53 protein-coding genes, 16 tRNA genes, 1 rRNA gene, 1 pseudogene and 1 riboswitch (1 of these 72 cut by a window edge) are annotated in these 57,186 nt (G+C 46.2%); of the genes and pseudogenes, 10 read left to right on the top strand and 61 right to left on the bottom strand.

Annotated features, from left to right (window positions below):
* Window positions 1-898: 898 nt before the first annotated feature.
* Window positions 899-1,336, bottom strand: a complete 438-nt coding sequence (locus LOZ80_RS38675; protein WP_238169438.1) for an NUDIX hydrolase — start codon at window positions 1,334-1,336, stop codon at window positions 899-901.
* Between the two features lie 188 nt (window positions 1,337-1,524).
* A complete protein-coding gene (locus LOZ80_RS38670; protein ID WP_238169437.1) occupies window positions 1,525-2,007 on the bottom strand; it encodes an NUDIX hydrolase in 483 nt (160 codons plus the stop codon).
* A 745-nt stretch (window positions 2,008-2,752) separates the two neighbouring features.
* On the opposite strand from LOZ80_RS38670, the gene LOZ80_RS38665 reads away from it, so the two are divergent.
* A complete protein-coding gene (locus tag LOZ80_RS38665) occupies window positions 2,753-3,022 on the top strand; it encodes a hypothetical protein (protein WP_238169436.1) in 270 nt (89 codons plus the stop codon).
* 145 nt (window positions 3,023-3,167) lie between these two features.
* On the opposite strand, the gene LOZ80_RS38660 is transcribed toward LOZ80_RS38665, so the two are convergent.
* From LOZ80_RS38660 to LOZ80_RS38635, 6 genes and pseudogenes are all read right to left on the bottom strand, one after another.
* Window positions 3,168-3,614, bottom strand: a complete 447-nt coding sequence (locus LOZ80_RS38660) for a hypothetical protein (protein ID WP_238169435.1) — start codon at window positions 3,612-3,614, stop codon at window positions 3,168-3,170.
* A gap of 466 nt (window positions 3,615-4,080) precedes the next feature.
* Window positions 4,081-4,218, bottom strand: a pseudogene (locus tag LOZ80_RS38655) (hypothetical protein); the annotation flags it as partial.
* A gap of 384 nt (window positions 4,219-4,602) precedes the next feature.
* Window positions 4,603-5,727, bottom strand: a complete 1,125-nt coding sequence (locus tag LOZ80_RS38650; protein WP_238169433.1) for an SEC-C domain-containing protein — start codon at window positions 5,725-5,727, stop codon at window positions 4,603-4,605.
* A gap of 71 nt (window positions 5,728-5,798) precedes the next feature.
* Window positions 5,799-6,146 (bottom strand): helix-turn-helix domain-containing protein, encoded by a 348-nt coding sequence (locus tag LOZ80_RS38645; protein ID WP_238169432.1) that lies wholly within the window; start codon window positions 6,144-6,146, stop codon window positions 5,799-5,801.
* A gap of 260 nt (window positions 6,147-6,406) precedes the next feature.
* Complete coding sequence (locus LOZ80_RS38640; protein WP_443147097.1) at window positions 6,407-7,198, bottom strand: TrmH family RNA methyltransferase; 792 nt, start codon at window positions 7,196-7,198, stop codon at window positions 6,407-6,409.
* Window positions 7,199-7,223: 25 nt separating this feature from the next.
* Window positions 7,224-7,883 (bottom strand): potassium channel family protein, encoded by a 660-nt coding sequence (locus tag LOZ80_RS38635; protein WP_238169430.1) that lies wholly within the window; start codon window positions 7,881-7,883, stop codon window positions 7,224-7,226.
* A 159-nt stretch (window positions 7,884-8,042) separates the two neighbouring features.
* On the opposite strand from LOZ80_RS38635, the gene sspI reads away from it, so the two are divergent.
* Window positions 8,043-8,246: a small acid-soluble spore protein SspI gene (sspI, locus tag LOZ80_RS38630; RefSeq protein WP_189019013.1), complete on the top strand. Its 204-nt coding sequence runs from the start codon at window positions 8,043-8,045 to the stop codon at window positions 8,244-8,246.
* A 207-nt stretch (window positions 8,247-8,453) separates the two neighbouring features.
* Here sspI and LOZ80_RS38625 read toward each other — a convergent pair whose 3' ends face one another.
* From LOZ80_RS38625 to LOZ80_RS38610, 4 genes are read right to left on the bottom strand one after another with little or no spacing between them, the layout of a single operon-like run.
* Window positions 8,454-9,548: a Gfo/Idh/MocA family protein gene (locus tag LOZ80_RS38625; protein WP_238169429.1), complete on the bottom strand. Its 1,095-nt coding sequence runs from the start codon at window positions 9,546-9,548 to the stop codon at window positions 8,454-8,456.
* Window positions 9,549-9,569: 21 nt separating this feature from the next.
* Window positions 9,570-10,199 carry a ThuA domain-containing protein gene (locus LOZ80_RS38620; RefSeq protein ID WP_238169428.1) on the bottom strand — a complete coding sequence of 210 codons (630 nt, stop codon included), beginning with the start codon at window positions 10,197-10,199 and terminating at the stop codon, window positions 9,570-9,572.
* Window positions 10,200-10,232: 33 nt separating this feature from the next.
* Window positions 10,233-11,399 carry a Gfo/Idh/MocA family protein gene (locus LOZ80_RS38615; RefSeq protein ID WP_238169427.1) on the bottom strand — a complete coding sequence of 389 codons (1,167 nt, stop codon included), beginning with the start codon at window positions 11,397-11,399 and terminating at the stop codon, window positions 10,233-10,235.
* A gap of 53 nt (window positions 11,400-11,452) precedes the next feature.
* Window positions 11,453-12,499 (bottom strand): LacI family DNA-binding transcriptional regulator, encoded by a 1,047-nt coding sequence (locus LOZ80_RS38610; RefSeq protein ID WP_238169426.1) that lies wholly within the window; start codon window positions 12,497-12,499, stop codon window positions 11,453-11,455.
* 262 nt (window positions 12,500-12,761) lie between these two features.
* Between LOZ80_RS38610 and LOZ80_RS38605 the strand changes: the two genes are divergently transcribed.
* On the top strand, window positions 12,762-14,123 hold the full coding sequence (locus LOZ80_RS38605; protein ID WP_238169425.1) for a putative bifunctional diguanylate cyclase/phosphodiesterase: 1,362 nt from the start codon (window positions 12,762-12,764) through the stop codon (window positions 14,121-14,123).
* Here the strand turns inward: LOZ80_RS38605 and LOZ80_RS38600 are convergent.
* From LOZ80_RS38600 to zwf, 5 genes are all read right to left on the bottom strand, one after another.
* Complete coding sequence (locus LOZ80_RS38600; RefSeq protein WP_238173230.1) at window positions 14,118-14,879, bottom strand: YheC/YheD family protein; 762 nt, start codon at window positions 14,877-14,879, stop codon at window positions 14,118-14,120. The two genes, LOZ80_RS38605 and LOZ80_RS38600, sit on opposite strands and share 6 nt — an antisense overlap.
* Entirely contained in the window at window positions 14,785-16,068 is a 1,284-nt protein-coding gene (locus LOZ80_RS38595; RefSeq protein ID WP_238169424.1) for a glycosyltransferase family 4 protein, read from the bottom strand. The genes LOZ80_RS38600 and LOZ80_RS38595 overlap by 95 nt, the downstream gene beginning before the upstream one ends.
* A gap of 138 nt (window positions 16,069-16,206) precedes the next feature.
* Entirely contained in the window at window positions 16,207-17,790 is a 1,584-nt protein-coding gene (locus LOZ80_RS38590; RefSeq protein WP_238169423.1) for a peptide chain release factor 3, read from the bottom strand.
* Between the two features lie 43 nt (window positions 17,791-17,833).
* A complete protein-coding gene (locus LOZ80_RS38585) occupies window positions 17,834-18,904 on the bottom strand; it encodes a metallophosphoesterase family protein (RefSeq protein ID WP_238169422.1) in 1,071 nt (356 codons plus the stop codon).
* Between the two features lie 102 nt (window positions 18,905-19,006).
* Window positions 19,007-20,542 carry a glucose-6-phosphate dehydrogenase gene (zwf, locus tag LOZ80_RS38580; RefSeq protein ID WP_238169421.1) on the bottom strand — a complete coding sequence of 512 codons (1,536 nt, stop codon included), beginning with the start codon at window positions 20,540-20,542 and terminating at the stop codon, window positions 19,007-19,009.
* 192 nt (window positions 20,543-20,734) lie between these two features.
* Between zwf and LOZ80_RS38575 the strand changes: the two genes are divergently transcribed.
* Window positions 20,735-21,091, top strand: a complete 357-nt coding sequence (locus LOZ80_RS38575) for a hypothetical protein (RefSeq protein ID WP_238169420.1) — start codon at window positions 20,735-20,737, stop codon at window positions 21,089-21,091.
* A 52-nt stretch (window positions 21,092-21,143) separates the two neighbouring features.
* Here LOZ80_RS38575 and LOZ80_RS38570 read toward each other — a convergent pair whose 3' ends face one another.
* Complete coding sequence (locus tag LOZ80_RS38570) at window positions 21,144-21,590, bottom strand: GNAT family N-acetyltransferase (RefSeq protein WP_238169419.1); 447 nt, start codon at window positions 21,588-21,590, stop codon at window positions 21,144-21,146.
* Window positions 21,591-21,754: 164 nt separating this feature from the next.
* On the opposite strand from LOZ80_RS38570, the gene LOZ80_RS38565 reads away from it, so the two are divergent.
* A complete protein-coding gene (locus LOZ80_RS38565) occupies window positions 21,755-22,474 on the top strand; it encodes a hypothetical protein (RefSeq protein WP_238169418.1) in 720 nt (239 codons plus the stop codon).
* 63 nt (window positions 22,475-22,537) lie between these two features.
* Here LOZ80_RS38565 and lepB read toward each other — a convergent pair whose 3' ends face one another.
* Genes lepB through LOZ80_RS38535 form a run of 6 tightly spaced genes read right to left on the bottom strand, consistent with a single transcriptional unit; the run spans window position 22,538 to window position 26,693 of the window.
* The gene (lepB, locus tag LOZ80_RS38560) at window positions 22,538-23,086 is read right to left on the bottom strand and encodes a signal peptidase I (protein WP_238169417.1); all 549 of its coding nucleotides are present in this window, start codon (window positions 23,084-23,086) and stop codon (window positions 22,538-22,540) included.
* A 32-nt stretch (window positions 23,087-23,118) separates the two neighbouring features.
* Window positions 23,119-23,766: a response regulator transcription factor gene (locus LOZ80_RS38555; RefSeq protein ID WP_189019037.1), complete on the bottom strand. Its 648-nt coding sequence runs from the start codon at window positions 23,764-23,766 to the stop codon at window positions 23,119-23,121.
* A 41-nt stretch (window positions 23,767-23,807) separates the two neighbouring features.
* Window positions 23,808-24,869, bottom strand: coding sequence for a sensor histidine kinase (locus tag LOZ80_RS38550; RefSeq protein ID WP_238169416.1), 1,062 nt, complete (start codon window positions 24,867-24,869; stop codon window positions 23,808-23,810).
* A 25-nt stretch (window positions 24,870-24,894) separates the two neighbouring features.
* Complete coding sequence (gene liaF, locus LOZ80_RS38545; RefSeq protein ID WP_238169415.1) at window positions 24,895-25,683, bottom strand: cell wall-active antibiotics response protein LiaF; 789 nt, start codon at window positions 25,681-25,683, stop codon at window positions 24,895-24,897.
* Window positions 25,684-25,723: 40 nt separating this feature from the next.
* The gene (locus LOZ80_RS38540) at window positions 25,724-26,368 is read right to left on the bottom strand and encodes a PspA/IM30 family protein (protein WP_238169414.1); all 645 of its coding nucleotides are present in this window, start codon (window positions 26,366-26,368) and stop codon (window positions 25,724-25,726) included.
* Window positions 26,369-26,396: 28 nt separating this feature from the next.
* Window positions 26,397-26,693, bottom strand: coding sequence for a hypothetical protein (locus LOZ80_RS38535; RefSeq protein ID WP_238169413.1), 297 nt, complete (start codon window positions 26,691-26,693; stop codon window positions 26,397-26,399).
* 160 nt (window positions 26,694-26,853) lie between these two features.
* A riboswitch (cyclic di-AMP (ydaO/yuaA leader) is annotated at window positions 26,854-27,005 on the top strand.
* Window positions 27,006-27,009: 4 nt separating this feature from the next.
* Between LOZ80_RS38535 and LOZ80_RS39260 the strand changes: the two genes are divergently transcribed.
* Together LOZ80_RS39260 and LOZ80_RS38520 are read left to right on the top strand one after the other, a co-directional pair.
* The gene (locus LOZ80_RS39260) at window positions 27,010-27,801 is read left to right on the top strand and encodes a stalk domain-containing protein (protein ID WP_283214729.1); all 792 of its coding nucleotides are present in this window, start codon (window positions 27,010-27,012) and stop codon (window positions 27,799-27,801) included.
* A gap of 130 nt (window positions 27,802-27,931) precedes the next feature.
* Window positions 27,932-28,258, top strand: a complete 327-nt coding sequence (locus LOZ80_RS38520) for a hypothetical protein (RefSeq protein ID WP_238169412.1) — start codon at window positions 27,932-27,934, stop codon at window positions 28,256-28,258.
* 202 nt (window positions 28,259-28,460) lie between these two features.
* Here LOZ80_RS38520 and LOZ80_RS38515 read toward each other — a convergent pair whose 3' ends face one another.
* From LOZ80_RS38515 to LOZ80_RS38505, 3 genes are all read right to left on the bottom strand, one after another.
* On the bottom strand, window positions 28,461-28,676 hold the full coding sequence (locus tag LOZ80_RS38515) for a hypothetical protein (protein ID WP_189019049.1): 216 nt from the start codon (window positions 28,674-28,676) through the stop codon (window positions 28,461-28,463).
* A 196-nt stretch (window positions 28,677-28,872) separates the two neighbouring features.
* Window positions 28,873-29,646: an anti-sigma factor gene (locus tag LOZ80_RS38510; RefSeq protein ID WP_238169411.1), complete on the bottom strand. Its 774-nt coding sequence runs from the start codon at window positions 29,644-29,646 to the stop codon at window positions 28,873-28,875.
* Window positions 29,643-30,221, bottom strand: a complete 579-nt coding sequence (locus tag LOZ80_RS38505; protein WP_238169410.1) for an RNA polymerase sigma factor — start codon at window positions 30,219-30,221, stop codon at window positions 29,643-29,645. The genes LOZ80_RS38510 and LOZ80_RS38505 overlap by 4 nt, the downstream gene beginning before the upstream one ends.
* A 177-nt stretch (window positions 30,222-30,398) precedes the next feature.
* On the opposite strand from LOZ80_RS38505, the gene LOZ80_RS38500 reads away from it, so the two are divergent.
* A complete protein-coding gene (locus LOZ80_RS38500) occupies window positions 30,399-32,000 on the top strand; it encodes a copper amine oxidase N-terminal domain-containing protein (protein WP_238169409.1) in 1,602 nt (533 codons plus the stop codon).
* 67 nt (window positions 32,001-32,067) lie between these two features.
* On the opposite strand, the gene LOZ80_RS38495 is transcribed toward LOZ80_RS38500, so the two are convergent.
* From LOZ80_RS38495 to LOZ80_RS38450, 10 genes are all read right to left on the bottom strand, one after another.
* Entirely contained in the window at window positions 32,068-33,330 is a 1,263-nt protein-coding gene (locus LOZ80_RS38495; RefSeq protein WP_238169408.1) for a molybdopterin molybdotransferase MoeA, read from the bottom strand.
* 25 nt (window positions 33,331-33,355) lie between these two features.
* The gene (gene moaA, locus LOZ80_RS38490) at window positions 33,356-34,360 is read right to left on the bottom strand and encodes a GTP 3',8-cyclase MoaA (protein ID WP_189019058.1); all 1,005 of its coding nucleotides are present in this window, start codon (window positions 34,358-34,360) and stop codon (window positions 33,356-33,358) included.
* Window positions 34,361-34,442: 82 nt separating this feature from the next.
* Window positions 34,443-35,060, bottom strand: a complete 618-nt coding sequence (mobA, locus tag LOZ80_RS38485; protein WP_238169407.1) for a molybdenum cofactor guanylyltransferase — start codon at window positions 35,058-35,060, stop codon at window positions 34,443-34,445.
* Window positions 35,057-35,701 (bottom strand): MOSC domain-containing protein, encoded by a 645-nt coding sequence (locus LOZ80_RS38480; RefSeq protein WP_238169406.1) that lies wholly within the window; start codon window positions 35,699-35,701, stop codon window positions 35,057-35,059. The genes mobA and LOZ80_RS38480 overlap by 4 nt, the downstream gene beginning before the upstream one ends.
* A gap of 96 nt (window positions 35,702-35,797) precedes the next feature.
* The gene (locus LOZ80_RS38475) at window positions 35,798-37,108 is read right to left on the bottom strand and encodes a molybdopterin-dependent oxidoreductase (RefSeq protein ID WP_238169402.1); all 1,311 of its coding nucleotides are present in this window, start codon (window positions 37,106-37,108) and stop codon (window positions 35,798-35,800) included.
* A 1,366-nt stretch (window positions 37,109-38,474) separates the two neighbouring features.
* Entirely contained in the window at window positions 38,475-38,936 is a 462-nt protein-coding gene (locus LOZ80_RS38470; protein WP_238169400.1) for a DUF2269 family protein, read from the bottom strand.
* Between the two features lie 121 nt (window positions 38,937-39,057).
* On the bottom strand, window positions 39,058-40,074 hold the full coding sequence (locus tag LOZ80_RS38465) for a HAMP domain-containing sensor histidine kinase (RefSeq protein ID WP_238169398.1): 1,017 nt from the start codon (window positions 40,072-40,074) through the stop codon (window positions 39,058-39,060).
* Between the two features lie 14 nt (window positions 40,075-40,088).
* The gene (locus tag LOZ80_RS38460) at window positions 40,089-40,808 is read right to left on the bottom strand and encodes a response regulator transcription factor (RefSeq protein WP_238169397.1); all 720 of its coding nucleotides are present in this window, start codon (window positions 40,806-40,808) and stop codon (window positions 40,089-40,091) included.
* A gap of 218 nt (window positions 40,809-41,026) precedes the next feature.
* Entirely contained in the window at window positions 41,027-42,274 is a 1,248-nt protein-coding gene (locus LOZ80_RS38455) for an MDR family MFS transporter (RefSeq protein WP_238169396.1), read from the bottom strand.
* 110 nt (window positions 42,275-42,384) lie between these two features.
* A complete protein-coding gene (locus LOZ80_RS38450) occupies window positions 42,385-42,768 on the bottom strand; it encodes a hypothetical protein (RefSeq protein ID WP_238169395.1) in 384 nt (127 codons plus the stop codon).
* Between the two features lie 234 nt (window positions 42,769-43,002).
* Between LOZ80_RS38450 and LOZ80_RS38445 the strand changes: the two genes are divergently transcribed.
* Window positions 43,003-43,797 (top strand): alpha/beta fold hydrolase, encoded by a 795-nt coding sequence (locus LOZ80_RS38445; RefSeq protein WP_238169394.1) that lies wholly within the window; start codon window positions 43,003-43,005, stop codon window positions 43,795-43,797.
* Here the strand turns inward: LOZ80_RS38445 and LOZ80_RS38440 are convergent.
* Both LOZ80_RS38440 and LOZ80_RS38435 read right to left on the bottom strand, forming a co-directional pair.
* Window positions 43,787-45,067 (bottom strand): ROK family protein, encoded by a 1,281-nt coding sequence (locus LOZ80_RS38440; protein WP_238169393.1) that lies wholly within the window; start codon window positions 45,065-45,067, stop codon window positions 43,787-43,789. The two genes, LOZ80_RS38445 and LOZ80_RS38440, sit on opposite strands and share 11 nt — an antisense overlap.
* A gap of 8 nt (window positions 45,068-45,075) precedes the next feature.
* Window positions 45,076-45,846: a class I SAM-dependent methyltransferase gene (locus LOZ80_RS38435; RefSeq protein WP_238169392.1), complete on the bottom strand. Its 771-nt coding sequence runs from the start codon at window positions 45,844-45,846 to the stop codon at window positions 45,076-45,078.
* A gap of 187 nt (window positions 45,847-46,033) precedes the next feature.
* Between LOZ80_RS38435 and LOZ80_RS38430 the strand changes: the two genes are divergently transcribed.
* Window positions 46,034-46,144, top strand: coding sequence for a YjcZ family sporulation protein (locus LOZ80_RS38430; protein WP_189019092.1), 111 nt, complete (start codon window positions 46,034-46,036; stop codon window positions 46,142-46,144).
* Between the two features lie 83 nt (window positions 46,145-46,227).
* Here the strand turns inward: LOZ80_RS38430 and LOZ80_RS38425 are convergent, their stop codons facing one another.
* The 22 genes from LOZ80_RS38425 to LOZ80_RS38320 all read right to left on the bottom strand — a co-directional run.
* Complete coding sequence (locus LOZ80_RS38425; RefSeq protein ID WP_238169391.1) at window positions 46,228-47,796, bottom strand: ABC transporter substrate-binding protein; 1,569 nt, start codon at window positions 47,794-47,796, stop codon at window positions 46,228-46,230.
* 69 nt (window positions 47,797-47,865) lie between these two features.
* Complete coding sequence (locus LOZ80_RS38420; RefSeq protein WP_238169390.1) at window positions 47,866-48,777, bottom strand: carbohydrate ABC transporter permease; 912 nt, start codon at window positions 48,775-48,777, stop codon at window positions 47,866-47,868.
* 35 nt (window positions 48,778-48,812) lie between these two features.
* Window positions 48,813-49,787, bottom strand: a complete 975-nt coding sequence (locus LOZ80_RS38415; RefSeq protein WP_443147001.1) for an ABC transporter permease — start codon at window positions 49,785-49,787, stop codon at window positions 48,813-48,815.
* A 194-nt stretch (window positions 49,788-49,981) separates the two neighbouring features.
* Window positions 49,982-51,598, bottom strand: a complete 1,617-nt coding sequence (locus LOZ80_RS38410; protein ID WP_238169389.1) for a response regulator — start codon at window positions 51,596-51,598, stop codon at window positions 49,982-49,984.
* Window positions 51,573-53,369 (bottom strand): sensor histidine kinase, encoded by a 1,797-nt coding sequence (locus LOZ80_RS38405; protein WP_238169388.1) that lies wholly within the window; start codon window positions 53,367-53,369, stop codon window positions 51,573-51,575. The genes LOZ80_RS38410 and LOZ80_RS38405 overlap by 26 nt, the downstream gene beginning before the upstream one ends.
* A gap of 132 nt (window positions 53,370-53,501) precedes the next feature.
* Window positions 53,502-53,580 (bottom strand) — tRNA-Leu (locus tag LOZ80_RS38400).
* A gap of 19 nt (window positions 53,581-53,599) precedes the next feature.
* Window positions 53,600-53,688 (bottom strand) — tRNA-Leu (locus LOZ80_RS38395).
* 13 nt (window positions 53,689-53,701) lie between these two features.
* Window positions 53,702-53,775, bottom strand: a tRNA-Cys gene (locus tag LOZ80_RS38390).
* A 10-nt stretch (window positions 53,776-53,785) separates the two neighbouring features.
* A tRNA-Gly gene (locus tag LOZ80_RS38385) sits at window positions 53,786-53,860 on the bottom strand.
* An 8-nt stretch (window positions 53,861-53,868) separates the two neighbouring features.
* A tRNA-Gln gene (locus LOZ80_RS38380) sits at window positions 53,869-53,940 on the bottom strand.
* A 24-nt stretch (window positions 53,941-53,964) separates the two neighbouring features.
* Window positions 53,965-54,037 (bottom strand) — tRNA-His (locus tag LOZ80_RS38375).
* A gap of 24 nt (window positions 54,038-54,061) precedes the next feature.
* A tRNA-Trp gene (locus LOZ80_RS38370) sits at window positions 54,062-54,135 on the bottom strand.
* Between the two features lie 12 nt (window positions 54,136-54,147).
* A tRNA-Tyr gene (locus LOZ80_RS38365) sits at window positions 54,148-54,229 on the bottom strand.
* A gap of 25 nt (window positions 54,230-54,254) precedes the next feature.
* Window positions 54,255-54,330 (bottom strand) — tRNA-Thr (locus LOZ80_RS38360).
* A 16-nt stretch (window positions 54,331-54,346) separates the two neighbouring features.
* A tRNA-Phe gene (locus LOZ80_RS38355) sits at window positions 54,347-54,422 on the bottom strand.
* Between the two features lie 22 nt (window positions 54,423-54,444).
* Window positions 54,445-54,521 (bottom strand) — tRNA-Asp (locus LOZ80_RS38350).
* 35 nt (window positions 54,522-54,556) lie between these two features.
* Window positions 54,557-54,633: transfer RNA gene (locus LOZ80_RS38345), tRNA-Met, on the bottom strand.
* 60 nt (window positions 54,634-54,693) lie between these two features.
* Window positions 54,694-54,766 (bottom strand) — tRNA-Val (locus tag LOZ80_RS38340).
* A 14-nt stretch (window positions 54,767-54,780) separates the two neighbouring features.
* Window positions 54,781-54,855, bottom strand: a tRNA-Glu gene (locus LOZ80_RS38335).
* Window positions 54,856-54,870: 15 nt separating this feature from the next.
* Window positions 54,871-54,962: transfer RNA gene (locus LOZ80_RS38330), tRNA-Ser, on the bottom strand.
* A 3-nt stretch (window positions 54,963-54,965) separates the two neighbouring features.
* A tRNA-Asn gene (locus LOZ80_RS38325) sits at window positions 54,966-55,041 on the bottom strand.
* 75 nt (window positions 55,042-55,116) lie between these two features.
* Window positions 55,117-57,186 (bottom strand): 23S ribosomal RNA (locus LOZ80_RS38320); it runs 845 nt beyond the window's last position.

Raw genomic sequence — 57,186 nt, 5'->3', positions numbered from 1 at the left:
AATTGATAAGTTTTCCCATATCCATATTTTAACACCAATTCACTTAGTATACGCATATAATTCTATCGAACTATTTCTAAATACCTATATTTCATCCGTTTTCAGAAAAAAAGCAGGAACGGTCGTTAAACCATTCGCTGCTTCTATGATTTATCCAATTCAAAAAATTATGAATAGGCTTATTCCAATAGCTGCTTAACTCTCTTGCGCAAATCTTTATCCATATCTAATAGAAAATATCGCTCACCTAGCTTCTCCAAATTATTTCGAATACTTTTTAAATAAGGCAGTTCTCAATTAGCTATCATTTTATGTATGATATCTTTTACTCTTTCATATATTTCATCAGCTCTAACCTTATCAGCTATTTTTCTATTTTCTTCCCATAACTTCGCTAGATGCGTCAATAAATCAGGAAACCTTGGTTGAATCCATTCTTTGTTTTCCCTATATGTTTATAATAATCATCATAAGTAAACTTCTCGCAATTTTTATTAGCTTTATAAACAAATCGATTAGTAATTTCAAAATAATATGATTTCATTTGTAGTTCCTGCTCAAATTCTGCTTGTTTAATTTTATTATGTAATTTATACCTCGTTAAAGTTGTTTTGTTACATCCTGCTAATTGCATTATTATTTCTGGATTAGATTGACAAAAAGAACAGATGCCGCGGCATTTTGTTCTCAAGTTTGATTAAACTATCGTGTCCCGTCAGTTCTACATTGTGCTATAGTTCCCAGTTAGCGCAATGAACGTTCCCATGAGTAAAGGTTCTTTCATATTATTGAATTAATTCCTCGCTTAATTGTTCAAGAACTTTGGGCAAAAAATCGAGTTTACTTCTTTGGTCGTTTTTTAAGAATCCGGATATCTGCCTTGTGTGCACAAAGACAATTAATGAAAATTCTGGGATGATGCTTTTACTAAGGAGTTGCTCTCGAAGCTATCATAATGCAATTTTAGCTCATGTGAATCAATGGATAATTCAATAAGGTAAACCAAAGCTATCGATTGCCAATGTACAATATATTTAGACGTTACTCTAGAAACCACATTAAAGTTGGTCAAATCAATACCAATTTCGTCTTGTGTTTCCCTCGATAAGTTCTCAAACATATTAACAACGTTCCCCTGAATATCGCTTGCCTCAACGCCTCCCGCCACAAACTGCAATCTTCCCGGAGTGGAAGTATTTGTATTCATCTCTCCAAACACAAAAAATCCATTCTTTGTGAAGATAACACCATTCGCAACCACTCCACGGCACTTATATTTATGATTGGCACTCAATTGCTTAGAGTATAAAAAATGAGCATAATCAGTTTTTTTCAAAGTTATCTTCATTTCCTCTTCAGACAGACTCGTATGACTAATTGAATATATATCGCCTCGAGTAAGGTATGTTTTCTCTTTTGTTAATGAGTCCCAATAGGTATTTATTGATTATTGAAGGGTGCATGGAAGGTGAAGATCTTCATGATCAACAGTTACTTGTATACTTTTAGGGATAGGTTTAATTATCATTTATTGTTCATATCCCCTTCCAATCTATTTAACAATGTATAACTGGGGTTTACTTCCCAGGATTCAAAGAGTACATGACATTTTGCATTCATTGCATCTAGTAATCTTGATCTTTGCTGCGGCCTTGTTATATATTCCTCAATATTCGTTTCATCGATTTTTATGAACCGAGCTTCGACTATTTCTTCTTGTATTTTTATTTCCCCGCTAATATATTTAGCTCTGAAACATACTGTCAGCACTTGTTTCGTAATATTCATATAAACACCAGTTATTCCAATTGGCTTAATAACGATGCCCGTCTCCTCTTGAACCTCTCTGCAAATTGCTTTATCGAGAGGTTCTCCCAATTCAACATTTCCCCCTGGCATTTCCCAGGTATCCGAACGCCAATGTGTTCTAAGCAACAATACCTCACCATTCTCATTGGTGACTAGACCTGCAACTGAAATACAGTGTTTGGGAACTTGGTACTCCAAACAGATCCCTCCTTTGATTTCTCATTAGAATACAGCATATTTTGGAATGTTTATCTAGACGTCGATCGTACCGGCGGCTGCCCAATTGGTACAAATAAGTGCATAACTATTCATCGTTATAAAAAATGCCAGACTGCTTGGATGTTTTATTAACTCTTTTGCATCAAATTCGGACGCAGTGACATATTCCATATAATTAATTTTTCCATTAAAAGATAAATAGGCTTGATATCGGGTACGAATAGCCTGAGCTGTAACTAGATCAAGTACTTTCTCCTTGGCGACCCAGAGACATTCTGATGGTTTAGTGGGAAAGTCATATCATAGTTACCTCCTCATATTCAATAATTCCATTTAGCCACAGTCTGATTTTACCATTCTACTCCTAAATTTATGACTGACGTTTTACTGATGGCTCGATAACAAAAAAAGCGACTCGTCTGCTTTCGTAGTCGCAATCATTTCATTGTCATTGCATTCACGTAATCTGCCCGATAGTTGAGAAAAGGCAACCGATCCAATAAGGTCGGCTGCCTCTTGTTGTTATTGAACTCTCATTCTTGCGTTAGAGGAATGATAAATTTTTATTTGTTGCTTATTAGATTTATTTATACGATAATTTATTTGTGATTCACAGAGCTTTTCTAAGGAGAGGATTTCATGCAAAATCCAAATACTTTCTTCCGTTAGTTGCGATGGTGTCATGGTGCAAACCATAATCTAACCCCACGCAACGGGGAAGAAAATGTTTGATAAAGAAGAAATCATGGCTTGGGAATGCGAAATTGCAAGCAAGAAAAATTTCATCAAGAAAAAACGCTGTAAGGACCCTCGAATTGAGAAACTAAAAGAGGTTCGAAAAGGGATCAAAGCTGTTCACTACGATAAAGAACTAAAATCCTGTCGTAAAGATCATTACAGGATTTACAGAAACAAAATGACTCAATTAGTCCGTTCAGAGAAATTCGATATGATTGTCGCTTACAAAAGAACGAGCGGATGGCTTACATGGTAATACTTATGTAACAACGAACTCGGCGTGAATGCCGGGTTTTCTTTTGATTTATTATGAAGTTACTTAAGCTATCGTTATCCGTTAGTATAATCGCCACTCACATTCATAATTCCACTACCCACGAATCCCTTAGTATATCTTTGGTCTATTCCTGATCAAGCTCAAAGTTAATTGCACCTAATTCTTCACTAAAATAGCAAATTCCATTCTTGCATCCATATGTAATTTTATTACCAAAATCATGATAAATAACCACTTCTTCATAATCAAGAGGAGTGGTCATTTTAATTTCGGTTATTAAAGCTTCAGCAGCTGTCTCCGTTTCCTTATCTCCCTTACCATTATATCCAATCGCTGTTCCGCTAGGTCCTTCGTAAACCGTGAATATAAATGCATTTTGATTGTTTTCTTTTACTTGGATCACATATGTGTAAGCATTCGAAGCATCATCAGTTTTGTATACAGGTTCTCCAAATAAAGTAAGCAATGATCCTCTAAACTTTGCACTTTCTTTCCCATATGCAACTCTTGGATCTGCAAAGTATGAACCGCCTAATAGTTTTTGATCATTTAATGCTAGAAACTTATACATGGTATTCCTCCCATGGCTGTTTTTGATTCATTTTAAATCATTCCATATTTTTATTATGACGTGTGGCCCGTAATCTTGGGGGTAAGATATCAATGCAACGAATACTGTTAATAACGATACTAATATCCATTTCACAGCGAAATGCGGGTATTTTAATTTAACAATCCATGTCATGCCCATAATAATAATTACACCATTAAATACAATTGTGAATGGTAGGGTTATGATTCTCCCTAGCCCGGTGTATGGATAGAATTTTAACAACAAATATAAAGTTAGCAGGGTTGGTAGGGTTAACGAGAGGAATAACAACAACCGAGTAATATGAACTTGCATAACATCTACCTCTTGATTTACAAATTTATCTGTTTGTCCTATCTCTTAACACGACGGGCAGCTGGAATGACCGACTGCCTCTCGTCATGGTTATTATACTAGTTTCTCGTTACTTGAATTACTTATTTATTTACCATTCTCGCCATTCTTCTGTTATATCTTGACCTTCTTCAACTTCAAGTCCAGCTAGCTGTGCTACTTTATCAATAAATTCAGCCAATTCTTCTCTTTCCATTGTTTCTATGAAATAGTCATTCTCTTCATTCAATATACTCCCTCTTCTCCTTTAGTTTTTTATTTATTCGTAATCATTGTCATGGTAATATTTCATATAAACATCTTAGGATAATAATTCGTTAAAAACGGACTATCACCTTTTTTTGTAATATCAGTTTTCGCTATACTGCCCGTTCTTAGCGCTTACGCCAGCCTAATATTATATTTTCTTTTAACACATAAAAAAGAATAAGCCTGAAATAGCATGGATCCTGCTATTTCAGGCTTTAATTTTTGTCTCAAAAATATCAACTAAAAAGTCTCAATAATAACCATTACACCAATCTCTATAAGTGGATAATACATGTAATTTATTTTTTACAGCAAACTAACATTGCGTTCACAATATAAAGTAGAGGAGCTTTTAAATAATCATTCATATTTCCTGAGGGATATCTGAATACCTCATTATGGAACTTTGAATACATTCAAGTAAGCTGTTTTCTCTTATTTCATGTTCAGGTGATTCGGATTTCTTAATGTAGGTTATCCATGGAAACGAGAGACTATTATTTCCTTGATAATAAAAAGCAAAATTTGTGAAGTACACTGCATTAAAAGGATCAGGTGAAGTGGATTGGTTCTTATAATTAGCATAAATCTGATCAATATCATGTTCCCATGTCTTATCGGGAGGTTCCCCATCAAATGAATTATTATTTACATTAGTTGAAGGTAAATTCATATCAATAAAAATAAGGAATGGGATGTCTTTTGGTTTTTGTGTTCTCGCTTTTCTAAATAGATGTTGAATATTCCCTCTATTATCAGCATCCGCATTAAACTCTCCCTCTTCATGTAACACACCTTTTCTTCGCTTGCTTTTTGCCTCCACTCCAATCTTTTGACCCGATTCTTTATGTGTAGCAATAAATTCACAATGGACTTCACTTTTATAATTATCATCAAGAAATTCAATTTCAAATCCTGCTCTAGCCATAATTGCTGCGACAGCTACTTCGTATTTTACTCCCTGAAACTCATGAACATCTCTAAGCTTAGAAATAAAAAATTCCGGAAGCCTATTTACAATTTGAAGGCAAAATAAATCATAAGCGTGTTGTAATAATGACTGAATTTCACCAGTAGAAGTTCCGTAATAAACTTTGCCGTTCTCTATTTCAACAATGTTATTTATATTCTTAAACCCCCACTCGCAATAAGCCTCCCACCATTTAAATGTAACATGACGTTTATCAGACGGAATTGATACCTGATTTTCATGAAATTCTTTGCCATAAGTATTTCTATAAGCCATCAAAATAAGAAATTCATGAAATGTCTCACGTAAGGGGCGGAAATATAAGGTACTCCAAATAGTACGTACTCTCTGTCCTTGAAACTCTAAGCTTGGCACAATTCCAAGATTAGGTTCAGGACTTTGTTGAGATGCATGAACAAATTTAAATGAGATATTTACATTTTTATTTATGCAGCACCTTTTAAATTTTTTTCCACTTCCACAGAAACAGATTTCATTTCTCTTTTGCCCATTCCCCATTGTGATCTCCCCTATCAATCGATCTTACATTGTCAAAGGCAAAGTTAAATTTATTCGAGAAAATTATCTAGTTATCTCCTTAGTTTGATATTAATAATTTCAAATATTTCTAACTGATTTTCTGTACTAAGTTTTCTAAATGCACTAATTAACTCACTCTCAAATGAAGTTGATTGCAAATTACGATATTCAGACTCTTTCTCTTCATCCACTTGGTTAATAGAACCAGTAAGCAACCACTCCAATGAACATTCAAAATTTTTGTAAATAGAAACAACCGTATCTACAGCTGGTTTACTTTTTCCTGCTTCTATATCGCTCAAGCTACCTTGAGAAACACCAATTAGATTTGAAAAATCAACTTGATTTAAGTTATGGATCTTTCTCAACCTTTTTATGTTTTCACCAATAATATTCATGGAAGCCTCCCTTGTAAATTAACGATTTATGACAAAAATTTTTCCAGAAATTTTCAAGATAAAATTCACGAACTTCTATTCGTTCTCACTCTAAATTCATGCTACTTCCTAATCGCATAGCACGTAAAAAATCCCGATGCATCAAGGCTTCAAGCCACATCGGGACTAGTCTTAGTAGTGACAAAATTACGTTCCAAATCTATGACAAATGACGTTCCAAACGGTGACAAAGTGAATTACAACTCACAGTTATAAAATATCTACATTCCACCCAACCGCTGCCGCGAAGCCTCAAACAGCAGCACCGTCGCAGCCATCGCAACGTTCAGCGACTCCGCCTTGCCCTGCATCGGGATGATCACCTGCACATCCGACTGCGCGGCAACCTCCGGCGACACGCCCTTGCCTTCGTTGCCGAGGATCAGCCACGTCGGCTGCCGCAGGTCCGTGTCGTAACACGAACGCTCCGCTTGCAGGCTCGTGGTCACAAGCCGCACGCCGCGCTCACGCGCGAGCGGCAGCAGCACCCCCAGATCTGCCTCGACAATCGGCAGATGATACATCGATCCCATCGTCGAGCGGATCGTCTTGGGGTTATACAGATCGACCGTGCCCCGGCCGAGCACAACAGCATTAGCCCCGACGGCATCCGCGCTGCGGATGATCGTGCCGAGGTTGCCTGGGTCCTGAACGCCATCCAGGACGACAACCAGATCATGCTCGCCAGCGAGCAGCTCATCTATACCGAGCTGCGGCCGAGCGACGATGGCCAGCACGCCTTGCGGGGTCTGCGTGTCCGAACATTTCTCCAGCACGGCTGGGCTGACGCCAACCCATTCCACTGAAGAAGCCTGGTCAAGGTCATCCCACCCAGCTGGCGCACCCTTTTCCAAACTATAAACGATCGTTTCCACCATAGCCCCAGCACGAAGTGCCTCTTCCACCAGATGATAGCCTTCAATCAGATATTTTCCTTGCTTGTCCCGGCCGCGACGCTCCAGAAGCTGCGCCCACTCTTTGACTCTGGCATTTTGGACAGACATGATTTGGATATGTATATTTTTCATTTCATTCAACCTACTCCGCGAAAGTCACTTCAAAAGCTTGAAGATTCGAATTTTTACCAACTAATACGAGGATATCGTCTGATCGCAAGGTTTCTTCCGCACTCGGTGGAATGATCAGTTTATCATTTTGTTTGATCGCGATGACATTGCAGCCATATTTGGCCCGAATATCAAGCTGTATAAGGCTTTTGCCAACCAATTGTTTCGAAGCTTTAATTTCCACAATGCTGTAATCAGCAGATAATTCGATGTAATCAACAATATTAGATGAAATTAAATGATGGGCTACACGCTGTCCCATATCTCTTTCGGGGTATACGACTTTATCTGCGCCAATTTTTTTCAAAACTTTGCCATGCAGATCATTAACGGCTTTCACGACAACCGTAGGTATGCCCATTTCTTTAAGGATTAATGTAGTCAGAATACTTGCCTGAATATCTTCGCCGATCGCCACTACGACAACGTCAAAATTACGGATACCCAGTGCTCTCAATGCTTCTTCATCGGTCGAATCGGCTTGTACGGCATGTGTGACAATCGAGGAGATTTCCTGCACAGTGTCTTCCCGAGAATCAATCGCCATCACTTCGAAGCCTAGTTGTGACAACGTTCTTGCGACACTGGAGCCGAATCTTCCCATGCCAATAATGGCAAATTGCTTTCTCATCAGCTTATGTTTCCCCCAAATTCCAAGTTAATGTTCAAAGTATAACATAGAACTGTCCCTCATCTCACTCTCAGCCAAAGGTGGTGAAGTGTGGGAGGATGAACGGGCGGCATCTTGCACATATTAATAGTGATAACGACATGGAAGCGAGGTCCACATATGAATATTACTTTAAGACAGGCCATCGTCCAGCGAGTCCAGAATAAATCGAATGATGAACTTCAAGAAGTTATTGAAGATTCCATCGGCGGAGAGGAACGGGTATTGCCGGGGCTTGGCGTACTTTTCGAAATCATATGGCAGCATAGTGAATCCAATATTCAGAACCAACTGGTCGAAACGCTTAAAGATCATCTCGAATGAAACGATGTCATTGGTTGGCTAGGGGACTGCTTAGGCAATCCCTTGGCTGGCTTTATCCCAACACACCTGGGAATTGGCAAGCAGCCGGATGTCTTCCACTCGAGAAGCCCAAACTCATGTTAACCCTAGCCTAGCCAGATAGCAACAAAAAAGAGGTTATCCCCAAGCAGTAAACCTTGGTGGACAACCTCATCTTTGTGCGACAACTTATAAAATAGCATCTATTTCCAGTGGAGATGGCCTCTCGCAGCTGCTTTGCATCACATAGTGCTTGCCTGAATCCGAGGCATCATGGAAGCCATGCATCGCTTCCAGCACATGGTAAGCCAATTCACCGTTGGCACGATGAGCCTCATTCTCACCGGTAATCAAGGCTTCAGCCATAGCGGCAACACCAAGGCCGCGACTATTTTCCGTGTAACCATGTGACAGCGGAATAGGTTCCCAATCAGAGCCATGCTTGCGAATCATGACTTGACCGCCGAACGTGTTCGGGTCCGGGATGCGCAGAGAGCCTTGGCTGCCATACACTTCAAGGTTTGGCAGCTGAGTGCCTCCCATAATATCGAAACTTGTCACGAGTGTGGCAATCGCTCCGTTATGGAAATCAAGAACGCCAGCTATATGGGTAGGTGTTTCTACAACGATTTTTTGCCCACGCTTCTTCTCGCTCGTGATCGTTCGCTCCGCGAAGCTAATATTCGTGGAGCCCGTCACTCGGCGAATCGGGCCCAGCAAAGCCACAAGGGCTGTCAGGTAGTAAGGACCCATGTCGAACATCGGGCCGCCTCCCTTGGCATAGTAGAACTCAGGATCCGGATGCCAATGCTCGTGCCCTTTTCCCATCATGAAGGCCGTTGCGGCGATCGGCGTACCGATCCAGCCGTCATTGATAAGCTTCACGCATGTTTGAATGCCACCGCCAAGGAACGTGTCCGGCGCACTGCCCACTAGCAATCCTCGAAGGCGGGCAACCTCCAGAATCTGTTGTCCTTCTTCACGCGTAACCGCTAGCGGCTTCTCCACATAGACATGCTTGCCAGCTTCAAGCACTTGCAAACAAACTTCTGCATGCACAGCTGGGATCGTCAGATTGATCACAATATCAATATTGGCATCCTGCAGAAGCTCTTGAACAGAGTAGGCATGCGGAATGTTGAATTCCTCAGCTCTGGCTCTGGCGCGGTCTAGATCAATATCTGCACAGGCCAGCAGTTCCAAATGTGCAAAGTTAGGGATATTTTTCATATACGCTGCACTAATATTCCCACAACCGATAATACCGACTTTCTTCTTGCTCATTCCTTTGTTCCCCCTAATGTGTTATCTAGTCGCCCACAATAAACCGCGACGCATGAGTTCTAGTGTTTCCGGCATGCGGACAATATTGGCCTGATGCCCTAATGAATTATAATAAACTTTGCCCGCTCCATAGGTTTTGGTCCACACAACAGGCATCTCCACATCGCCGAAATCTGTTACCGCATGAACCTGAATAGCGGGGTCCACATGCATATAATACTTCTCCGAAACGACCACGAAATCAGTCATTCCCGCTGTAAGATGATGTCCTGTATCCTTCATCCGAACCGTATAAGTCACGCCGTCATTGCCAGGATGCGCTACCCACTGCCCACCTACCATGTATTGATACTCCACTTCATTCCGGAAAGAATCGCCCATGCCGCCGTGGCAGCCTGCGATGCCTGTTCCGCCTTCCTTGACCGCAGCGATCAAGGGTTTCAGTTGTTCGCTTTCAATTTTTCCCATCGTCCACACAGGCACAATGAGATCAACGCCAGCAAGCCGTTCCGCATCTCTGAAACTGTCCAAGGTATCGGAGACCTCGACCCCATATCCTTCGTTGCGCAGTACATCTGCCAATATTCCCGCTACCTCTTCCGGCTGATGGCCATCCCAGCCTCCCCAGACGATTAATGCCTGTTTACCCATACACAGCTTACCCCTCTCATTTGCCTATCTCTCTTACACTTCACTTATGCTCACCCAGCGACGTTCTGCAATCGATTGATCCACTGCTTCCAGCACTTCCTGGCATTTCACCCCATCATGGAAATTGGGAACTGGCTGGCGGTCCTCCGCTATCGCAGTCATTAACTCCACAACCTCATGAACAAAGGTATGCTCATAGCCAATCGTATGTCCCGCAGGCCACCAAGCATCCATATAAGCATGAGGGGCGTCTGTCGCCAGAACACGTCTGAAGCCCTGAACATCCTCGTCATCGCTTGTGAAGTACACCTGCAGTTCATTCAAACGCTCAAAATCAAACTTCACACTACCCTTACTACCGTTAATTTCAAAAGAATTCGTGCACCTGTGCCCTGGCGCAAATCGAGAAGCCTCGAAACTGCCCAGCGCGCCATTCGCAAAACGCGCCATAAACAGCGTCGCATCATCCACCGTAACAGGACCGGTTGGGGCATCCTTGCTTCCCTTGGCGCTGAGACCGGCCATCTCGGTAGGCAGCGGGCGCTCTTTGACGAACGTTTCACTCATTCCGATCACTTCCTTCATGTCGCCAACCAAGAAATGAGCCAAATCGATCAGATGCGCGCCCAAATCCCCATGTGCCCCGGAACCGGCGATTTCCTTCTGAAGGCGCCAAACCAAGGGGAATGTTGGATCTACGATCCAATCCTGCAAAAACCAGGCGCGGAAATGGTAGATATCACCGAGACGGCCGCTCTCAACCAACTTCTTCGCAAGCTGCACCGCTGGAGCAAACCGATAGTTGAAGCCCACCATGTGCTTCACCCCGGCTGCTTCCGCCGCTTCCAGCATTTCCCTCGCATCCGCAAGGGTCAGCGCCAGCGGCTTCTCGCAGAACAGATGCTTGCCGGCCTTGGCGGCGGCCAGCGCAATTTCCTTGTGCGCATCACTGGGCGCATTGATATCGACAATGTCGATCTCGGGATGCGAGACCAGATCGCGCCAATCGGTGACATACCCATCCCAGCCGAATTTCTCGGCCGCTTCATTAACACCGTCAACATCTCTGCCGCAGATGAGCTTCATCTTCGGCACCGCTGTTTGTGGGAAGAACATGGGCGTATCTTTATAAGCATGGCTGTGCGCCTTCCCCATAAATTTATAGCCGACCATGCCAATATTGAATGATTTCGTAATCATGATTAAATGCCTCCTTATAATCGTGTTATTCCTTCACTCGCTATTACCCAATTTCAAGACTTTTGACTTCGATTGGCCTGATTTCTTTTGGATGATTGTCTGACCACCACTTGGGTAGGCAGCTTAATGTGCGCTGGATGAACCGCTTCTCCATGAAGAACGCCCGCCAATACGCCACGGGCGGCTTCCTTGCCCATTTCGAAGAAAGGAACGCTTATGCTGCTTAGCGGAGGATCACTAAGTTTGGCCGCATCGGAGTCATCGCAGCCAATCACGGCGAAGTCCCGTCCGCCTACCCAGCCTCGCTCTCGAAGCCCTTGCATCAAGCCGATAGCCATGCGATCATTGGCAGCGAATACCGCTTCGACTTGATCTCGCAGCTCCCATAAGCGCGAGGCTGCTTCATAGCCGCTTTTGCGGCTGTAATTACCTTCGAGCAGCAGCTCCGGAGCGACTTCCAGCTTCGCATCCTGCATGGCTTTCTTATATCCCTCAAGTCGATCGACGGAATTCGAGTATCCCAGCGAGCCGTTCAAGAACGCAATCTTTCGGAAGCCCTCATCCTGCAAATGCCGAACGGCTTGATAACTGCCTTCCACATGATCAGCATCTACCTCATGGAAAGACAACCCTTCGAATCGCTGATTAACCAAACAGAAGGGATATCCTTGTTCTTGCAAGTGCATAAGCGATTCCCGCTGCCCTGGCGTGTCTCTGGCGCCCAGAATCACACAAGCATCTACTTTCTGAGAACGATAAAGCGAGGCATAATCCAGGCTCTCATCCGGTTTCATTAGCGACAACAGCAGGTCATAGCCAAGTTCCCGCACTTGTTCGGCGATGCCGCTTAATATTTCGGAGAAATAATAAGCAGAGAACAGATGCACTTTAGGCATATACGGCAGCACCACGCCAAGATTCCCGCTGCGTCTTCTCGCGAAACTTTGGGCAATCGCGTTCGGATGATATTTCAACAGCTCGGCCGCTTCCAGAACTCGCGCCTTGGTAGTAGGCTTCATAGGTCCAATGCCATTAAATACACGAGAAACGGTCGCTTCAGATACCTTTGCCAGCTCTGCTACCTCTTTTCTTGTTACCATGAATAACCCTCCTTTCATTGCTATGTTCGTTCATTATGTACACGCGTACATTTTCTCATTTTTCAGGCTTCATTGTCAACAACTATTGTTCGTCGATCATTTTCGTCACAGTTCGACATTTTCATTAAAGTTTCACAAAGGCGCCTCGCGAATAATGCTATTTTTTGGAAAATAAACTAATTTATAATATTGTCTCCAGCTTGCCTTTCGTTTTATGATAAAAGGTAAATGAACAACTATGATGTGGGAATGAGTGATCGCAATGAAAGCAGTCTGGCGCCTTTTTCACTTGGCCACAGCAACAACCTTAGGTACTCTGCGGAGTACCCATCAAGTCACTCGTATTCACCATCGCCATAATCTTCAAGACCTGATTCATAAAGCGATTCGCCCTCCCAAACGTGTCTCTAGCGCATCGTCCTCCTGTGTCCTTCTCATGCTCGACATCGATCGTTTTCGACACATTAATGCCTCCTTCGGCTATCGATATGGTGATCTTCTGCTTCACCAAGTAGCGGAGAGGCTGCAAACCGTTCCACATTGTGACCTTGTTGTTCAAACAGGCGATGATGAATTCGGACTTCTTTTATGTACAGAATCGCAAGAACAGATGGCTTCTCTTACCTATCAAGTCCAACACCTCTTTGATAAACCCTTTCTTGTTATGGAACAGATTTGCTATATTAACGTCAGCATAGGGACAAGCCAGATTAATCCCTCTGTTTCCATCGAAGAAGCCATGCATCAGGCAGATCGAGCGTTGTTAGCGGCCAAACAGACAGGCAAAAACAAACTGGTTGCGTATCACTCACTGCTTCAACAACCATTCAGCAATCAAGTTCAAATGGAAACCGAACTGCGCCAGGCTATTATAGAAAATCAGCTTATGCTCTACTATCAGCCGCGTCTTGAACTTTCGACAGGCAACATTATATGCCTGGAAGCTTTGGTGCGCTGGAATCATCCTACACTCGGCCTGGTTCCTCCGAACGAGTTTATTCCGCTTGCAGAAGAGAGCGGCTTAATTCTACCCCTTGGCGAGTGGGTCCTTCGGGAAGCTTGTCTACAGAAAGTGAGATGGCTGGAAGCAGGTATCCTGAACTACCAGATTGCCGTCAATATCTCTCCATGTCAGTTTCAAGATGAAGGCTTCTCTGATAAAGCCATTCATATTATCGAAAAAACAGGCATTGATCCTTCTTACTTGGAATTCGAAATTACCGAAAGCTCCATCATGCAGAATATGGAGACAACCATTGCAGTCTTGGAGAAACTATGCACTAAAGGCATTTCCATTTCTATCGATGATTTCGGAATCGGCTACTCATCCCTCAATTACTTGAAGCATTTTCCTATTCATTGCTTGAAAATAGACCGATCCTTTGTCCAGAATATCCAATGCAACAAGGACGACTTGGCCATTACCACTGCCATTATCCATCTTGGACATGCCCTTAACGTACAAGTTGTTGCCGAAGGCGTAGAAGAATTAAGCCAGCTTGAAATATTGAAAGAAACGACCTGTACGACCATTCAAGGCTATTTGTTAAGTCCTCCTGTATCCGTCTACGAAATCGAGCGAAGCTTTGACCAATACAACAACAGACCGGTTATGATTTCATAACCGGCTGTAAGATCTGGAATACCGTCTGATTTTGGCAAAAATGCGTTTGTCCGTCAAGCGACGGAAAATGAATGGATCTGGACTCGTATTGACTTCGAGAACCCAAGGATGCAAGTCATGATCCAGAGCGACATCGACACCGATTTCCTTAACCCCTTTATATCGCGCATTCATTGCATTCGCTATTTGGACCCCAAGCGTACGCAGCTTCTTGATGTATCCCTTCCGTTGACTTGCTGGCAAATAACTGTGCAGCAGCGTTTCTACGGACTTCAAGGTGCCTCCGTTATGAAAATTCGTCACAATCTTGCTCGGATGCGCTACACGGCCAATAATCCCCGTTGTTTCCCACGTTTGAAGCGGCGTTTTCTGCACCATGACCCTCAGATCAAAACGGTTCCCTCTGTATTTGAGCAAATGAATCCCTTTTTGTGCCAAATAGGGTCGACTCTTCGTCACCCGGCTGATAGAAGCATACATCTCTTCGAACGTTTTAAACTTTCTTACAGTTACGCCGGACTGATACGAGAAAAGCTGCTCTTTTTCCTTCTCTTTTTCTTCTGCTTTCCCGGATTCAGCTTGTTCTACGCGGATAACACCATTACCAAACATCCCAACATTCGGTTTGATATAAACCATTTTATACTGTGCGAGCATTTGTTTAAGTGTCTCTAACGTCATCCGTTTCGTCGTTGGCACATATTTCCTGAGCGATGCCCTCGCTTCCACAGCCTTCGTCTTGCCAATTTTGCTCATAATATACCGGGGATAACGGATCCCGCTCCGTTTCTTGGAAGTCTTCTTCATGTTCCGCCTCCAGCTTCAGTCTATACAAATCGGCCAATGATTGTGCTGTGGCCTGCCAGCTGAATTGATTCACGACATCTTGCCGCGCCTGTCTGGCTAAGCATATCGCCCGTTCCTTTTGCTTCGCGATGGCCACAATTCCCTCTGCGAATGCCTTGGGACTTCGGAACGAATGTATCAATACACCGTTATGCTCATGCAGTATCACTTCTTTGATGCCGCCATTGGCTGAGGCAATAACAGGCAGCCCGGATGCCATTGCTTCCACATTGACAAGTCCGAACGCCTCATGCTGTTGGGATGGGCAGACGAAGCAATTCGCAAGCCCATAGACATGATGCATCCTGCGATGCGGGATATTCCCTAAGAACTTCGTGGGCACCGCAAGCTTCTTAGCCTTCTTCTGCAGCGCTGCTTTGAAACCTTTGCTTTGCTCTCCGCCTGCGATTAGCAGCTTCATATCAGGAACGGATTTCCTTGCCAAATGGACAGCGCGAATCAGTAGAGAAATCCCCTTGCGCCTAATCAGTCTACCTGCGTACAAGACCTGAAAACCGCTGCCAACGCGGTATTTCTTCCTAAGTCGTCTGATCGCATCCGTCGATCTTGGACTAAACCTGTCTACATCGGTGCCCAGATAGATTTTGTGAACCTTGCCGCTCTGCTTGGGGTATAACCCTACTAACTCTTGTTCCAATGAGCTGCTATTCGCTACAATCCAGTCCACTTTGTCTAAATGTTTGGCACACCTCGCAATGGACGCATAAGGAGGCTTCATGAAGGTCAAAGAGTGCATGAAGAGAGAGACCGGTATACGGGGAAAATGCTTCTTGACCATAGCCGCATAATAGGGTCTATTATCAACTTGAATCCAATCATACGTCTTTCCGCGAGTGGCCTTGAGTACTTCATGCAAATAGCGGTTTTTGCTCCCTGTAGGAACTCTAACGATCGTGAGCCGACCCTCCCGCGTCACATGAGCGTACTTCATATGCCGCCTTGAGATGACGGTTACATGGTGCTCTTTGGCAAGCTGGCGTGCGATAGCGTGTATGCATATTTCGACGGAACCACCCAAAACTGGGGGTACTGGAATCTGTTCAGGAGCAACAATCAAGACGTGCACGTCTGTGTTCACTTCCTTACCTGCCAGTGTAGGAGTACTTCATTACCCGTACCTATTGTATGAAACAAACCGACCATTGGCGACTAAAATGAAAGAAGAGGCCATCCCCCAGATGATCATCTGGGAAAGGCCTCTTCTTTCATTTTACGCTTATGGAGCACTCGTTAGAAACTTCGCGGTCGGATTCTTCTCAACAGAAGATCTGAGTGCATATTCACTCTCGAACAAACCTACATAGTTGCCCTTTTTGTCCTTCACCAACTGGGAGTTAATCCGGAATTTACTTGGATCAATCTTCTCGTCCACAATCCAACGCGCGAACTGATAGTTCTGGCGCTGTAATAGGATGTCTACGCCATATTCCGATCTCATCCGGTGCTCAAGCACCTCGAATTGCAGTTGGCCGACAACACCAAGGATCATATCTTCGAACCCGAATGTCGTGAACACCTGGATCATACCCTCTTCTGTCAACTGATCAATCCCTTTGAGGAACTGCTTTTGCTTCAAGGCATTTTTGATCGAAACCTTGCTGAAGAGCTCTGGCGAGAACGTCGGCAGCTCGTCGAAAACAATCTCTTCGCCTTCGCTGAGCGAATCCCCGATTCGGAAAATGCCCGGGTCGAACAACCCGATAATATCTCCAGGATAAGCTGTCTCCACGATATCGCGATCTTGGGCCAAAAATTGCTGCGGCTGAGCGAGTTTAATATCTTTGCCGATACGAACATGCTTCACGGACATCCCGCGTTCGAACTTGCCGGAAACGATCCGCAAGAAGGCAACACGGTCGCGATGGGCCGGGTTCATATTCGCTTGAATTTTGAACACATAACCGGAAAACTTTTCTTTCGTAGGCTCAATTACACCTGCTGTACTATTCCGCGGCTCCGGCTTAGGCGCAAGCTGCAAGAAATTCTCAAGGAACGTCTGAACACCGAAATTGTTCACCGCACTGCCGAAGAAGACAGGCGTAAGCTCACCCTTAAGCACTTTCTCCATGTCAAAAGGATCTCCCGCGACGTCGAGAAGCTCGATATCCTGGCTTAATTGCTTGTGCAGGAATTCACCGGCAATTTGTTTCACTAAGGGATCATCAACGCCATCCACTTTGCGAACTTGAATATCTTTGTGATCATCACCTTGATACAGCTCTAATTGCGATTTGCCGCGATCGTACACGCCGCAGAACTGTTTGCCCGAACCAATCGGCCAGTTCATCGGGTAGGAACGAATACCGAGTACTTCCTCCAGTTCTTCCAACAGCTCAAAAGGATCACGGCCTTCACGATCCAATTTATTGATAAAGGTGAAAATCGGGATGCCGCGCATCCGGCAGACCTGAAACAATTTCTTCGTCTGAGTCTCTACCCCTTTGGCCACGTCAATAAGCATCACTGCGCTATCCGCGGCAGTCAGTGTCCGATACGTATCCTCACTGAAATCTTGGTGACCAGGCGTATCCAGAATGTTGACACGATGACCTTCATAATCGAACTGCATCACACTCGAAGTAACCGAGATACCACGCTGCTTCTCAATCTCCATCCAGTCTGATGTAGCATGTTTACTGGCTTTACGTCCTTTGACCGTACCTGCCAACCGAATGGCTCCTCCGAATAAAAGGAGTTTCTCCGTCAGTGTTGTTTTCCCCGCATCCGGGTGAGAAATAATCGCGAACGTCCGTCGTTTAGCGACTTCCGTCTCGAGAAGTTTAGAGAGTTGCGTTGTCATTTGTTAGTTTATTCCCTTCTGCTTTTACATGAATACAATTTCTTCAAACCTGCGCTTTTTGCAAATCGATGCTCCAGTTCGCTTCATCAAGGAACGTACGGTTGCTGAATTCTCGCCCTCGCACGACGACCTTATCCGCAAATACCTGCACATAGATACCTTGCGCTTTCGTCTTGGCTTCCTGCTGATAGGCGCGGTTTAACGTCCTTCCGACCGAAGCATTGTGGAAAAAATGAAACGTTTCTTGCACGTAATGCGGCGTTCCATTCTGGAAATCCTGATGACGATGTCCGCAGAACACAAATACATTTTTGTAGGGCTTTAGAATTTCGCGGAATTTAATAGCTCGGATTAATTGATGCGATCCCCCGTCTGCCCCGCTAGGCGGCAAAGGTTGATGCGTCATGACGAACAGGGGTCTTCCCGGCTGGTATAAACTTTGGACACGTTCTTTGAACCAAGCCAACTGTTCATCGGAATACCATGCGCCTTCCCCGACTTCCGGTTTCTCTTGCACATAGGCTTCTTGCGACAGCAGCAGGATCGAGTGCCCCTTGGTTGTGAAATCATTATAGACTTGCGAGTAGCCAAAAAATTTCTTGAACTGCTCTCTGCTCATCTGATCACTTTTGCCATTCGGAACGGCGGCTTGATCCCAGCTATTCGCTGTATTGATCCAGATCGTGTAGTAATCATGATTCCCCATATTCGCATGAACAGGCGGAAGTTTATATTCACTTACAATGGTACGCAGCTCTTTATAATCTCGTTCCGTCCCTGTATCCGTCAAGTCACCCGTCAACATAATCGCATCGACAGGACCGTCGAACTGCTTAATATCGTCCAATGCTTGCCGCAGCTTCTTCCCCGTCGATGGATCACCGACACTGACATGCAGATCGCTTAATATAAAATAGGACATAAGCGGGCCAGTTGCCAGTGGTTCAGTCGTCGTTTGCACCACGGGTTGCGCGGGTTCAGGCTTGATCGATGACACTGCAGGCTGATCTGCCTGCATAAATTTGTTCTTCACCTTTTGACTGAAAAAGGCACTTAATCCAACCAATGCAGCCCCAATGGCAAGCAGCCATCTGATAAAAGCTCTCCGCGACATAAACGCACCCCAAGTATACTAATAAGATTTACTCCGTACTTGCTATTATACCATAAAAAATCCAACAGGCAGAGTCGCCTGTTGGATTTTATGCGTGTTGTCTTAGGTTAAAACCGTTGTCTTCTGTACGGCTGCCCAATCCACTTCACCTTCATGTTGACCATTAATCGGCCACCACTTGAAGCCATCCTGACTCAGCAGCTCTGTTGCTTCAACTGGCCCCCACGATCCGGCTGGGTAATGCTTGAGATCAGCGGATTGCTCCGTCCAAGCTGCTGCGATACGATCAACGTAAGACCAAGCGAGCGCAACTTCATCCCAACGGGTGAAATACGTTGAGTCACCACGCGTAGCATCATGCAGCAAGCGCTCATAAGCTTCCGGCGTGTTGATGCCGATCTGACAGCTTTGGCAGAAATCCATAGCAACCGGCACGATTATGCCTTCAGAGCCTGGCTGTTTCGCATTCATCTTCAGATAGATGCCTTCCATCGGATTAACGCGGAATACGAGCAGATTCGGTTCAAGCTCATGCTTTTTGGCTAAGTAAACATTATTCGGAATGTTTTTGAACTCGACCACGACTTCCGTCGTTTTGACCGGGAGCCTTTTCCCTGTACGGATGTAGAATGGCACTCCCGCCCAGCGGAAGTTGTCCACATGCACTCTTGCAGCAAAATACGTTTCTGTCGTCGATTCCGGATTAACCGAATCTTCCTCACGGTAAGCCGGCAAATCCTTGCCGCGGCTCGTCCCGCTCGCATATTGCCCACGCACCACATTGGCACGCACGTCGTCACCGGATTCGAACAGACGCAAGGAGCGAAGCACCTTCACCTTCTCGTCGCGGATATCTTCCGGATGCAAGCGGCTAGGCGGCTCCATCGCCATCATCATCAGCATTTGCAGCATATGGTTTTGACCCATATCGCGCAAAGCTCCAGAGTGGTCATAGTAACCACCGCGCTCTTCGACACCCACGGTTTCGCTGAGTGTAATTTGAATATTAGCTATGTATTTATTATTCCAAAGCGGTTCAAAGAAAGCATTCGCAAAACGTACGAATTCGATATTTTGCACCATTTCTTTGCCTAAGTAATGATCGATGCGGTAAATATCTTTTTCTTCGAACACTTGGCGAAGTTGTCCATTCAATCGTTCTGCGGACGGCAGATCGTAGCCAAACGGCTTTTCAATCACAAGACGGTGCCAACCTTTGGTTTCCAGCAAGCCGCCTTCGCTTAAATTGTAAGACACGTTGCCGAAGAGCTCTGGCGCCAAAGCCAGATAGAACAAACGATTGCCGCCTGTTTCATATTTCTCATCCAGCTTGTTTGTGAGCACATTCAATTCGTGGAATCCAGCCACATTGTTAATGTCCAGCGACATATATTCAAAGCGCTCTGCAAAACGCTCCCACTCGGCCTCGTCTGCAATTTTGTAACGCGCAAAATCTTGAATCGAGTTTTTCACGTCATCGCGAAACTGCTCATTCGTGCGCGGTCTGCGGGCCAGACCTACAACTGCAAAATTTTCTCCCAATTTACCCTCGCGATAAAGGCTATAGAAGGCTGGAAACAGCTTCCTTTTCGCCAAATCACCCGTTGCTCCGAAAATATAGAATACAGCTCCACTCATCTATGCATCATTCTTTCTCTATTAGAATAAAGTCAATATGCTTAGCATACCTAAAATTGTCAAGCTATTCAACTTTTCTGAGTATTTTTACTAATAACATTTTCTTATACCAAACTAGACATTTGTCTATACCGATCGCACTAGCACCGAATAGGCTACAGTACACAATACTACGGAGGTGCCCTTAACCTTATGCAGCCCATTCATCCGATTACAGAAAAATCCTGTCGCAGCTTTTGCGGAAAGCCTGTTCTCATTTATTTGATCAATGGTTCCGAAATCTATGGTGTCCTAAGTCGTGTAGAAAAAAACAGCTTAATTCTCAATGAAGAAACTAGTCCCAAACTCAGCTCTACAGCCAAAAAAGGTAAACCGAGCAAGTCTTTAAAAACGAAACAAACGAAACCAGCAAGTCATCATCCGTCGCTGAATCCCATCCCTACCAACTATTCATCCTTTGGTCTTCCGCTCTTTTGGGGCGCAGCCCAGACACCGATGGCAGCCCTAAACATTCCGCTTAGCCAAATTTCAGCCATCTTCAGCGCATAAAAAAACGGCTGTTTTCAGGTAGATACGTCTACTTGAAGACAGCCCCTCTCACCTATCGGCCGATCCGTTTACTCATTCGGTAGCAGCTCAACTCTGCAAGGTATTCTTTGATCTCATATCCCTGTCTGGCATAGAAACCGATGGCGTTAGGGTTGCTGTCGTCGACAAAAAGCTCCGCGGATTGGCAGCGCTCACTTTTTCCAAAGTCTTCAGCCATCTTCATCAGCTCGCGCCCCCTGCCTTTGCCCTGTTCACGGGCATCAATGGCCAGCATATCCACGAACAAAACATGCGATTTGCGGATTACCGAGATGAAACCGAAGGGTTGTTTCAAGCCTTTGGCAAGGACAAATGTTTTGTTATGGTTCAGCCGCTTGCGTATTTCCGAGAAAGTTATAGAAGCACCTGTGTCATATAACCTGGAAAAGGGTACTAACTGTTCAACAACCAATCGATGGATTGCCCGGTCGTCAACAGAAGGCAATCGTTTGCGAATCATAGGGCACCGCCTCCACAAGAAGCAATAATGCTATCTTATGTCGGTTATTCGTGAAATGACCCCCTCTCCAAACACACATCTTATTTGTTCGAACGCAGTAAGTACCAATTTACCCCAGTGCTTGCGAATGGTATACTATACATAAGCGAAATGAGGTGTTTTGAATGATCAATGCCTATCCACCAATCACAGCGATAAGCAGCTATCAGACCCATAAGGATTATTACCGTGTCAGCGCCGTCCGGGCGACCTCCGGTGGGAAGTCAACCACCGTAAGGGAATCTCTGAACATGCCCTTCGAGGGACTGCCTTACAAGCAATTCGCCCAGAAAGCCGCCAAAGGGGTGGCCGGATTTGTTCAATCCGCCCAAGTGGTCAAACAGTCCGCACAATCCTTAATGAACGCTCGCCTATCCACGGCTGCTTTCCCAGCAACTTCCCTCCATGCAGATGCCGATAGCGAAACTATCCTAGAACCTATCCGTCAATTTGTTGATACTTATAATCAATTTCAAAATAGCTTAAAGGATTCACCTGAATACTTGAACCGTTCATTGCTGAACGGGTTTGAGCAAGCGGCTAAGCCTTATGCCTTGCAAGAGATCGGCATTACCAACCTCGATGACGGCACCTTGGAGCTGGCGGAAGATGAGCTGCATCATCAGCTTATTAACCCGTCAGGCTCACTGCGCAAAAGTCTAGGCAGCGTGACGAGCTTCGCGGCGTCCTTAGCGAACTCACTTGGCCAGTTGCAGCAATTGCCTTCCGAGTCTTTCTTTCAGCTCTCCAGTTCGCCGCTGAAGCCCTACGGCCAATATCGCTCACAGCTGCAAGCATACTTGCCCGTTCCGATGAGCGGATTGCTGCTCGACGCTCAGATGTAAACCAAAATAACGGCCCTCGCGATGCTCATGCGCCTGCATGCTCACCTCGAGGGCCGTTTGCTGTTAAAATAACTTTTTGCCTAAAACATGATCCAGTGGAACAAAGCCGATCACACGGCTATCCATGCTATTATTGCGATTATCTCCCATCACAAAAACATGATCATCCGGCACTTTCCATTGCTTGTTGCCGTTTGTCCGCATAGCCTCATTGATATAGGGCTCATCGAGCAGTTGCCCATTGCGGTACATTTTATCATCTTTGAGCTCTAATTGATCTCCAGGCTTGCCAATTATGCGTTTGATCCAGACATGATTGTCATCGCCTTTGGTGAACAGACTAAGCAGCGGACTGTCGAGCAAATCGTTTTTGAACGTACGTTTCATGTCAACACGCGAATCAATGATGACAATATCACCATAGTTGGGTTCATAATTAAACGTATGAGACAGTTTAGACACGTACACGCGCTGAGTGTCATGCAGCGTAGGGTCCATTGAATGACCCATAACCTTCGTGGATTGGAACACAAACACACCAAGAAATACGACTAGTACAAACGAAATGGCAATGGAACCGAACCAGCTCCAGATTTGCTTTAATAAATTCATCCTTATCGCTCCTTGTAACTTAGCTGCTACTGCTATTCTGCCAACCCATGCTTAAATGCATAAATCGCCGCTTGCGTGCGATCTTCAACACCTAATTTGGCAAGTACATTCGTAACGTGGAATTTCACGGTCTTCACACCAATGAACAAATCGTCCGCCAACTCTTGGTTCGACTTGCCCTTCGCGATCAACCGCAGCACTTCCATCTCGCGATCCGTCAATTCCTCATGCGGCGCCGCGACAGGCTTTGGCTGGCGAAACCGGTTCATGATCTTGGAGGCCACCTGCGACTCCAGAATCGACTGCCCCTTGGCGGCCGCTCTGATCGCTTGCGCGATCTCAGAAGCGCGTGACGTTTTGAGCAAATAGCTGAATGCTCCTGCTTCTATCACTGGATACATTTTCTCATCATCCAGGAAGCTCGTCAACACGATGACTTTGCAATCCGGGTACAATTGCAGCAGCTTCCTCGTCGTTTCGATCCCGTCCATGCCTTCCATAACTAGATCCATCAATACGACATCAGGTCGATATTCCTGAGCAAGCCGAATGCCGTCATGGCCATTGCTAGCCTCTCCCACCACTTCAATGCCATCCTCTGTTCCTAATACGGCTGCGAGTCCGATTCTTACCATTTCATGGTCATCGACAAGCAAAACTTTAATCAAAGCGTCGTCCATTTGCTTCTCCTCTCACTCCAAACGATTTCTTGACTCCTCAGCTAGCCTTCAGCAACAAGTTCAGAAGCAAGTATAGGCACCCTGATTTCAATCCGTGTTCCACGATCCGGTGCTGTGATAATGTCTACTGAGCCGCCAATTTCGTTGACCCGCTCCTTCATCGATACGATGCCATAAGAAGTGAGCTTCTTCGCATCCAATTCAAAGCCGACGCCATCATCACGAATTGCCAGACGAACACCGTCCGGACGATGCAGCAGCTTCACTTCCAGCTTGTTCGCCTTGGAATGACGCAGTGCATTCGAGAGAGCCTCCTGCACAATCCGGAATAAATGATCTTCAATCCCTTTATTTAAACGAATTTCTTCGTCCATATCCCACGTGATCGCCATCGGGACCTTCGCAGCGAGCTCCTTCAGCAGCTCCACAAGCCCTTCTGACAGCCGTTTGCCTTCCAGATGAATCGGTCTTAGATGGAGCAGCAAAGCCCTCATCTCGGACTGCGCCACAGAGGCCATTTCCTCAATCAAATGGATTTGGCGCTTGGCCTTCTCGAAATCCTTGTCCAACGTCCGCCCAACCGCCGTTGCGGTCATCGAGATCGCAAACAACTGCTGGCTCACCGCATCATGAAGCTCCCGCGCCAACCGCTGCCGCTCTTCAATAACCGCGGATAATTTGGCCTTCTCTGCGAGCTCGGCATTATCGTTGGACAATCGCTGCAAGGAAGTAACCTGTTCTTCCCAGCGCTTCATAATCCGCCCCAACTGCTCGCTGAGACGGCCAATTTCATCTTCCCCATATTCGAAGCCTTCACGGGAAAATGTGCCTTTTTCCAGTAGAATCATCGTTTCCATCATCGGCTCAAGCCGCCTTGTTATACGACTGCTATTCCAATAGCCATAGCCTGCTCCTATGCTGCCGATGATCAAGATCGCCATAAAGGTAAACTTCACGCCTTCCTGCCAGTTCGCAAACGGCACGATCAAATTGCGTGATTGCAAAAAATAAATAATAGCGCCTAAGACAAAGAAACTAAAGATGATTGATTCAGCCATACTGCGCCATATCATGTTGGTTAATCGCCGTTTATAGCCGTCCAATAGGTACTGAACCTCCTCCACTACGTTACATTACTTTAATCTTGATATCTCCTACGATGTAGGAAAGAACTAGTTTCACACGATGATCACAGTGCTCATAGTTGGGTGATTGCCATGTTAATTTGTTCATTACGCCGGATTCCTTCTCATTGGCCACCTGAATTTGTCCAAAAGTCACGGAAGTAGCTACGGAGACACCGATATCATCAGGCACTTTAATGTCCACATCACCGACGACCCCTTGTAGAATCAACGTGGTTTCTTTTTGTTCCAGAATCGCAAGGGAGAGATCAATATACGTTTCACCGATAATGTACCAAGTCGAGCTGTTGCGCAAAATCCACGGCTCGCGGCCCAAGCGGACGCTGTCCATCAGCTTTTGCTTTTGAATATACGTATCGTCCTTGTGCACTTGCTTCGACCGTATAAAAAACAGGCCTAGTGAAATTAAAACAATAGAAAACACAATTGTAATGTGATCTCCGAATAAGATGACCGCCCCGATGCCGATCAACACATAGCCCTTGCGTTCTTTACGTGAACGAACCCGATGAATACCAAGCAAGACGAGGATAATCGCAAGAATGGGGAAAAAGCCTATCGTATGGTCTAGAAGCAAAAAAAGACCGGCTCCAATCAGCACAAGTGCTGTATTCCGGCTGCGGTTGTTTTTGGTTTCTTCGCCCATCGCTGCACCTCCTCTGGCTGCCAAATTTAAATAGCTGATATAGAACCCTAGCATACCATAAGAATGGACGACCTCCAAGATGAAATCCTTGATCGGCAAGGCTTTTTCGTGAATCTTGAAGGTCATGCGGTGCGCCGTGTCTCCGGCGCTGCACGATGATTCGCGGCTATTTCTTGCCGCTCGAGTCCTTTTCTTCGCTGAAGCTCTGATGCTGCCAATCCTGCTTGAGCTTGCCGCGCAGCGAGCGCAGCTCCTGCTGAAGATTGCCGCCGGCTTCCTTCAGCGTCTCACGCGACAGGCGGCCCGCGACGCGGAGGCCTTGCAGCGCTTCCCGGCCAAGCTCGCGGCCGGTCACTTCCAGCTCGCGCCATGTGTCGCGAGCATCCTTCGGCGGCAGCCCGCCTTCCGGCTGCCGTTCACCTGCTGCGTGCCCGGCACGCAGCCCGCGCAATTCATCCGCAAGCGCCAGGCACAAGTCCTGGCTGCTTGCGTATTGCGCGCGGAACTGCTCGCTAGCGGCTTCCTCGCGCAGCTTCTCTTGCAGTGCCATCCGCGCGAGGTCCTCTTCGCCGGCGCGCATCGCCAGCTCAGCTTGCTCGCTCCGCAGCTGCGCCATCTCCTCGGCGTTCACACATAGCCGTCTCAGCTCTATCGTATGCTGCAGCGCTTCCTCATAGCGCTGTTCCAGCGCCTTGATCCCGCGCTGCCCCGCTTCTGAGGCGCTGCCTCCCCGCTCATGCTGATCCAGCTTGCAAGCAGCTTCCTGCCAGGCCGTCTCAGCCATTTTACCAATCCGATTCAATATGCTCATTATGCCACACCTCCTATTTTCTCATCGATTAAAATTCATGATTAGATGGAACATCCTGTTTCTTCAGCAAGCGGAAGCCATAAACCAACATCCACACAGCCAAACCGAGAATCAGGAGTCCAGACAATTTGAACGTCAAGATCAAAGCCCCTATGCCAAAAATCAACCATCCTATTTTCTTTTCATTCTGTATGCCGACATAGCCCAACACCACCATGGACACCGGAATCAGCCATCCCATTAAATGACCAAATTGATGTAAACAAATCAGTAAGCCTACTGTAATGAAAAGCAATGCGATACTTTTTGATCGATCCAACCTCATCTTGCCAACCGCCCTTCGTGTTTGCTTCATGTCTTCATTCTAGCTGAAACAAGTACCGCTCAAAACGGACTCGCGACTGTTTTGTTCCTAGACCTAAGTCCAGTATGGTTTTGGGACCATCCATATTTTGGTCGTTGTTCCGCCTGAATGTTCGATGGTAAACTATCTAAAGCCGAGTCCGGTGCACAGACAAAGTGCCGGTACGGGGGACGATTTACTTGGGGTGAATATTTGCTCTTTCGCGGAGCAGACTAGGGAGAACCTTCTTCCCGAACCCGTCAACTAACCTCGAAGGCTCATGAAGGAGGCTCACCAATTGAATAAGCTTACAAAAGGGTTAACTAGCCTTGCTGTGTCTTTAACAGTCTTGGCAGGAGGCTTTCTTTCCCCATGTTCCGCCCACGCGGCCGAGATGGATGTGAAAGTGCAAGTCAATGATGATCTGGTGCAATTTCCGGATGCACAGCCCTATCTGGATGGCAATCATGCCACGCAAGTACCCGTTCGTTTCGTAACGGAGAAATTAGGTTATGACGTGCAATGGCACAAAGAAGGCAATCAAATCAAAGTCGTACTGAACAATGACAAGCACACCATCACTTTGGTTTCGGGTCAAAAAGAAGCAGAAATCGATAATAACACCGTCATGATGGATACCCATGCTGAATTCCAAGATGGCCGCGTTTATGTGCCTCTTCGTTTTCTTAGCAATGCTTCCGACATACCCGTTCAGTGGGACGCTAGCAGCAATATAGCGATACTTAGCAAGGATGGCAATCACCATGCACCCGATTATGAACTCTTTCAATCGACGGTCTATTCTGCAGATCCTGCTGAAAATGGCGGATATGCAGCTCTAGATTTTCTCGGCAATCCCCTTTCCATTGGAACTGTAGCTGTTGATCCATCTGTAATCCCGCTTGGATCAAAGCTCTATATAGAAGGTTATACCTTCAATGGGTTACCAGCAGGCGGCATGTATGCCTACGCAACAGATACTGGCGGTTCTGTTAAAGGAAAGCACCTGGATATCTTTGTTCCTGGTTCCCAGACAACATTAAGAAAATTCGGCATCCAAACCATTAAAGTATATAAATTATCAAATTAAACAAATAAAAAGTTGGATTTGTGAGATCTTTTTTCACAAAATCCAACTTTTTTTATATATAGCACTTGAATTCCTGATAATTCCTAGTATAATACTCGGTATAAGGTTTTAAAAAAAGGAGCTGTTCAAGATGTTCACTTACAAACACCCCATTGCCCAAACCTGGATTAACGATCATCTTGATCTATACAATTATGCTCTAGCACTAGGAGATACGGAATGGCAGCAACAAATCCTCCAAACATTAAATCAATTTGAGCTTCATTTGACTCGTCAATTTGAATTTCAACTATGGCAAATGTTTGATTCCATCAACCGAAATATGCTGAAATTATTCCAACAATTAAAGGATCACAAGCAGAACTCCACCGAAGAAGAGCAATTGCGGGAGAAAGTATGGGAGCTTAAGCTGAAACGACTTGAGATTGTGAAGTTAATTAAAGCAAATAAGGTTTAAGAATGTAGGATTGTGTTTAAATAGAAGATTCGGACGGTTAGAAACGAAGGAGAATATGGCATACAGAGGACTGCTTTGCCATGAAGTTTAACATTGTGTTCAGCCCCACTGGCATGGTTGGCTGATTACGTTCTAAGGCATGCAGATGACTGCTCTGCCGATCGGTTCTCATAAGAATTGGGAGATTCTTATGTCAATCCTTTTACATGGAAGTTTGTTTCATTTCACGCATCATATTCATCATCATTGTCATCATTTCATCGCACTCTTGCATGTTCATCATCATGTTGTCCATATCCATGCTTTCCATCATGTTCATGTCTTTCATTGTGCTCATCATCATTTTCATCGATTTCATACGGCTCATCATGTCGTCCATACACATGTTCATCATCATTTGCATACACATTTTTTCCATTTGAATTCCTCCTCTTATTTTTACTCTTCTAAAAATTACTATACTTCTGACTATTATGCAATCTTTTTCTTGCAATCCCTTCTTCATCTATGCTATTATTTTTAATTACCCTAAATTCCTATTAATCTTATCGGTTTATCCTGAAGTGAGGCTGTCCACTAGGTTTATAACCTATTGAGACAGCCTTTATTTACTTTTAGCTTTTTACTAGATTAGCAGCTAATATCGGTTTCCCTCTCGGCTTATCCCCATGCGCATCAGGCTCAAGCGTGATAGCAATCGTGTCATAATTATTAGGATCGAAGGTATAATATAATCCGCCTGTTCCATTGTGTGTCAGGAATGTTCCTGCATTGACTGGGGTATCTTTCCCTTTGATCAACCACACTTGATAAGCCTCGTTATTTTTCAGTTCCGGCAATTTTTCTGCTTGGACGAGCAGGTGGGTGCCTTTTGCATCAATCACGATTGTGGCTAAGCCCTTCGCAACAATATCTTGCGCGGTGCCGCTCAAGGTGACAACGTCATTGACTTTAACCGCTTCTGGCGGCCGATCCAGCAATGCGATCCGTAACTTCAAATCCCGGTTATCCTGCTGCAGATTATAACTATAAACACCTAGAATAAGCACGGCAGCTGAAAGTCCCCCATAAATCCAAGGTTTCCATGGACTTCCTTTGGTTTCTCTTCGTTTTCGGCCTACAGCCCATCCACTTTCTACTTCTTTGGACACCTCTACAGAATCTTCATTGAAAATGTGACCAAGCACGCGTTCCTTCATACCTACGGGAATTTGCACGGGTTCCACAGCCATCGGCAAAAGGTCGACAAGTTCGATAAGCTCGGCCAGTTCAGCGGTACATGCCGCACATTCTTGCAAATGCCTTTCAAATTCAGCCCGCTCTTCCGGGTCTAATCCACCTACTGCGTACATCTCTAGATTTTCACATCCGTTTGCCGGCTTATTCATCCTTGAAGCTCCTCCTTTCCTACCCCTGCAAGCCGCCCCTTCAATTGCTTCAAGGCCAGCCTCACTCTGCTTTTCACCGTACCTAGCGGGATTGCCTGATTATCGGACACTTCTTGCTGGGTGTAGCCCTGATAATAGATAAGATCTAGCACTTGCTTCTGATCGGGATTAAGCTCATGCAGCGCCTCGCGTATTTCTTGCCCTCTCCAGCCATCCAGCGCTACCTCTTCCGTACTTTTGCCCATGTCGGGAATGCGATTTAATTGTTCGATATCCGCTGTTTGGCCTGTGGTTCGATTTTGCTTTTTGCGCAGCAAATCGATGGCGATGTTGCGAGATAGCGTAAACATCCAACTGGTTAGCTTCCCCTGTTCGGCATCGTACCGCTCAGCAGCCTTCCAAATTCGCAGAAATAATTCCTGCACCACTTCTTCTGCCATCATCGTATCTTGAACAATGCGGTAAGCAAATGCATAGATCGGTTTTTCATACTTCTCATATAGAAATTTGAGCGCATCGGCATCTTTAGCCACGATTTGCCTCATTAGTTCTTGGTCGGTATGCGTACCATTCATGAAGGATCCCCTTTCCCAAAGTCTCCCGTCTATTATATACTTCGCAAAATCTCTTGTATTGGATGATATGAAAAAAACAAAAATTTGTTTGTGATCATTGTGATCCATATCTGTTTATCCCTCGTTCTATTAACCGAGAGCAACAAACAATCCCCCAATTCAAAGGAGCGAACGATTATGAAACCTATGATCAAAACATTAGCAACAGTTGCACTTGGCCTTACCCTTATCTTCCCAACAATGGCGAGCGCTCATTCGATTACTGTGAAAAGCGGCGCTGCCGATTTGCGTGTCACTCTGGAAAGCCTGCTCGGTGAGCATGCTGAACTAGCCGTCATCGCGATGCAAAAAGGTATCGACGGCGCTGCTGACTTCAATGATGTGGCGGCCGCACTAATCGCTAATGGCGACGATTTATCCAAAGCCGTTGGTTCCGTTTACGGAGCCGAGGCCGGTAAAGCATTCAGCGGACTGTGGAACACGCACATCGGATTTTTCGTAGATTATGTTACCGCTACTGCCAAGAAGGATGAAGCAGGTCGTGCCGCAGCCTTAGATAAGTTAGCCAAATATGGCCCTGATTTCGGTGCGTTCCTCGAAAGCGCTAATCCAAACCTCAAAGCAGCTGACGTCGCTGAAGGCTTGAAAGCTCATGTCAGTCAGTTAATCACCGCCTTTGATGACTATATTAACAAGGACTACACCGGTGCTTACAAAAGCGAGCGCGAAGCTTATGCCCATATGGTGCATTTCGGACAAATTCTAGCAGACGCAATTGTGAAACAATACCCGGACAAATTCACGAATGAAGGTGCTTCCGCTGCATCCGTCAATCTCCGCTCAGGTTTGGACCGCTTGCTAAGCGAGCATGGGGGTTTAGCCGTTCTAGCTATGCAGAAGGGAATTAATGGAGCACCTGATTTTGATGCGGCAGCTGGCGCACTTCTTGCCAACAGCGATGATTTAAGTGCGGCCATCACGTCTATCTACGGAGATGACGCAGGCAAAGCATTCAAAGGTTTGTGGAACACACACATTGGCTTTTTCGTGGATTATGTGAAAGCAACAGCAGCCAAAGATGAAACCAAACGCAAAGAAACCTTGGATAAACTAAACCAATACGGAACTGATTTCGGTGCCTTCCTAGAGGGAGCCAATCCGAATAACTTCAAAACAGCCGATATCGCCGCTGCCCTGAAGCCTCACGTCGCTCAATTAATTAGTGCGTTCGATAATTACGTCAATAAAGACTACGTCAAAACCTATGCAAGCACGCGTGAAGCCTACGCTCATATGGCCCATACTGGCGATTATTTAGCTGGAGGAATCGTCGCTCAATTCCAAGATAAATTCCATGACCCTAAGGCGCCTGCCGCAATGGATATGAAAATTTGGATGAAAATTGGCAGCAGCGATTTTACGATTAACGACAAAACAACAAAAATGGATACAGCGCCATTCATGTGGGAAAGCAACACCTATGTACCTCTGCGCTTCCTGGCTGAAGGCATCGGCGCTGTCGTAACTTGGGATCAATCCTCCCAAACAGCTTGGGTCAAAGCAGGAAACGACACCTTAACTTTCTGGGTTGGCAAAGACTATATGGAAGTCAATGGCGTGAAAAAGGAAATCGGCGCTGGTGTCGTCCTGAAAGACGGCCGTACACAAGTTCCGCTTCGCTTCATCACTGAATTATTGGGATGGAATGTCCAATGGAGTGAGGCAGATGGATCCATCACATTGACCAAGGCTATGGCAATGAGCACACATACGCATTAAATGATCAAAAAGCCGCAACCGAGTTGAACTCGATTGCGGCTTTTTACTGTAAAGAACCATCAGCCCTTCACACAATAGGATAAACAATAACGGGCTCTTCACGATGGAACCCTTTGCCGCCTGCCGGCAAATAGATCAAGCAATCCGCGTCTTTAATCGATACCATAATACTCGATTTATCAATACCGGAAGGCTTAACCCGCAAGCAGCCGTTCACAACATGCGTAATCCCTCTTACATATCGAGGAAAGGCAGAACCTTTGTCGTAATCCACGTCTAGAAAGGCTGATATAGCCTCTGGATAAGGTTCCCTTGAGCCTGCCATCGCTTTGATCAGCGGTTTGGCGAACAGTTCAAAACCAACGAAAGATGCACCTGGATTCCCCGATAAAGCAAGCAGCAGCCGATTGTTCCACACAGCCGCGCTCGTTGGCGTACCTGGCCGCATTGCGACTTTATTGAAGAGCAATTTGCCATCGAATCGCCCAAAAACATCTACTAGCACGTCGTAGTCGCCTACAGAAACACCACCGGAAGTTAATACCAAATCCATATCGGCAAGGGCGTCGCGCAGTGCGGCTTCCACCTCTCCTGCATCATCAGAGAGAGCTTGCATAATAACGGGGCTTCCCCCTGCCGCTTCCACTTGCGCGGCTAACATATAACTGTTGCTGTTGCGAATGCGTCCCGGCTGCAGCTGATCCCCCACATTCAATAACTCTGATCCTGTCGAGAAAATGCCCACTCGCGGCCTTTGATAAACAGCTACATCGGAATAACCGAAAGTTGCCAATATCGCGGCTTCTCCTGGACCTATTCTTGTTCCTTGCGCTAGCAATAAGTCTCCAAAGCCGATTTCACCTGCGATTGGCGTAATATTGCTGCCAGCTGGAACGTTCTTTTTGATACAAACAGATGTATGATGCCCGCCTTCCTCTTGAGATGAATCCGTCATCTCCAGCATGACTACAGCATCAGCTCCGCCTGGAACAGGAGCCCCTGTCATGATCCGTGAGGCCAGTCCAGAATGAATCGTCAGCTTGGGTATGGTACCACTGGGGATTCGCTCTATGACCCGCAAGCTGATAGGATTCTCTGGCGATGCTTGTTGGATATCCGCTGAGCACACCGCGTAGCCATCAACACCTGATCGACGAAAATGTGGAACAGCATGATCTGCGTAGATATCAAGAGCCAGCCTTCTCCCAAAAGATGAAGACAGTGGAACAGACTCCGGATTCGTGAGAATCACATGCTCATACAGCAGGCTTCGAGCTTCATCTACAGAAATAACCTTTCGCCCGAACTTTAGCTTCGTATCGCTGTTCACGACCTTCTGTTCCTCCTAGGCTAGATTAGCCACCAATTTGCGACATTCGGCGAAGTGTTGGAGTATGCGACTGTTCCTCATTCATCAACGCTTGCGCCATCTCATGATTCTGCGGTTTAATATCGAGCGCTCGGAAGAACAGTTCTTCCACCGCTTCGTCATTGCCAATATATTTGCGAACATTAAATTCATCAGACCAATACAAACATGGTTTCACATTGCCATCTGCCGTTATCCGCAGACGATTGCAAGTCTCACAGAAATGATCACTGATCGGATGAATGAGACCAAATGAACCAAGAGCGCCTTCAATGCGGTAATTCTGAGCAGGTCCATTCCCGTAAACAGCATCGGATGCTGCAGCATGCCAGCCTTTTTCCTTGCAGCGATCCAAAACTGTGGTCAAGGACAAATAACGACTTTTCCAATTCTCATCCTGATGACCGATCGGCATATATTCAATGAAACGAACCTGAATGGGACGATCTATTGTCATTTGTAAGAAATCTTCAATTTCATCATCATTAATGCCCTTCATCAAGACAACATTCAGCTTAATCGGCGTAATTCCAACACGGTAAGCCTCCTCAATACTAGCAAGGACGCGGCGAATATCGCCACCTCTGGTAATTAAGGAGAACCGATCCGCTTTCAATGAATCCAAACTAATATTTACACGGGTTAAACCTGCAGCACGCAGCTTCTCAGCTCGTGAGGCAAAGTATATCCCATTCGTAGTCAACGCTATATCTTCAATACCGGGAATTGGAGAAAGCATGCCGATCAGTTGCTCCAGGTTTTTACGCACGAGCGGCTCGCCACCCGTCAATCTCAGTTTGCGAACACCCAGTCCTGCAAGCACGCGGACAACATCGGTAATCTCCTCAAAAGTCATAAGCTTCTCATCAGGTTCAAATTCCATACCTTCTTCAGGCATACAGTAGACACAACGAAGATTGCAGCGATCTGTGACAGAAATCCGCAAATAATCATGCATGCGTCCGAATCGATCCATTAGCTGCTTAGGCATAGAAGTTCACCTTCTCTCTTTAACCATTATGGCATATTTCCTAACAAAATCCTAGGTTCCAGCATAGAATTATCTTTCGAATTCATAACGATGATAGATTAACTAACATATTCTCGTATTCTTCAGGTGTATTTATATTCGCAGCAAAATGAGGCGCTATATGATGCGAATCAAAAAATGCCTCTTCCACAGGCTGCCAGTCAATATGATCCAACAAGCCCATCAAACGAAACTTTTCCTGCTTCAGCAACAGTTCCGCCTCTGATCCAATCAATCGTGTATATACAGCGTGAAGCGGATGAGTACGTCCTTCAATAACTGGAACGACGGCATCCACGTTCGCTTCCTGACATAATTCCCCCATAGCTTGAGCCGCTTGCGCTGAAATAAAAGGCATATCACAGCCAACAATCCACATAAGAGATTCCGTCGCTGCAAGCGAAGCTGCATGAATACCGCTTAGAGGGCCTTTTTGAACATACACGTCCTTAATACACTGCACATCCGCATCGGGAGTCTTCTCGATCCACGGTAGCAACTTCTCAGGCTCATTGGAGACAAGAATGATCTGCTTGCAAATTTTCTTCATTTCATTCAATTGCTTAATGATGAGGGGCTGACCTTGTATGGGCAAAAGAGCTTTGAGCTTCCCATCCATCCGGCGATTGAGTCCTCCTGCGAGAATAACGCCCGTAATCATGCTTGGAGCTCCACCAGCCTTTTGAGAAAAGATTGCTTCCAACTTGCTGATAGAGCAGGCAGCTCCGCTATGCGTCCAATCGCTTCTGCGTTTGTCTTTTCTTTATATTTGATTTGATTGGCATATGCAATGGTAATTCCTTCTTTATCCTTACTAATCAGTTTTACTTCCGAATCTTTGTCCAGCCTGCCTTCTACTAATACTCTGAAATAGTAGCCGGTATAGCCCGTCTCTTGCATCTGCAAAGGTGCAGTGCCCAGATCAAGCCGTTTGGCCAGTTTATGACAAGGTTGACGAGGCTGCGTAATCTGAACGACAACTTCACCGATCGCAAACGTGTCGCCAATACAGACTTCCGTTTCGAGCAAACCTCGTACCGTTAAGTTTTCACCGAACGTGCCCGCTTCCAGCTTCTTGCCAAGCTCCTGCTCCCAGAACGCATAATGTTCTTCAGGATATACGCATAGCGCTTTATCAGGCCCGCCATGCACAGACAAATCAGCCTGCCCATCTCCCTCTGCTTGCACTTTGGATACAAACAAAGATGAGCTGACCGGGGATTTGAAAATACCCGTGGTCAGCTCTTTTCCTTGCACCTGTATGACTTGGGGTAAACCAACATTTAACGATACAATTTCCATGACCAATTCCCCTCATTTCCAAGCTGGCTTCTTAGTCTTACTATACCAAAAAGCGCTCGGAAAGTCAGGCATATCCTTACTTCTACCGCGACCTTGCTAAGCCTTAGAAGCATCTACCCATGCGTCGTTATCGTAACCTCTAACTTCCCAATATCCTATATGTTCCTTCTCAATCAGCTCGATGGCTTGCAGCCATTTGACCGATTTATAGGCATACATCTGAGGAACAATGAGTCTGACAGGACCGCCCAGTTTCTGAGGAATGGGTTTCCCGTCCATCATCACAGCAACCATGATATCGTCTCCGTTTGCTTGATCTAGAGATAGAGCATCCGTATAAACCTTGTCTCCGGAGTAGAACTTCACATATTTCGCTTTGGATTGGACCCCCGCCGCAGCCAGCAATTGTTTGAGCGGGATGCCTTCCCATGTACATTTATATACGGACCATCCCGTTACACAATGGAAATCGCTCACTTGTACCGTTCGTTTCATCTTCAGGAATTCTTCCCAACTCCACGTATTGGGCTGATCAACAAGACCGGATATCGCAAATTTCCATGAATCCGATGAAAAAGCCGGAATTTCCGTCACCGTATAAATACGGAAATTCCCCTTCGCCCCTCCGCCGACCACAGCGGCGGAGTCCGGCAATGGCGCAGGCGGCGGCAGCATCTTGTTGCCGTCGCTGGCGATATACTCGGCGGTCGTTGACCCGCCGGTATCAAAGGCGCCTTTTATCCACCGATAAAAGGCGGGGCCTACCGCGATCACGAGCAGCACCCCTGCGACTAGTCGCAGGAACGATGCGCGTGTGATCGGCGACTCCTTCAGCGCGGCGATTACCGCCTGCGCTGCAGAGCGCTTCTCCGTGGCGTCCTCCGCCGCCGCGGGTGTGGGCTTCGCCGCTGGGGGCGGCGCTGCTTTGGCAGCGGCTTGGTCCAGCCGCTGTTGGCGTTTGAGCCATCGGCTTCGCGAGATGGCGTGGTACAGGGCATACGGCACTCCGACCCAGGTGAGCAGGTCATGCACGAAGAGTGCCGTATTGTTCAGAGCCGGTGGCAGGTGCCTGAACTGCCACAGAATCACACCGGAAGCTGCCCAGCCAACCAGCAGCGCGAGCACGAACACCAGATTCGCGCGTTGGTTGCGCCGCGCGCGAATCTGGTGCCAATGCTTCCGGATCATAGGCGCATATAGCGCGATGAGTACGATCGAAGCGACGCCAAGATAAATATGAAGCTGCTTCAACGTCACCCGCAGACTCCCGAGTTCTCCCCGAATAGCCCCAATACTCAGCACAATGCCAGTAACCGTCAGAAGCAGCAGAATCCAAGCATTCCAGCTATGTATCGAATTCAAACGCTTTCCAAAAGATTGCTTCAACCAGCCTCTTTTCGAATCCATACGCTCACATCCTTTATCCAAACTGCCTGTTTTCTCTAATCATAACGTATAAATATTAAAAAAAGCTTACAAACCTACGAATATTTAAGTTCTTGAATTTCATTGGAAAATTCCCACTAGTATCCACAAAAAAAATATCCATTAGTGTCCACCTTCGAGCTATGTTTATAGCAGTTCTCACCTATTGCCACTATCCCCTTGACTCAGAATCCTCACAGCCTCTCCTATCCTAGGGCATAGTTTGCCCCAGAACGGATTGATCACAACCTTGTTCCCCACTACTTACTGTTCCCCCAACCACTGAGCCAACGGGATAACGCCAACTACTTACTGTTCCCCCAACCACTGAGCTAACGGGATAGCTCCCACTACTTACTGTTCCCCCAACCACTGAGCTAACGGGATAGCGCCCACTACTTACTGTTCCCCCAACCACTGAGCCAACGGGATAGCTCCCACTACTTCTGTTCCCCCAACCGCTGGCCAACGGGATAGCGCCCACTACTTACTGTTCCTCCACCCACTGAGCCAACGGGATAGCGCCCCACTACTTACTGTTCCCCCACCACTGAGCCAACGGGATAGCTCCCACTACTTTCTGTTCCCCCAACCACTGAACCAACGGGATAGCTCCCACTACTTACTGTTCCCCAACCACTGAGTCAACAGGATAGCGCCCACTACTTTCTGTTCCCCCAACCACTGAGCCAACGGGATAGCGCCCACTACTTTCTGTTCCCCAACCACTGAGCCAACGGGATAGCGCCCACGCCCACCTCACCATAAGAACAATCTAGCCTCTGCGGCTAGGTCACCCAGTCAAGGTACCATGCAAGCCTCCTTACGAACTGAATAACCTTTATTTAGCCAAAATCGCTTATTCTGAAAATCTAATGAATGCCAGATGCGCTATTTCCAGCAAATGATCACCATTCGTCCAATAAAGTGCCGGGTAGCGCCATCTCAGTTCATTAAGTATCCAAAGTAACCATTTTCTCGTCTATAAGCATCCTACAGTTCATTAGATGCCCTTTAAGACCAAAAACCTCCAAAGGAGAGAAAACCTCCAAAGGAGAGAAGTCAGTGGTGGACACCACTAAGAAAAACTGCTTCTCCGCCCTGAGAAATCAGCCTCTTAATAGCGACAAATCCTGAGGGAACTCAAGTACGCTAATTAGGCAAATAGCAGGGATGCGAGGGTAATGGCGGAACTACAGGGACTTATTTCTGCAATAATCGCTGAATTTCCCATCAAATCAGCAAAATAGCATACTGTAGTTCCCTCACCCCCGCGATTATGACACTTTTTGTTAGAATAGCGTACTCTAGTTCCCTTTCCCCCGCGCATATAAAAAGCCCAACATCCTTAGATGTCAGGCTTCCAAATCATTAAAACTAATGAAACCAAAGGAAGAATCGTCCCTATAGTACCAAGGATATCCCACTTTTTTGATACACGCCGATAAGCTGCTGTCTGCTGTCCAAGCCGCAGGGACTCTTCGCTGTAACGAATCATTTTACGCTGGAGGGGAAGTAAGAAAGCTAGCCATAGGATGCCAGATAGGGAGAATAACAATAAGGATGCGGTTACCCAGTTCCACTCTACCAAGGAGTAACCCCGTTTAGCAGCCATCAAATGCCCAGGTATCAGAAGCAGCACAATTCCGGGAACTGTGAAAATATAGTCGGCGAGCATGATATTTTTGACTGTCAGATGGATGGTCATCAGATCCTGTTTTCCATAATGAGCACGTACTTTCCAAAAGGCTCCGGTGACAATATTTCCGAGAAACATAACAGCCCCCAACACATGTAAAAACAACAGCATAACCTATCACTCCTTATGTTTCCTTCTTTTCATCATCATAACGTGATTCAAAAGGACTGTAAGGTGATGTAGGTCATAACTCGATGGTGACCTTAGTCACAACCAGGGGATGCAAGCCCCTTTAATAAATAGGCAGCGTAAACCAAAATCTGCTCCCCTGACCCTCTTCTACATTCACGCCAATTGATCCTCCGTGCAGCTCCACGATGGATTTGGCAATCGCAAGTCCTAAACCTGCGCCACCGCTCGTTCGTGTTCTCGAAGGATCGGCACGATAGAAACGATCAAATATTTTATCGCTATCAGCTCCACGAATACCCTCACCTTCATCCTGAATGCACAGCTGAACAAACGGATCGGAAAGCTGAATCGCTTTAATTCGAATGGTTCCACTAACGGGAGAATGACGTATGGCATTATCCAAAATATTAGAAATCACTCGTTTCATTTCGTTAGGCATTGTAGCGACAGCAGGCAGGTGGTCCGGAAGATCAACTTGCACTTGCAATTTCTTTTCTTCGAGCTGAAAAGACAGACTTTGCAGGCTATCGAGCAATAGATGATCCACATGATATCGTTCAGGAGTAAATTCGGTGCCGCCGGCATCAAGCTGAGACAGCTTAAATAATTCCTGAATCAGTCCATCTAGACGTCCTGTTTCAAGACGAATGGTTTGGAGATAGCGATCGAAGGTCGTTTTATCTTGGATGACATCGTCCTGAAGCGCCTCAACAAACGCTAGTATAGAAGCCATCGGTGTTCGTAAATCATGCGATACGTTCGCCACAAGCTCCTTGCGCGAAACTTCAGCCGAACGCAGCTTCTGGAAGCTTTCGTTCAGCTTGCCCGTCATATGGTTGAATTGTCCAGCCAGTTTTTGAAATTCTACAGGCCCGATCAGCGGAACTTGTCCCTCAAACTGTCCTTCGGAAATACGCGCGGTTTCTTCTGCAATGGCATGAATGGATTTCTCCAAAGGTCTTGTCATGACATAGTGAATGAGCATGGAAACCACTGCCGCGATTAAAGTTACTGTCGATAGCAACACGACATCCTTCCAGTGCAGCAGCATAAAGTAGTAGCAAATAAACAAGGTAAGCAGAGTAATACCTGTACTCACACCGCTGGCAATAAGCAAATATAGGCGAAGCTTCAGGTCATCTCCCTCCCTTCGAATTTATAACCAATGCCCCAAACTGTCTTGATATATCGTGGCTCCGATGGATTCTCCTCAATTTTCTCCCTTAGCCTACGGATATGAACCGTCACGGTCGTTGTGTCTCCATCATAATCCGTATCCCATACCTGGCCAAGCAGTTGATTCCTTGAAAATACCTGTTCCGGATGTCCTACGAACACATGTAGAAGTTCAAATTCTTTCAAGGTTAGCTCAATCTCCTTGCCGTTCACACGAACACTGCGGTGCAGCACATTGATTTCGAGTCCGGGAAATTTCATGAGATGTGCTGGCTGCCTCACATCTGCATTCCTAGCATCAGGCTTGCTGCGCTGCATCCTGCGCATGATGCCATTGGCTCGCAGCACCAGCTCCCGCGGCGAAAACGGCTTCGTCAGATAGTCATCTGCGCCCATGGTCAGTCCCATAAGCCGGTCCGTTTCATCGCCTAAAGCCGTCAGCATGATGATGGGCACGTCCTGTTCATTGCGAATTTCTTCGCAAACCTGCCACCCGGTCTTGCCCGGCATCATGAGATCCAGAACGATCAGCTCCGGGTGGTGCAGCCGCCATAAGCGGATGGCTTCCTCGCCATTTCCCGCTGATATGACCTGATAGCCCTCCCGCTCCAGATAAACGGTACACACATCTATAATATTCGTTTCATCATCAACAACGAGAACGAGTGAACCCATGAGATTTCCCCCCTCAGATTTGATATTTATTATACCGCAGATGCGCTAAAAGAAGCTTACGCAGGTCTTACAAATGCATAAAAACTCCTCAACCAGTGAGGAGTTTCTTTGGTTCTTTGTTCTTTGTTCCTTGTTCCTTGTTCCTTGTTCCTTATTCATTGTTCCTTGTTCCTTGTTCCTTATTCCTTGTTCCTTATTCCTTTGTCACCTTGCTCCCTTCAAGCTTGCACTTGCAGATCAGGTTTAGACGCAAGCGCAAGTTCATCCTGTTTGCGGTTTAAGTTTCGCACGTACATCGTTTGGGCGAAGCCAGCGAACAAAAGGAGCACGCCAAGCAGAATGAACATCATTTTTCCACCGTAGTGTGTGAAGAGGAATCCTCCCACAACAGGTCCAAGTGCGCGCGATAGTTGCCAATTCATGCCGAAAATAGAGAAGTACCAGCCTCTTTGATCCTCGGGAGCAATAATGGAGATGACCTTTTGAATATGAGGACCATTCAACATTTCACCTATGGTAAATAAAAATTCGACAAAAAGCAGCAAGGCGAAAAATGGAACCACCCCATAGCCAACGGAGACTACGGCAAATAGCACATAAGATACAGCGATGATCAGATAAGGAGCTACGCGTTCGGTTCGTTTGGCGATCCAGAGCTGCAAGGCGATCACAACACACCCGTTAAATGTAATAATCGTGGCAAAGACGGTTTTATAATTTTCAAAATGCTGCTGCAAATGCAGAGGGAACGTTGTTTCTACTTGGGCATAGAGCATAGTTACCGGCATCATCAGAAGCGTTATCCAGAGCAATGGCTTGTGATCACGCCATCTGATTTTCTGCTTATTTTTTGCGGTTGCTTGTTGCTCCGCACTTTTCATAGGCAAGGTCTCAGGCACCTTCCAAACGACCAAACCTGCATAAGCGAGGAGTGCAACTGCGCACGTTAGAAAAATAATTGTGGGATTCCAGGTGAAAAGCAATAACCCGAGCAGCGGTCCAAACGCCGAACCCATATTCAAAGCTGTATGCAGCAATGCAAAAACTTCTGCCCGTTTCTCTTCCGGAACCACATCCGAAATCTGCGCATTGGCGGCAGGCTGATACATCGCATGTCCAATCCCGTTTATAATTGAAATTAAGGCAAATTCCCATACATGGCTGGCAAACATATATCCGCCAACAGCGAACGCCTGGATGACGAGCGCCGCCAGTATCATCGGCTTTCGCCCATACCGATCGCTAAGACTGCCTGCGTACAAATTCACGAAAATGCCGACTAACGGCTGCAAGCCTACGATTAACATGGATAGCAGAATGGAGCCATCGAGTTTGTCGTACAAATAATAGACAAGATAAGGTCTCATCATAAATCCGGCTAATGAGGTTAAAATAGTCCCGACCACCCGTACCCAGATTGCGGTGTCGTACTTACTGATCAATGAAAAGAGCGGAATTCTGTGCATAAATCCTCCTGGCTGTCGTGGTCTTCTCATTTTAGAAGGAAGCAGGCAAAAGAAAAAGGTAAAATCTCGTTATAACGGATTTCACCTTTTATGAAGTCATGCCAAAGCTATTATCCGCCAATACGAATCTTGCGGTATGTATCAATGAAGGAAAGGACATCCACTTTCTTCCCCCTCTTTTTTGCTACTCTGGCCATTTTTACTAATGTTGTCCAGAACTCATCGAGCACAGGGGATTCAAACTCATTTTCTTTGGACGATTGGGTCAGTTTATGTTTATGGTTATACGAAACGCCTTCATCGGAAATGAGGTATTGAATCTGACTTTTTTTCCATTGTTCCCCGGTCACATAACTTACACCAATTTCACGCATTTTCTTGCGCACTGATGTTACAGGACGAGATAATTCTCTTGCAATAACAACAGGCGGGCATTCAGACGATAAGCGGACTAACTTGTCCAATTCTTGTGTAGACCAGGGCTTTTTAGTCATATCAATAACCTCACTTTAGAATGAATGTTTCGTTCTTACTTTATATGGTTACTAACAAAGGGTATAATCAGAGGATACCAACGAAATGTTAAAGAAGTATGAGTTAACCATAATGAAAGTATGAAGACATAACTTTTTCGCTAATTTACTTCTTTTTTGATCCTCAAGAACTACTTTTCGGGTATGTACCAGGACTTTATAAGCGATATTTGACGACAATGGAGGGTGAAAACAGTGAAACATCATATTATCGGAGCAGAACAGTTCGTAGAGGAAGAAGGGCAGGGTGCGCCTGTTATCTTATTGCACGGCTTTCCACTGGACCATCGCATGTGGGCCTCTCAGGTCCAAGCCTTAGCGGCTAATTATCGCGTAATCACTCCTGATTTGCGGGGAATGGGCCAATCTGATGTTCCTGTAACGAACATTTCCATTAACCAATATGCGGACGACATTTTAACTTTAATGGACAAAATGGACATACAAAAAGCCGCACTAGGCGGCTTCTCGATGGGTGGTTATGTGGCTTTTGCACTGCTTCGCAAAGCGCCTTCCCGCTTCACTTCCCTGATCCTCGCGAATACGCGTCCGGAAGCTGACGGAGCAGAAGCTCGCAAAAATCGGATGAACATGGCTGTTTCGCTATATGACAAAGGCGCTGCGGCAGCAAAGGATGCCATGCTTCCTAAACTGCTCACGGAACAAACCAGGAAGGATCAACCTGGACTTGTCGAGTCGTTAAGTCTTGTGATGGAATCGATGGCTGCCGAAGGGCTTGTCCATGCAAGTCTGGCTATGGCGTTCCGTGAGGACGCTACTGACTTGTTAAGCACCATCTCGGTCCCAACACTCGTCATCGCAGGGGAACATGATGCAATCGCTCCGCCTGATGTCATGAAGAAGATGGCTGACCAAATCAGTGGCTCCAGCTTTCAAGTGATCCCGGCTGCTTCGCACTTGACGCCGATGGAGAACCCGGAAGCATTCAACGCGCTGCTTATTGAGTTCTTAAAGAGCGCTACAGCCTAACCAGTTGGTTCATGACCAACACGGCTGCTCCCATAGCAAGGGCTTCTTCACCAAGCTGCCCTTTGCTGAATACAACCTGATAAGCGGGGTAGTAGTACGTTTTCCGAATGGCTACCTGGGTAGCCGTTTGGAAAAACAACTCCCCTCCCGCCACGAGCGGCCCCCCCAGAATAACTTTCTCGGGGTGCAAAATATTTAACAAATTGGCAAGTCCGATGCCAAAATAGGTCGCAGCTTCCGTAATGATCTCCACAACCAGGGGATCATTTTTTTTGAGTGCATCCAGAACGTGCTGATAGGTCAGCTGTTCGGGATCCTCCACGTAATGGGACAATATCGTCGAGCGTCCCTGTTTAAGTGCGGATCTTGCCGCCTTCTCGACTGCATATAAGGAGGCGTAGGATTCCAATGCCCCGTAATTGCCAGAGGCATTGCGATGGGCAACCCCGTCGGTTTGAATAATCATTTGCCCGACGGAGCCTTCCATATCCACTGCCCCGTAGATGACCTTCCCTTCGGAGACCATGGAAGAACGCAAACCTACCCCAGCATGTATATACAGCAGATGCTTGAAACTCCGCGTTCTTTGATGCCAGGATTCAGCCAGAATGGCAGTATTCGCGCCATTATCCAAGAGCGCCGGAATGCCTAACGCTTCCGTTAGCAACCTGCCGATCTCTACATGCTTCCATCCTTTCGCCAGAAAGTACGAGGGCTCCAGAATTGTGCCCGTTAGTCGATCGACAGGACCGACTGCGCCAATCCCTATCCCTAACAGCGCAGCTTTTGGTATGTGATGCTGTTCCAGCATCCTGTTCGCTGCTTCCACAATCTGCCGAATCAGCACGTCTGGCGTCATCTCAGCCGTCATCGTCCAGCTGAACGTATCCAGCTTATTCATCCCCAGATCAACGAGGACAAGCTTCGACAAGGTTCTTGAGATCTCCAAGCCAAATATATACGCATAGGCCGGATTCTTCTCATACAGAATCGGCCTGCGCCCACCTGTTGAAGCACCGAATCCAGATTCCAGAATGAGTCCCTGGCTCGTCAATTCTTCCAAAAGCCGCGTCAGCGTAGAAACGGTCATCCCGCTTTGCTCTAACAGCTCGGTTTTGGATACCGTCGATTGACGGCAAATACGATCATAGATTTCCTTCGCCTTACGGTTCGATATTCGCTCTGTAATGACATCTACATTCAAATGAAGCAGCCCCCAATGATAATCTTTCTCATCTAATTCGCCATGGGGAGCCCAAAATCCTGCCATCACCTTACTTATTCCTTCGATCCAATCATCAGGGTATATCCCATATATTGATGATACTTACTGACAAGCTCATCATATCTGGCTGTGATTTGCCAAATGCGTGGATCCATAAACGACTGTTTATCAGACAAATGAACCGGGTCCGGATGTTGGACTTGATCTTCAAACATCGTTAAAGGGAACGGATGAATCCCCGAGAACTCTACAGGATTGAATTGGCTGTTCACCAGCAGCTCTCGCCATTCTTCCACGCTGTAGATTTTACTCACACCATAGAAGCTGCAAAGCGCACGATGAACGGCGGCTGACATGTCTTTGACACGGATGACTTCTCGATCATAGAGCCTGCCTCCCGGCTTTAGAACCCTGAAATACTCCGAGACTGCCTTCTGTGCTTCAGCGAAATTCGTAACAGACTCCACCAGCACGACATCGAAGCTAAGGTCTTCGAATGGCAGCTCACAGACATCCGCTACCTGCAATTCAACCTGGGCCCCTTGCTTCTCAGCCCTGATCTTCGCTTTCGCGATCATCTCCGGCCGAATATCAATGGCCGTCACTTCACAGCCTTGTTCGGCCAAATAACATGCTGTCCTCCCGGTCCCACAACCAACTTCCAGCACGCGCTTGCCTTTCTCTATGGGATACTTCTTCAATTGTTCCACCGTCTCGCCGAATCCCCCAGGGTGTGCATTACCCACCCCAAGTTTAGCTAACATATCCAAGTATTCGATAGCACTTGCACCTCCATATTGGCATATCATTCTCTTTTCTACCATATGGAAGGCAGGTACCTCTGGTTCAGCTTCCTAGACCAATTTTGCAAAAAAGGCTCCTGCCTAACTCTCCATTTTTAAAGCAGTTAATGGGCTTAATACCCAATCAATTCCGTACATCCGACCATAGGATATATAGACTCTCATCCAAATACACAGAGAGCATTACTGAGGAATGGGGGTGACATCAATGGGTGTTGCTGCCGGTGCTGCTGTAGGTTACGGACATGGAACTTCTTCTGCTGCTATTCTGGTATTATTCATTTTGCTCGTAATCGTTACAATGACTTACGCTTGGTAATTTGGTAAATTCACTGGCCTCTAGGCCACAAAAAATAAGGAGCTCAGGTTCATTGAACCTGGCTCCTTCTACATAGACACTATTTACTTCTTGGCAGCTGCCAAGAACGCATCTAATTGTTTTTGCTTTTCAGCGATGATTTTGTCTACGCCGGCAGCTTTCAATTTTTCTAGAAACTTCGGAATGACTTCATCCGGATCCACCGTCCCCGCCGAAAGTGCTGGACCATACTGGTTCGCAATATTCGCGCAAGCAGCAATTTCATTTTTGACTGGCTCACTGTTAAATGCAAAACCGAGTGCAGGCGATTTGACACCTTTGGCATTGAAATCTTTGAACTTTTGCCATTTGTTCGGATCTTCATTTGTCCACAGGTAGTTCAAGAACTGGTTGCCAAGCTCCCATTGTGCGCCTGGGTTATAGCCTGTGTCTTGCGCAGTTTTACCTGCTGGGAGGTCAATGATCGTCTCGGATTTCTTCACATAATGCTTGCCTTCGATCCCGAAGTTAACTAAATTATTGAATGTTTTGTCCGAGTGCAGCAAATTAATGACTTTCATAGCCAAATCGGGGTGTTTGGAAGTTTTGGAAATAGCGAGCATCGCCCCTGATGCATCACCTGTAGAAATCGTAGGAACAGTCAAGTCAAGCTGAGTTAATTTGAAGCCTACATAGCCTTCTGTTTCAGCATCTTTGCCAGGTTTCAAGCCATCCGTCCACATGAACACTTTGCCGGCTTTCGCTTGATCTTTGGGGAATACCGTTGTAGTTGCAGCATCTTTGTTGATGTAGCCTGCCTTGTAGTAGGCACGGATCAACTTGGCAGCTTCTTTGTATTCCGGTGTTTCCAGCGCATTCAATACCTTCGTATCTTTCCCCGTTTTGGAAATAACGCCAGGTACAGACGCATCGCCGAGGTAATCCCAGTCCAAATTATCCAGAATACCGCTGCTGCCGCCGTTACCTTGATTGGCGATAAACCATGGGGTTATGCCCGGTTCCTTCTCTTTCACAGTTTTCAGCAAGGGCTCGAGGTCTTTCCATGTTTTCACGCTCGTCAGATCCATTTTATATTTGTCTACCAGATCTTTGCGCAACAGTACGCCACGTGTAGCTGCTAATTCTTTATTGGTCGGAATTCCGTAGTTTTTACCATTGACTTTGGAACCTTCAAGGAATGCCGGATCCAAGTTTTTTACAATGTCTTGACCATTTTTAGCTAGCAAATCATTAAGTGGCAAGAACGCGCCTTTCGCTACGTTTACTGTATAGTTCTGCCATGCGGCTGTGAAAATAATATCGGCTTCTTCTCCGGAAGCGATCATCAGATTCAATTTATCGTTCCATTGACCAAAGTCAATCGCATTGATTTTAATCGTCGCATTTAATTTATCTTTCAAATATTTGTTCGCTTCTTCTTCAACGGATTTCACATCCTTCTGCTCCGCGCCAGGGTAGTACAGCGTTACCAGCTCTGTTTTCGCGCTTGGTTTGGCTTCCGGTGTGGCTGTTGCAGCCGTCGTTGCAGCTGCCGTCGAAGCAGGCGCTGGTGTCGTTTCTGAGGTAGTGGACTTTGCGCATCCAGCCAGAACCATGCTAACTGCCATCATGCCTGAAAGCGTTGTTAACATTGTTTTATTCACTCTCTTCATGTAGAACCCTCCTAAAATATGTTTTTATAAATGAATACTAACCTCTATCGTAACCGGTGTCACCCGGGGCTAGCCTTTTACCGCGCCGATCGTTAAACCTCTCACAAAATAGCGCTGGAAGAACGGATAGGCGATCACAACAGGTCCGATGCCTACAACAGCCATTGCCATTTGGAGAGTCCGGGAAGGCAGGTCGATTTGACCGCCACCGCTTGAAATCCCGTTAAGAACAGCCGAGTTCGAAGTAATGTACTGGATGTTGAGTAATGTTTTGTACATGAGATATTGCAAGCTAATGTTGTGACTATCACTGATAAACACCAAGCTGAGAAACCAGTCGTTCCAGTAATTGACGGTATTAAACAAAGCGATTGTGCCCAGCACCGGCAAGGACAGCGGAAGGACGATTCGAATGAACGTCTTGAGCTCGCTGGCTCCATCCATTTTAGCGGATTCAAGCAGGGCTGTAGGGATTGTCGTGGCAAAAAAAGTTCGCATCACGATAACGAAGAATGGTGTCATTAAGAGCGGCAAAATCAGGGACCAGATTGTATTCTTCAAATGCAGGATATTCACGTACACGAGGTACCACGGGACCAAACCGCCATTGAACAGCATCGTGAAGAAGATAAAGAAGGCAAAGGCATTGCGGTATTTCAAATCTTCCCTGGACAGCGGATACGCATATAAAGCAATCAAAATTAGGCTTAAAACGGAGCCTGCAATCGTTACGAAAAGCGAGATCCCGTAGGAGCGCAGAATCTGCTCAAAATCTTTGAACAGGATCTCATAGGCTTTTAGACTGAACACTTCGGGAAAAAACTTGAACCCGTTGGCGATAATGGACGTTTCATCGGAAAAAGAAACCGATATCACCAAGATGAGAGGCGCGATACACAAGATGGAAATGACGATGAAGAGAAGATGGACGAATATGTCGAGTCCGCTGACCTTTTTATTTTGTACAGATGCTTGTGACATCTTGTTTACCCCCTAGAACTGAGCTCGAATATGGTTTAAAATAAGGCATTTTCTTTGCTGACCCTGCGGACAAGCATATTACTGGCAAGGATGAGAATAAAACCAACGATCGCTTGATACAGCCCAGCAGCAGATGACATGCCGATATCACCGTTAATTAAAAACGTTCGATACACGTAGGTGTCGATAACATTCGTTGTCGGGAACAACGTTCCTGAGTTCAAAGGAACTTGGTAGAATAGTCCAAAGTCCGAGTAGAAAATCCGGCCGATAGCCAGTAAAGTCGTAATAATGATGAGCGGATACAACAGCGGGATCGTAATGTAGCGGAACTGCTGCATCTTGCTTGCTCCATCAAGTGTAGCGGCTTCATATAACTCCTGATCAAAGCCGACAATCGCCGCCAAGTAAATAACCGATGAGTAGCCGACATATTTCCAGGTATTAACGATTGGCAGAATGAGCGTCCAATAACTCGCTTCCGAGTACCAATCAATCCCCTCGAAACCTAATGGTTCCAGAATGGATTTGTTGATAAATCCCGTTTCCATACTCAGAAATCCAAGAACCACATAACCGACAACTACCATGGACAAGAAATAAGGCAGAAACACGACCGATTGATAAAATTTAGATAAAAGTTTTTGTTTCACTTCATTCAACAATATCGCAATGGCGACACCGAAGACCAAATTTAACACGATAAATACGGCGTTGTAGAGCAGGGTATTTCTAGTAATCGTCCATGCGTCTGCCGTTGCGAACAAATATTTGAAGTTCTCGAATCCTGCCCATGGGCTTCCAAAAATACCATCCGTATAATTGATTTTCTTGAAAGCAATGAGAATGCCGAACATCGGCAAATAATTGTTAAGCAGTAAATACAGCACACCTGGAATAAGCATAAAATATAAGGCTTTCTTCTGAGAAAAATAGCTGACTTTCTTTGGTCTGACTTGCGCGGGATCGCTGATCTTCGCAGATAATTGCTCGGTTACTGCTTTGCTCATTGATCTTCCCCCTATCTGCTCTGAGTTCGTATGGCCGTGTGTTTCTCTCTCTTATGTCTTTATTATAGAAGTGAATGAACATCTGCTCTATAACCGATTGTGACCTCATTTCTGCTACTTTTGTTACTTTTCGCATCCGATTTCTTCCTTTTGTGCAAAAAAAAGAGCCACTTCCTATTGAAATGGCCCCTTGCTTATGTGGAAGTAGATTGTTCCTTGCGATACTCTCTGGGCGTTCGACCGGTTGATTTCTTGAACATCTTGGTAAAATAAGGGATGTTCTCGTATCCCACAATCTCTGCGATATCACCAATCTTGAGCTGGGAAGAGATCAATAATTCCTTCGATTTTTCCATCCGTTTGACCAAAATATAATCCGTTAGCGAGCTGCCCGTTTCCTTCTTAAAGAGTCGAGACAAATACGCCGGGTTAAAATGAACATATTCGGCAATTTGCTCCCGCGTAATATCTTCACGCAAATGATCGTCAATATAGGAGGAGATCTTCTGAATGACCGAAGCCTCGCCTTTTTCATTATTAATAACGAAATCCATCCCATTTAATATGACACGGTAACACCATACTTTGAATTGCAATAATGAACGTGTCACCGAGGCACTATCGGACAGATCGCGTGGCGCGAAGACATCCTGAAGGGTGAGACCACGTTTATGAAACACTTGAAAGATCATGTGCAGTAAAGCGTGATACGAAGATTCCAACGTTTCGATCGTTAGACTTGGCTCAGTCTCCAACATCGCAAAGATTTCATCCAGCTTACGCAGGACATCTTCCCTGCTGCCGAGATCAAAGAAAACGGAAATTCCTGATACCCAAGGAATCATTAGCACCTGTCCAGACGACTCGCGCTGTTCGTCAAAAGGGATAACACTATTAGACTCAGTAACATTGCTTCGTTCAGCTTCCAATAACTGCACGTACATTTCCAATAGACTGCCAAACTCTGTAGCTTCTCCGACATAGCAGCTTAAATCACAAAAGAAATATTCGTTGCAGGAACGAATATAATGTTCACACCGCTCGGCAAGATCGCCCCGATCGAATGATTGTTCCGGTGGCAGGTAGAACAGCACCAGGTTATTGCCGCTGCGGTCCTGCAGGACTGCCCCAGCGTCACTGCCTAAGATCAATTCCCCTGCGGCGTTGCGAAGCGCATACTCCATAATGTCTTCGTCGCGTGCGCTCAACTCCTTCTTCCACAGCTCCACAGAGATCAGCACAGGCAGTACGCGGCTCTCTGGCGCAAAACTCAGCTCATACAAAGCAATGAGCGATTCTAACGACGAGCGGGATGGCGGAATCCGCCTGGCCAAGAGATCCTGCCAAAACTTTTCCTCCAGCAATGGTTTATGCGTTTGAAATAAAGCATAGTATCTTTGCTGAATCTCATGAAAGCTTTGCGCTTCCCTAGACTCCTGAATCTTCTCGAGCGCCCGCCTGACAACATCTTTCAATTCCTCATAGTCAAAAGGCTTCAACATATAATCAAAAGATCCCGATTGCAGCGCAGTTCGCGTATACGAAAAATCCGCATGCCCTGTCAGGAATATGGTCTCCGTCCATGGGGAATGTTCCTTCACCCATTTAATAAGCTCAAGCCCGTTCATGTTCGGCATCTCAATATCGCAAATCATAACATCGATATGAGACTGTACGAGCCTCATCTTCGCTTCTTCTGCATCTAACGCCTCATAGACTTGTTCGATTCCGAGGAAAGCCCACTCAATCCCCTGAGTAACTCCCTGTACGGCATAAAACTCATCATCAACGACCAATATCTGGTATGTCATCGTTCATCTCAGCCTCATCTTCCACATAGATTGCGGGAATAGCGATTTGGACAATTGCCCCCTTGTCTGCCACATCATTGCTGAATACCAATTGTGCACGGTCCCCATAGCGCATCTGCAGTCTTAATAACACATTCTGGAGACCCAGATGTCCTTCTTCACCCGCATGTTCATGCCAGCGATTCATTCGCAGCTTATCGAGGATCTCCGGCTTAAAACCGACGCCATTATCCTTCACTTGCACCCAAATGGTCTTCGCTTCAACGCCGTCTTTCACAAGCATGACTTCTCTCACTTCAATCTTGATCATAAAAAGCTCACGGCGATTCATGAAACCATGAATAATTGAATTCTCTACCAACGTTTGAATCGTGAGCGGAAGAATCGAACAGTGACCTAGCTCATCTGGAAGATTGATCTCATAAGTAAGCTTGCCTGGGAAGCGAAGCTTCTGAATTTCCAAGTAATTCTGAATATGCTTGATCTCCGCCTCCACGGTCACCGTTCTTCTTGATGTTGTAATATTAAACCGGAAGTATTCAGCCAAGTAACGGGCCATTTTCTGAATAACATCGTATTGCTTAGTTGCCGCGAGGCTTGTGATAATATTCAACGTATTCAAGTAAAAATGCGGTTTAATCTGCACCTGCAAATGTTTAAATTCGGCCTCTTTCGTAAGCAGCTGTTGCTCATAGATATCAATTTTCAGATTGGAAATTTCTCCGACCATATTATTGAACGTGCGTATTACAAAAGCAAACTCCGTCGTATTGTCCGGCTCAAGTTGAACATCCCAATCCCCACGGGTAATCCGCTGCATCCCTCGGATGAGCTTCTTCATCGGTGTAAGCAATACTTTTCTAACAAATATGAAGTAAAAGGATAAAATCAGCAGCCCGCCAAGTGGAATCATATAGATTGCCAACCGGAAAAAGGGCAAATTCTTCAGCATACTGGCTTCCGGAATAAGAACAACATACTTGATTGGTACCATCGTTGCTGGAATAGCTACCAGTAAATATGACAGTTCATTCTTGTAATCGGTTACAGATTGATACGGCTTTTCTTGAGGCTCTGGCATTTTGGCTGCCATTGCAATTTGCTGCTCCGTCAATTTGGTGCCCGATGCCACCTCGCCATCCAAACTCATCAGTGCAGCCCCGCCGCCGCTGTTCTCCACATCCAAAAACTTCAAAGGCTCAGCCACGGTGTTCGCCTTAATCCAACATCCAACCACTAAATTATTGTTGCGGATTAATTTGAGGAACGCAGTCTCATCGCCCACCTTAATGAGCTGCCAAGAACCAATCTTCTGCATCTCGTCGTCTTTGGGATTCGCTTCTATGTAATCTGCGATCACTTTCTCGTTCAAGTAATAGTCAGATCGTGTATTCAGCACAATATCTTTATCCTTGATATTATACAAAAAAATGGTGTCAATCACTTGGAAGTATCCCAAATCCACCTGAAACCGCGTGAAAATCTTTTGCTTTGTCAGCATATAATCATCCGTGCCATATTCCATGAAATTCAAGAGATTCACGTCTGGCTCACGATCGTTGACCAAATTCAAATAATTATTGATTTCCTTCATCTGCTTATCCACTTGCTTCACATAATCCGCCAATAGGTTTCTGTTGGCTCCTGAGACTTGCTCCCTTACAACGCTAATCGCGTAATGGTTATTATAGTACAAGAAAATAATAAGTGGAGAAATAATAATCACAAATCCGGCCACAAACTTAAAAGTAAGAGATTTTCTCCAATTCAATCACGATCGCATCCTTTGCGGCTGACATGTTCTCCCAAATAATCACTTATAGGGTAACCTTCGTAATGGACAACCGTCAAGACAAATAAAAAAGCTCATGAAATCAATTGATTTCATGAGCTTCTTCTTCTATACCGGCAAGAGGACTCGAACCTCCACCCTTTCGGACTCGATTTTGAGTCGAGCGCGTCTGCCATTCCGCCATGCCGGCATATAAAGTTGTAAATCAATGGTGCCGAAGACCAGACTTGAACTGGTACGGTAGTCACCTACCGCAGGATTTTAAGTCCTGTGCGTCTGCCGATTCCGCCACTCCGGCTAATAAGATAATGTGGAGGCGCCACCCAGATTCGAACTGGGGGTAAAGCTTTTGCAGAGCTCTGCCTTACCACTTGGCTATGGCGCCTTAGTAATAATGGAGCGGAAGACGGGGATCGAACCCGCGACCCTCGCCTTGGCAAGGCGATGCTCTACCGCTGAGCCACTTCCGCATATAAAACTGGGGATCAAGGATTTGAACCTTGGCATGACGGAGTCAAAGTCCGTTGCCTTACCGCTTGGCTAATCCCCATTATCTTGCATGTTGGTAATAATGGGCGGACGACGGGACTTGAACCCGCGAATGCTGGATCCACAAACCAGTGCGTTAACCCCTTCGCCACGACCGCCACAATATTAAGTTTTTACTTTTTTGGCAGGGGCAGCAGGAATTGAACCCACACCAAAGGTTTTGGAGACCTTTGTTCTACCCTTAAACTATGCCCCTAGAAAAAGTAAATGGAGGCTGATGGATTCGAACCACCGAACTCGGAGAGAGCAGATTTACAGTCTGCCGTGTTTAGCCACTTCACTAAGCCTCCATGATGTAAAACCTTTGATTCTTTGTGGTGCCGTCGAGAGGACTTGAACCCCCAACCTACTGATTACAAGTCAGTTGCTCTACCAGTTGAGCTACAACGGCTTATTTAATTAAGAAATGGTGGCTTTGGACGGAATCGAACCGCCGACACGAGGATTTTCAGTCCTCTGCTCTACCGACTGAGCTACAAAGCCTTGCTTACTTTTTGAAGAAAAATGGCGGAGCTGACGGGATTCGAACCCGCGGTCTCCTGCGTGACAGGCAGGCATGTTAGGCCACTACACCACAGCTCCATGCTAAGTACAATATCTTCTTGCAGAAGATGAATTGGTTGCGGGGGCAGGATTTGAACCTGCGGCCTTCGGGTTATGAGCCCGACGAGCTACCGGGCTGCTCCACCCCGCGTCGTTAATTATAATTCACGTTTCCATGCTTTGCAAGTCTCACTTTAAAAGTAAAACTTGATGGAGGCTGACGGGATCGAACCGCCGACCCTCTGCTTGTAAGGCAGATGCTCTCCCAGCTGAGCTAAGCCTCCATGGGAGTAATGAATGGTGACCCGTAGGGGACTCGAACCCCTGTTACCTCCGTGAAAGGGAGGTGTCTTAACCACTTGACCAACGGGCCTTGCTAGAAAGATAGTGGCGGAGAGAGAGGGATTCGAACCCTCGAGACGCTTGTGACGCCTACACGATTTCCAATCGTGCTCCTTCGGCCAGCTCGGACACCTCTCCATATGGCTCCCCGAACAGGACTCGAACCTGTGACAACTCGATTAACAGTCGAGTGCTCTACCAACTGAGCTATCAGGGAATAGGAAAACTTATGACAAGGATTTATTCCTTGAAAACTAGATACGAAACGTGCGTAAAGTAACATTTAGGTTTATTGGTTAAGCCCTCGACCGATTAGTATTCGTCAGCTGCATACGTTGCCGCACTTCCACCTCGAACCTATCAACCTCGTCGTCTACAAGGGGTCTTACATACTGGGAAATCTCATCTTGAGGGGGGCTTCGCGCTTAGATGCTTTCAGCGCTTATCCCCTCCGTACATAGCTACCCAGCTATGCCTCTGGCGAGACAACTGGTACACCAGCGGTACGTCCATCCCGGTCCTCTCGTACTAAGGACAGCTCCTCTCAAATTTCCTACGCCCGCGACAGATAGGGACCGAACTGTCTCACGACGTTCTGAACCCAGCTCGCGTACCGCTTTAATGGGCGAACAGCCCAACCCTTGGGACCTACTTCAGCCCCAGGATGCGATGAGCCGACATCGAGGTGCCAAACCTCCCCGTCGATGTGGACTCTTGGGGGAGATAAGCCTGTTATCCCCAGGGTAGCTTTTATCCGTTGAGCGATGGCCCTTCCATTCGGTACCACCGGATCACTAAGTCCGACTTTCGTCCCTGCTCGACTTGTAGGTCTCGCAGTCAAGCTCCCTTATGCCTTTGCACTCTGCGAATGATTTCCAACCATTCTGAGGGAACCTTTAAACGCCTCCGTTACATTTTAGGAGGCGACCGCCCCAGTCAAACTGCCCACCTGACACTGTCCCCATACCGGATCACGGTACCAGGTTAGAACTCCGATACGATCAGGGTGGTATCCCAACGGCGCCTCCACCCAAGCTGGCGCTCAGGCTTCAAAGGCTCCCACCTATCCTGTACAGATCGTACCAAAGTCCAATATCAAGCTGCAGTAAAGCTCCATGGGGTCTTTCCGTCTTGTCGCGGGTAACCTGCATCTTCACAGGTATTAAAATTTCACCGGATCTCTCGTTGAGACAGCGCCCAAGTCGTTACGCCATTCGTGCGGGTCAGAATTTACCTGACAAGGAATTTCGCTACCTTAGGACCGTTATAGTTACGGCCGCCGTTTACTGGGGCTTCAATTCATAGCTTCGGGTTGCCCCTAACCACTCCTCTTAACCTTCCAGCACCGGGCAGGCGTCAGCCCGTATACTTCGCCTTGCGGCTTCGCACAGACCTGTGTTTTTGCTAAACAGTCGCTTGGGCCTTTTCACTGCGGCCCCCTCGGGCTATTCACCCTACCGAGGCACCCCTTCTCCCGAAGTTACGGGGTCATTTTGCCGAGTTCCTTAACGAGAGTTCTTCCGCGCGCCTTAGAATTCTCTTCTCACCCACCTGTGTCGGTTTGCGGTACGGGCACCTTCGCCTGGCTAGAAGCTTTTCTTGGCAGTGTGAAATCATGACCTACGGTACTTAAAGTTTCCCTCCCCATCACAGCCCAGCCTTACGGTTAGCGGATTTGCCTACTAACCAGCCTCACTGCTTGGACAGACATCCATCAGTCTGCGTCACTATCCTTCTGCGTCACTCCATTGCTCATAACGGCTACGGTGGTACAGGAATTTCCACCTGTTGTCCATCGACTACGCCTTTCGGCCTCGCCTTAGGTCCCGACTTACCCTGAGCGGACGAGCCTTCCTCAGGAACCCTTAGGTTTTCGGCGGATCAGATTCTCACTGATCTTTTCGTTACTTATACCGGCATTCTCACTTGTATGCGCTCCACCTGTCCTTACGGTCAGAATTCAACGTACATACAACGCTCCCCTACCCATGCACAAAGTGCAAGCCATAGCTTCGGTGGCGTGTTTAGCCCCGTTACATTTTCGGCGCAGAGTCACTCGACCAGTGAGCTATTACGCACTCTTTCAATGGTGGCTGCTTCTAAGCCAACATCCTGGTTGTCTGTGCAACTCCACATCCTTTCCCACTTAACACACACTTGGGGACCTTAGCTGATGGTCTGGGCTGTTTCCCTTTTGACAATGGATCTTAGCACTCACTGTCTGACTCCCGGAATAAAGTTTGTGGCATTCAGAGTTTGACTGGACTTGGTAACCCTTGGCGGGCCCCGCACCCAATCAGTGCTTTACCTCCACAACTCATCTTCCGAGGCTAGCCCTAAAGCTATTTCGGGGAGAACCAGC

The sequence above is a fragment of the Paenibacillus sp. HWE-109 genome (assembly GCF_022163125.1).
GTDB lineage: Bacteria > Bacillota > Bacilli > Paenibacillales > NBRC-103111 > Paenibacillus_E.
The sequence above is the reverse complement of the archived record's forward strand: the minus strand, read 5'-3'. Positions and strand labels throughout refer to the sequence as shown.

What these genes read in the sequence shown, in the direction of transcription:
- LOZ80_RS38645 (WP_238169432.1), bottom strand. Translation starts at nt 6,146, where the DNA reads ATGAATATTATTGGTGAAAACATAAAAAGGTTGAGAAAGATCCATAAC.
- LOZ80_RS38455 (WP_238169396.1), bottom strand. Translation starts at nt 42,274, where the DNA reads ATGCACAGAATTCCGCTCTTTTCATTGATCAGTAAGTACGACACCGCA.
- LOZ80_RS38435 (WP_238169392.1), bottom strand. Translation starts at nt 45,846, where the DNA reads ATGGTAGAAAAGAGAATGATATGCCAATATGGAGGTGCAAGTGCTATC.
- LOZ80_RS38660 (WP_238169435.1), bottom strand. Translation starts at nt 3,614, where the DNA reads ATGTATAAGTTTCTAGCATTAAATGATCAAAAACTATTAGGCGGTTCA.
- LOZ80_RS38600 (WP_238173230.1), bottom strand. Translation starts at nt 14,879, where the DNA reads ATGAGCAAAATTGGCAAGACGAAGGCTGTGGAAGCGAGGGCATCGCTC.
- LOZ80_RS38430 (WP_189019092.1), top strand. Translation starts at nt 46,034, where the DNA reads ATGGGTGTTGCTGCCGGTGCTGCTGTAGGTTACGGACATGGAACTTCT.
- LOZ80_RS38470 (WP_238169400.1), bottom strand. Translation starts at nt 38,936, where the DNA reads ATGCTGTTGTTTTTACATGTGTTGGGGGCTGTTATGTTTCTCGGAAAT.
- LOZ80_RS38610 (WP_238169426.1), bottom strand. Translation starts at nt 12,499, where the DNA reads ATGGTAACAAGAAAAGAGGTAGCAGAGCTGGCAAAGGTATCTGAAGCG.
- LOZ80_RS38510 (WP_238169411.1), bottom strand. Translation starts at nt 29,646, where the DNA reads ATGAATAAGCCGGCAAACGGATGTGAAAATCTAGAGATGTACGCAGTA.
- LOZ80_RS38570 (WP_238169419.1), bottom strand. Translation starts at nt 21,590, where the DNA reads ATGATTCGCAAACGATTGCCTTCTGTTGACGACCGGGCAATCCATCGA.
- lepB (WP_238169417.1), bottom strand. Translation starts at nt 23,086, where the DNA reads ATGAATTTATTAAAGCAAATCTGGAGCTGGTTCGGTTCCATTGCCATT.
- LOZ80_RS38590 (WP_238169423.1), bottom strand. Translation starts at nt 17,790, where the DNA reads ATGACAACGCAACTCTCTAAACTTCTCGAGACGGAAGTCGCTAAACGA.
- LOZ80_RS38440 (WP_238169393.1), bottom strand. Translation starts at nt 45,067, where the DNA reads ATGGCAGGATTTTGGGCTCCCCATGGCGAATTAGATGAGAAAGATTAT.
- LOZ80_RS38625 (WP_238169429.1), bottom strand. Translation starts at nt 9,548, where the DNA reads ATGAGCAAGAAGAAAGTCGGTATTATCGGTTGTGGGAATATTAGTGCA.
- LOZ80_RS38615 (WP_238169427.1), bottom strand. Translation starts at nt 11,399, where the DNA reads ATGATTACGAAATCATTCAATATTGGCATGGTCGGCTATAAATTTATG.
- moaA (WP_189019058.1), bottom strand. Translation starts at nt 34,360, where the DNA reads ATGCCTAAGCAGCTAATGGATCGATTCGGACGCATGCATGATTATTTG.
- LOZ80_RS38565 (WP_238169418.1), top strand. Translation starts at nt 21,755, where the DNA reads ATGATCAATGCCTATCCACCAATCACAGCGATAAGCAGCTATCAGACC.
- LOZ80_RS38635 (WP_238169430.1), bottom strand. Translation starts at nt 7,883, where the DNA reads ATGAGAAAGCAATTTGCCATTATTGGCATGGGAAGATTCGGCTCCAGT.
- LOZ80_RS38415 (WP_443147001.1), bottom strand. Translation starts at nt 49,787, where the DNA reads ATGAGCAAAGCAGTAACCGAGCAATTATCTGCGAAGATCAGCGATCCC.
- LOZ80_RS38500 (WP_238169409.1), top strand. Translation starts at nt 30,399, where the DNA reads ATGAAACCTATGATCAAAACATTAGCAACAGTTGCACTTGGCCTTACC.
- LOZ80_RS38410 (WP_238169389.1), bottom strand. Translation starts at nt 51,598, where the DNA reads ATGACATACCAGATATTGGTCGTTGATGATGAGTTTTATGCCGTACAG.
- LOZ80_RS38535 (WP_238169413.1), bottom strand. Translation starts at nt 26,693, where the DNA reads ATGAGGTTGGATCGATCAAAAAGTATCGCATTGCTTTTCATTACAGTA.
- LOZ80_RS38575 (WP_238169420.1), top strand. Translation starts at nt 20,735, where the DNA reads ATGCAGCCCATTCATCCGATTACAGAAAAATCCTGTCGCAGCTTTTGC.
- liaF (WP_238169415.1), bottom strand. Translation starts at nt 25,683, where the DNA reads ATGACCTTCAAGATTCACGAAAAAGCCTTGCCGATCAAGGATTTCATC.
- sspI (WP_189019013.1), top strand. Translation starts at nt 8,043, where the DNA reads ATGAATATTACTTTAAGACAGGCCATCGTCCAGCGAGTCCAGAATAAA.
- LOZ80_RS38450 (WP_238169395.1), bottom strand. Translation starts at nt 42,768, where the DNA reads ATGACTAAAAAGCCCTGGTCTACACAAGAATTGGACAAGTTAGTCCGC.
- LOZ80_RS38475 (WP_238169402.1), bottom strand. Translation starts at nt 37,108, where the DNA reads ATGGATTCGAAAAGAGGCTGGTTGAAGCAATCTTTTGGAAAGCGTTTG.
- LOZ80_RS38605 (WP_238169425.1), top strand. Translation starts at nt 12,762, where the DNA reads ATGAAAGCAGTCTGGCGCCTTTTTCACTTGGCCACAGCAACAACCTTA.
- LOZ80_RS38520 (WP_238169412.1), top strand. Translation starts at nt 27,932, where the DNA reads ATGTTCACTTACAAACACCCCATTGCCCAAACCTGGATTAACGATCAT.
- LOZ80_RS38555 (WP_189019037.1), bottom strand. Translation starts at nt 23,766, where the DNA reads ATGGACGACGCTTTGATTAAAGTTTTGCTTGTCGATGACCATGAAATG.
- zwf (WP_238169421.1), bottom strand. Translation starts at nt 20,542, where the DNA reads ATGAGTGGAGCTGTATTCTATATTTTCGGAGCAACGGGTGATTTGGCG.
- LOZ80_RS38540 (WP_238169414.1), bottom strand. Translation starts at nt 26,368, where the DNA reads ATGAGCATATTGAATCGGATTGGTAAAATGGCTGAGACGGCCTGGCAG.
- LOZ80_RS38515 (WP_189019049.1), bottom strand. Translation starts at nt 28,676, where the DNA reads ATGGAAAAAATGTGTATGCAAATGATGATGAACATGTGTATGGACGAC.
- LOZ80_RS38665 (WP_238169436.1), top strand. Translation starts at nt 2,753, where the DNA reads ATGTTTGATAAAGAAGAAATCATGGCTTGGGAATGCGAAATTGCAAGC.
- LOZ80_RS38425 (WP_238169391.1), bottom strand. Translation starts at nt 47,796, where the DNA reads ATGAAGAGAGTGAATAAAACAATGTTAACAACGCTTTCAGGCATGATG.
- LOZ80_RS38460 (WP_238169397.1), bottom strand. Translation starts at nt 40,808, where the DNA reads ATGGGTTCACTCGTTCTCGTTGTTGATGATGAAACGAATATTATAGAT.
- LOZ80_RS38650 (WP_238169433.1), bottom strand. Translation starts at nt 5,727, where the DNA reads ATGGGGAATGGGCAAAAGAGAAATGAAATCTGTTTCTGTGGAAGTGGA.
- LOZ80_RS38480 (WP_238169406.1), bottom strand. Translation starts at nt 35,701, where the DNA reads ATGGAAATTGTATCGTTAAATGTTGGTTTACCCCAAGTCATACAGGTG.
- LOZ80_RS38420 (WP_238169390.1), bottom strand. Translation starts at nt 48,777, where the DNA reads ATGTCACAAGCATCTGTACAAAATAAAAAGGTCAGCGGACTCGACATA.
- LOZ80_RS38620 (WP_238169428.1), bottom strand. Translation starts at nt 10,199, where the DNA reads ATGGGTAAACAGGCATTAATCGTCTGGGGAGGCTGGGATGGCCATCAG.
- LOZ80_RS38585 (WP_238169422.1), bottom strand. Translation starts at nt 18,904, where the DNA reads ATGTCGCGGAGAGCTTTTATCAGATGGCTGCTTGCCATTGGGGCTGCA.
- LOZ80_RS38505 (WP_238169410.1), bottom strand. Translation starts at nt 30,221, where the DNA reads ATGAATGGTACGCATACCGACCAAGAACTAATGAGGCAAATCGTGGCT.
- mobA (WP_238169407.1), bottom strand. Translation starts at nt 35,060, where the DNA reads ATGATTACGGGCGTTATTCTCGCAGGAGGACTCAATCGCCGGATGGAT.